44 protein-coding genes and 1 pseudogene (1 of these 45 only partly in view) are annotated in these 57,671 nt (G+C 57.5%); 22 read left to right on the top strand and 23 right to left on the bottom strand.

Annotated elements, in window-relative coordinates; translation table 11 throughout:
* Positions 1 to 537: 537 nt before the first annotated feature.
* A complete protein-coding gene (locus VSR72_RS32795; protein WP_342956418.1) occupies positions 538 to 1,110 on the top strand; it encodes a hypothetical protein in 573 nt (190 codons plus the stop codon).
* Between the two features lie 66 nt (positions 1,111 to 1,176).
* Here the strand turns inward: VSR72_RS32795 and VSR72_RS32790 are convergent, their stop codons facing one another.
* Positions 1,177 to 1,722: a hypothetical protein gene (locus VSR72_RS32790; RefSeq protein ID WP_342956417.1), complete on the bottom strand. Its 546-nt coding sequence runs from the start codon at positions 1,720 to 1,722 to the stop codon at positions 1,177 to 1,179.
* A gap of 169 nt (positions 1,723 to 1,891) precedes the next feature.
* Between VSR72_RS32790 and VSR72_RS32785 the strand changes: the two genes are divergently transcribed.
* Both VSR72_RS32785 and VSR72_RS32780 read left to right on the top strand, forming a co-directional pair.
* Complete coding sequence (locus VSR72_RS32785; RefSeq protein ID WP_342956416.1) at positions 1,892 to 2,413, top strand: hypothetical protein; 522 nt, start codon at positions 1,892 to 1,894, stop codon at positions 2,411 to 2,413.
* A 314-nt stretch (positions 2,414 to 2,727) separates the two neighbouring features.
* Positions 2,728 to 3,297: a hypothetical protein gene (locus tag VSR72_RS32780; protein WP_342956415.1), complete on the top strand. Its 570-nt coding sequence runs from the start codon at positions 2,728 to 2,730 to the stop codon at positions 3,295 to 3,297.
* Between the two features lie 340 nt (positions 3,298 to 3,637).
* On the opposite strand, the gene VSR72_RS32775 is transcribed toward VSR72_RS32780, so the two are convergent.
* Complete coding sequence (locus VSR72_RS32775; protein ID WP_342956414.1) at positions 3,638 to 4,216, bottom strand: hypothetical protein; 579 nt, start codon at positions 4,214 to 4,216, stop codon at positions 3,638 to 3,640.
* Between the two features lie 266 nt (positions 4,217 to 4,482).
* Between VSR72_RS32775 and VSR72_RS32770 the strand changes: the two genes are divergently transcribed.
* The 3 genes from VSR72_RS32770 to VSR72_RS32760 all read left to right on the top strand — a co-directional run bounded on the left by VSR72_RS32770 (position 4,483) and on the right by VSR72_RS32760 (position 11,578).
* The gene (locus VSR72_RS32770; RefSeq protein ID WP_342956413.1) at positions 4,483 to 8,058 is read left to right on the top strand and encodes a hypothetical protein; all 3,576 of its coding nucleotides are present in this window, start codon (positions 4,483 to 4,485) and stop codon (positions 8,056 to 8,058) included.
* A 280-nt stretch (positions 8,059 to 8,338) separates the two neighbouring features.
* Positions 8,339 to 8,674, top strand: coding sequence for a cyclic-phosphate processing receiver domain-containing protein (locus VSR72_RS32765; protein WP_342956412.1), 336 nt, complete (start codon positions 8,339 to 8,341; stop codon positions 8,672 to 8,674).
* 186 nt (positions 8,675 to 8,860) lie between these two features.
* Positions 8,861 to 11,578 (top strand): UvrD-helicase domain-containing protein, encoded by a 2,718-nt coding sequence (locus VSR72_RS32760; RefSeq protein ID WP_342956411.1) that lies wholly within the window; start codon positions 8,861 to 8,863, stop codon positions 11,576 to 11,578.
* A 105-nt stretch (positions 11,579 to 11,683) separates the two neighbouring features.
* Here VSR72_RS32760 and VSR72_RS32755 read toward each other — a convergent pair whose 3' ends face one another.
* Positions 11,684 to 11,968: an HU family DNA-binding protein gene (locus tag VSR72_RS32755; protein WP_342956410.1), complete on the bottom strand. Its 285-nt coding sequence runs from the start codon at positions 11,966 to 11,968 to the stop codon at positions 11,684 to 11,686.
* A gap of 182 nt (positions 11,969 to 12,150) precedes the next feature.
* Between VSR72_RS32755 and VSR72_RS32750 the strand changes: the two genes are divergently transcribed.
* The gene (locus VSR72_RS32750; RefSeq protein ID WP_342956409.1) at positions 12,151 to 12,486 is read left to right on the top strand and encodes a hypothetical protein; all 336 of its coding nucleotides are present in this window, start codon (positions 12,151 to 12,153) and stop codon (positions 12,484 to 12,486) included.
* 201 nt (positions 12,487 to 12,687) lie between these two features.
* Here the strand turns inward: VSR72_RS32750 and VSR72_RS32745 are convergent, their stop codons facing one another.
* The 7 genes from VSR72_RS32745 to VSR72_RS32715 all read right to left on the bottom strand — a co-directional run bounded on the left by VSR72_RS32745 (position 12,688) and on the right by VSR72_RS32715 (position 21,310).
* On the bottom strand, positions 12,688 to 13,977 hold the full coding sequence (locus VSR72_RS32745; protein ID WP_342956408.1) for a hypothetical protein: 1,290 nt from the start codon (positions 13,975 to 13,977) through the stop codon (positions 12,688 to 12,690).
* Between the two features lie 429 nt (positions 13,978 to 14,406).
* Positions 14,407 to 14,613 carry a hypothetical protein gene (locus VSR72_RS32740; RefSeq protein ID WP_342956407.1) on the bottom strand — a complete coding sequence of 69 codons (207 nt, stop codon included), beginning with the start codon at positions 14,611 to 14,613 and terminating at the stop codon, positions 14,407 to 14,409.
* Between the two features lie 17 nt (positions 14,614 to 14,630).
* Positions 14,631 to 15,107, bottom strand: coding sequence for a Mov34/MPN/PAD-1 family protein (locus tag VSR72_RS32735; protein WP_342956406.1), 477 nt, complete (start codon positions 15,105 to 15,107; stop codon positions 14,631 to 14,633).
* The gene (locus VSR72_RS32730) at positions 15,104 to 16,828 is read right to left on the bottom strand and encodes a ThiF family adenylyltransferase (protein ID WP_342956405.1); all 1,725 of its coding nucleotides are present in this window, start codon (positions 16,826 to 16,828) and stop codon (positions 15,104 to 15,106) included. Before VSR72_RS32730 ends, VSR72_RS32735 begins: the two co-directional genes overlap by 4 nt.
* The gene (locus VSR72_RS32725; RefSeq protein ID WP_342956404.1) at positions 16,825 to 18,039 is read right to left on the bottom strand and encodes a nucleotidyltransferase; all 1,215 of its coding nucleotides are present in this window, start codon (positions 18,037 to 18,039) and stop codon (positions 16,825 to 16,827) included. The genes VSR72_RS32730 and VSR72_RS32725 overlap by 4 nt, the downstream gene beginning before the upstream one ends.
* Positions 18,040 to 18,130: 91 nt before the next feature.
* Complete coding sequence (locus VSR72_RS32720; RefSeq protein WP_342956403.1) at positions 18,131 to 19,732, bottom strand: SAVED domain-containing protein; 1,602 nt, start codon at positions 19,730 to 19,732, stop codon at positions 18,131 to 18,133.
* Positions 19,733 to 19,756: 24 nt separating this feature from the next.
* Positions 19,757 to 21,310 (bottom strand): nucleotidyltransferase, encoded by a 1,554-nt coding sequence (locus VSR72_RS32715; protein ID WP_342956402.1) that lies wholly within the window; start codon positions 21,308 to 21,310, stop codon positions 19,757 to 19,759.
* Positions 21,311 to 21,491: 181 nt separating this feature from the next.
* Here VSR72_RS32715 and VSR72_RS32710 point away from each other — a divergent pair, with 181 nt between their 5' ends.
* A complete protein-coding gene (locus tag VSR72_RS32710) occupies positions 21,492 to 22,433 on the top strand; it encodes a WYL domain-containing protein (RefSeq protein ID WP_342956401.1) in 942 nt (313 codons plus the stop codon).
* Positions 22,434 to 22,549: 116 nt separating this feature from the next.
* On the opposite strand, the gene VSR72_RS32705 is transcribed toward VSR72_RS32710, so the two are convergent.
* Together VSR72_RS32705 and VSR72_RS32700 are read right to left on the bottom strand one after the other, a co-directional pair.
* The gene (locus tag VSR72_RS32705) at positions 22,550 to 26,026 is read right to left on the bottom strand and encodes a hypothetical protein (RefSeq protein ID WP_342956400.1); all 3,477 of its coding nucleotides are present in this window, start codon (positions 26,024 to 26,026) and stop codon (positions 22,550 to 22,552) included.
* A gap of 208 nt (positions 26,027 to 26,234) precedes the next feature.
* Positions 26,235 to 28,556, bottom strand: coding sequence for an AAA family ATPase (locus tag VSR72_RS32700; RefSeq protein WP_342956399.1), 2,322 nt, complete (start codon positions 28,554 to 28,556; stop codon positions 26,235 to 26,237).
* 592 nt (positions 28,557 to 29,148) lie between these two features.
* Between VSR72_RS32700 and VSR72_RS32695 the strand changes: the two genes are divergently transcribed.
* The 5 genes from VSR72_RS32695 to VSR72_RS32675 all read left to right on the top strand — a co-directional run bounded on the left by VSR72_RS32695 (position 29,149) and on the right by VSR72_RS32675 (position 33,712).
* Complete coding sequence (locus VSR72_RS32695) at positions 29,149 to 29,688, top strand: hypothetical protein (protein ID WP_342956398.1); 540 nt, start codon at positions 29,149 to 29,151, stop codon at positions 29,686 to 29,688.
* Between the two features lie 371 nt (positions 29,689 to 30,059).
* A complete protein-coding gene (locus VSR72_RS32690; RefSeq protein WP_342956397.1) occupies positions 30,060 to 30,635 on the top strand; it encodes a hypothetical protein in 576 nt (191 codons plus the stop codon).
* A 334-nt stretch (positions 30,636 to 30,969) separates the two neighbouring features.
* On the top strand, positions 30,970 to 31,311 hold the full coding sequence (locus VSR72_RS32685; protein ID WP_342956396.1) for an H-NS family nucleoid-associated regulatory protein: 342 nt from the start codon (positions 30,970 to 30,972) through the stop codon (positions 31,309 to 31,311).
* 169 nt (positions 31,312 to 31,480) lie between these two features.
* Positions 31,481 to 33,397: an EAL domain-containing protein gene (locus VSR72_RS32680; protein ID WP_342956395.1), complete on the top strand. Its 1,917-nt coding sequence runs from the start codon at positions 31,481 to 31,483 to the stop codon at positions 33,395 to 33,397.
* 123 nt (positions 33,398 to 33,520) lie between these two features.
* Positions 33,521 to 33,712, top strand: a complete 192-nt coding sequence (locus VSR72_RS32675; RefSeq protein ID WP_342956394.1) for a TetR/AcrR family transcriptional regulator — start codon at positions 33,521 to 33,523, stop codon at positions 33,710 to 33,712.
* Between the two features lie 41 nt (positions 33,713 to 33,753).
* Here the strand turns inward: VSR72_RS32675 and VSR72_RS32670 are convergent, their stop codons facing one another.
* Together VSR72_RS32670 and VSR72_RS32665 are read right to left on the bottom strand one after the other, a co-directional pair.
* Positions 33,754 to 37,182 carry an adenylate/guanylate cyclase domain-containing protein gene (locus tag VSR72_RS32670; protein ID WP_342956393.1) on the bottom strand — a complete coding sequence of 1,143 codons (3,429 nt, stop codon included), beginning with the start codon at positions 37,180 to 37,182 and terminating at the stop codon, positions 33,754 to 33,756.
* Positions 37,183 to 37,529: 347 nt separating this feature from the next.
* Positions 37,530 to 38,183 carry a TetR/AcrR family transcriptional regulator gene (locus VSR72_RS32665; RefSeq protein ID WP_342956392.1) on the bottom strand — a complete coding sequence of 218 codons (654 nt, stop codon included), beginning with the start codon at positions 38,181 to 38,183 and terminating at the stop codon, positions 37,530 to 37,532.
* A gap of 906 nt (positions 38,184 to 39,089) precedes the next feature.
* Here VSR72_RS32665 and VSR72_RS32660 point away from each other — a divergent pair.
* From VSR72_RS32660 to VSR72_RS32650, 3 genes are all read left to right on the top strand, one after another.
* Positions 39,090 to 39,539 carry a hypothetical protein gene (locus VSR72_RS32660; RefSeq protein ID WP_342956391.1) on the top strand — a complete coding sequence of 150 codons (450 nt, stop codon included), beginning with the start codon at positions 39,090 to 39,092 and terminating at the stop codon, positions 39,537 to 39,539.
* A 427-nt stretch (positions 39,540 to 39,966) separates the two neighbouring features.
* On the top strand, positions 39,967 to 40,170 hold the full coding sequence (locus VSR72_RS32655) for a hypothetical protein (protein WP_342956390.1): 204 nt from the start codon (positions 39,967 to 39,969) through the stop codon (positions 40,168 to 40,170).
* Positions 40,171 to 40,293: 123 nt separating this feature from the next.
* Positions 40,294 to 41,850 (top strand): methyl-accepting chemotaxis protein, encoded by a 1,557-nt coding sequence (locus VSR72_RS32650; RefSeq protein WP_342956389.1) that lies wholly within the window; start codon positions 40,294 to 40,296, stop codon positions 41,848 to 41,850.
* A 155-nt stretch (positions 41,851 to 42,005) separates the two neighbouring features.
* On the opposite strand, the gene VSR72_RS32645 is transcribed toward VSR72_RS32650, so the two are convergent.
* The 5 genes from VSR72_RS32645 to VSR72_RS32625 form a co-directional block, all read right to left on the bottom strand.
* The gene (locus VSR72_RS32645; RefSeq protein ID WP_342956388.1) at positions 42,006 to 42,302 is read right to left on the bottom strand and encodes an H-NS histone family protein; all 297 of its coding nucleotides are present in this window, start codon (positions 42,300 to 42,302) and stop codon (positions 42,006 to 42,008) included.
* A gap of 1,223 nt (positions 42,303 to 43,525) precedes the next feature.
* A complete protein-coding gene (locus VSR72_RS32640) occupies positions 43,526 to 44,533 on the bottom strand; it encodes an XdhC family protein (protein WP_342956387.1) in 1,008 nt (335 codons plus the stop codon).
* 135 nt (positions 44,534 to 44,668) lie between these two features.
* Positions 44,669 to 45,991 (bottom strand): cytochrome c, encoded by a 1,323-nt coding sequence (locus tag VSR72_RS32635; RefSeq protein ID WP_342956386.1) that lies wholly within the window; start codon positions 45,989 to 45,991, stop codon positions 44,669 to 44,671.
* Positions 45,992 to 46,021: 30 nt separating this feature from the next.
* Positions 46,022 to 48,268 carry a xanthine dehydrogenase family protein molybdopterin-binding subunit gene (locus tag VSR72_RS32630; RefSeq protein WP_342956385.1) on the bottom strand — a complete coding sequence of 749 codons (2,247 nt, stop codon included), beginning with the start codon at positions 48,266 to 48,268 and terminating at the stop codon, positions 46,022 to 46,024.
* Positions 48,261 to 48,725, bottom strand: a complete 465-nt coding sequence (locus VSR72_RS32625; protein WP_342956384.1) for a (2Fe-2S)-binding protein — start codon at positions 48,723 to 48,725, stop codon at positions 48,261 to 48,263. Before VSR72_RS32625 ends, VSR72_RS32630 begins: the two co-directional genes overlap by 8 nt.
* A 527-nt stretch (positions 48,726 to 49,252) precedes the next feature.
* On the opposite strand from VSR72_RS32625, the gene VSR72_RS32620 reads away from it, so the two are divergent.
* Complete coding sequence (locus VSR72_RS32620) at positions 49,253 to 49,636, top strand: hypothetical protein (RefSeq protein WP_342956383.1); 384 nt, start codon at positions 49,253 to 49,255, stop codon at positions 49,634 to 49,636.
* Here VSR72_RS32620 and VSR72_RS32615 read toward each other — a convergent pair.
* The 3 genes from VSR72_RS32615 to VSR72_RS32605 all read right to left on the bottom strand — a co-directional run bounded on the left by VSR72_RS32615 (position 49,605) and on the right by VSR72_RS32605 (position 51,266).
* Positions 49,605 to 49,952 carry a hypothetical protein gene (locus tag VSR72_RS32615; RefSeq protein WP_342956382.1) on the bottom strand — a complete coding sequence of 116 codons (348 nt, stop codon included), beginning with the start codon at positions 49,950 to 49,952 and terminating at the stop codon, positions 49,605 to 49,607. The two genes, VSR72_RS32620 and VSR72_RS32615, sit on opposite strands and share 32 nt — an antisense overlap.
* Positions 49,949 to 50,527, bottom strand: a complete 579-nt coding sequence (locus VSR72_RS32610) for an RNA polymerase sigma-70 factor (protein ID WP_342956381.1) — start codon at positions 50,525 to 50,527, stop codon at positions 49,949 to 49,951. The genes VSR72_RS32615 and VSR72_RS32610 overlap by 4 nt, the downstream gene beginning before the upstream one ends.
* Before the next feature lie 445 nt (positions 50,528 to 50,972).
* Positions 50,973 to 51,266: a hypothetical protein gene (locus VSR72_RS32605; protein ID WP_342956380.1), complete on the bottom strand. Its 294-nt coding sequence runs from the start codon at positions 51,264 to 51,266 to the stop codon at positions 50,973 to 50,975.
* 302 nt (positions 51,267 to 51,568) lie between these two features.
* Here VSR72_RS32605 and VSR72_RS32600 point away from each other — a divergent pair, with 302 nt between their 5' ends.
* From VSR72_RS32600 to VSR72_RS32590, 3 genes are read left to right on the top strand one after another with little or no spacing between them, the layout of a single operon-like run.
* On the top strand, positions 51,569 to 52,387 hold the full coding sequence (locus tag VSR72_RS32600; RefSeq protein WP_342956379.1) for a MipA/OmpV family protein: 819 nt from the start codon (positions 51,569 to 51,571) through the stop codon (positions 52,385 to 52,387).
* A gap of 11 nt (positions 52,388 to 52,398) precedes the next feature.
* Complete coding sequence (locus tag VSR72_RS32595) at positions 52,399 to 53,115, top strand: response regulator transcription factor (RefSeq protein ID WP_342956378.1); 717 nt, start codon at positions 52,399 to 52,401, stop codon at positions 53,113 to 53,115.
* A 6-nt stretch (positions 53,116 to 53,121) separates the two neighbouring features.
* The gene (locus VSR72_RS32590) at positions 53,122 to 54,477 is read left to right on the top strand and encodes an ATP-binding protein (protein WP_342956377.1); all 1,356 of its coding nucleotides are present in this window, start codon (positions 53,122 to 53,124) and stop codon (positions 54,475 to 54,477) included.
* Between the two features lie 430 nt (positions 54,478 to 54,907).
* On the opposite strand, the gene VSR72_RS32585 is transcribed toward VSR72_RS32590, so the two are convergent.
* Positions 54,908 to 55,795: a LysR family transcriptional regulator gene (locus tag VSR72_RS32585; RefSeq protein WP_342956376.1), complete on the bottom strand. Its 888-nt coding sequence runs from the start codon at positions 55,793 to 55,795 to the stop codon at positions 54,908 to 54,910.
* 125 nt (positions 55,796 to 55,920) lie between these two features.
* Here VSR72_RS32585 and VSR72_RS32580 point away from each other — a divergent pair.
* Positions 55,921 to 56,033 (top strand): annotated as a pseudogene (locus VSR72_RS32580) (cupin domain-containing protein); the annotation flags it as partial.
* Between the two features lie 538 nt (positions 56,034 to 56,571).
* A protein-coding gene (locus VSR72_RS32575) for an MFS transporter (RefSeq protein ID WP_342956375.1) crosses the window boundary here: on the top strand, positions 56,572 to 57,671 show its 5' portion. The gene runs 214 nt beyond the window's last position; only the first 1,100 of its 1,314 coding nucleotides appear in the window; it begins with the start codon at positions 56,572 to 56,574; the stop codon falls past the right edge of the window.

Here is a 57,671-nt window from a genome sequence, read left to right as displayed (position 1 = left end):
AGCCGTGGCGGGTGCACCGGCTCCTGGCGCTCCAGCGGGTGGAGCGGCACCAAATGCCCTTGCATTCCAGATGGAGACGCAGCAGCAAACCGAGTGGTGCTGGGCCGCCACCGCCGCGAGCGTTGCGACATTTTATGCAATGCAGCAAGCCCAAACGCAATGTCAGATTGCCTCGGCATGTCTCAACGACACGCCCTGCTGCAACAACCCTCTGCCGACGGGTTGCAACACATCGCACGCTCTCGAACCAGCCCTCGAGGTTGTCGGGCATTACGTCTCGGACGCACAACCAACGCCGTTGCAGCCGGCGGATTTGGAGGCCGAACTCAATGGACAGCGGCCCGTTTGCTGCCATATCAAATGGACAGACGGGTCCGGACATTTCAATGCAATATACGGATACGATCCGAGCGTTGGCGATGTCGACGTCGGGGATCCCTACTACGGCGACCAGACCATCCCATATACGACTTTCGCTAGCGACTACCACTCAAGCGGAACGTGGGACTACTATTATCTGACTCACTGAGGTGACATATGACGCTGACTGTACCCACTGAACCTGTTGGCGGTCGCGACATCGTTCAAAGCGAGCTTGCCCGGCGCTCGCACCGGGCGAATACTATCGCTGCACTGCGTGGAACACCATCGACAACGGCACCGCTTCCCTTTTACACATTGACAAGACATGACTTCACGCTACAAGACCCGCTATCTGCGGCGAAGCAAGTCGGCTGGCGTTATCTTATTGTAGACGGTGACGCGCCGGGCGTAGTGATGATCTCCACGCGAAAAGGGCATTTTGATTTCGCTGGCATCGCGTCGGGGCCTCTCCCTCAACGTCTCTTCGACGCTGTCACGTTGGCCAATCAAGGCTTGGGCGCAGATCCGATAGCTTATGAGATGCGACTGCTCGACATTCCATCAATGCGCGACTCCGCGGTATGGCTTAAAGGTTCGTCGAGTCAATTTATTTCTCTAATGGACGGCCAACCTCCAGGTTCCGCCGCACTCCGTATCGAAACAAGCGCGGACTTCATTGGACGGCTGAAGACGCGAAATTCCTTGCCTGCCACGCCCCCTGCTTCCAGTGGCCGCCCGACCAATTGAGAAACCTTTCGCGTAACGAAAGGAAGAGGAATTCGAAAAAGTGCCTCCCTGCGGTTGGGGGGGCTTTCACTTCTGCGGACCGAATGCTGAGATCGCCTTTTGGACTTGGTTAAAACCGTAAGGGACGAACAAAGCTACTCCAGCGAAAAGGATCTTCATCATGTCCATCGCGTTTTGAGCATCGCCGAAGTAGGCATAGCGCCACATCGCGACGGAGCCAAAGCCAAGGAACATGAAAAGAATGACGACCATCCCGAATATAGCAATTACGCGGCTTGTGCTCCCCGTAAGCTCGGAGTAATCAGACGGTTCGTAGGAAGTAGTTTCGGAAGCGGTAGTTCCGTCTGGGTTTTTCAATACTGTCGTAGTGGGTTCGGGTGGAGGTTTGCTTACGACAGCCTCATCCGACAACGCCTTTGCCCAAGACCAATCGGAATCGTTATTGAGCAAACTCCATAGCTTGAATAAGCAAAAGATAGTAACTATGTATGTGACGCCGATAATCAAGGGAACAAAATACATCGCATTTGTAGGCGCGACTTGTGACGGAGGTGTCTCGCTCCACGCGTTCGAGCTTACAACTAGCAAGAGAGCAACGACTAACCGGGCCATTTTCTTCCCCTCGTTCTTTGGTACGTCGCCAGCCGTGTATGCATTTTAGTAGATAATCTTGCCGTTTCAAGATCACTACGCAAGGCGCCCAACACACCTTACCGATGCGTTCCAGAAGGCGGGACGAACGATTCAATTCTTATCACTGTAGTGATCGTGACGGGGCCCTATGAAACTCGAAAAGGACAAGATTAAGTGGTGGGTTGAGTTTGCACTCACCTGTACTTCGCTGATCGCCATCCCAGTGGGCGGATGGTGGGCGTACCATAATTTCACGGTTGAAGACACGCATGAAGCCAATCCGAACGTGACGGTTACTGCAGAAGTGCAACCGTTTAACGAAAGTAGTCGCTTGCTGGTTGTTCACGTCAAACCGAAGAACGTTGGAAAGATCCCGATCGAACTAGACGGTGGCAAGAAAGGCGATATCAGCGTAGATGTGCGGGTGCTGCCCTCCAAGTTACCTGACGGCCTCGTAAAAGTGGACGCACTGCCCATAAAATATCGAGCGGCGAACATCGTGTCAAAGTTTAAGGGCGGCTACGTCATGGAACCGGGTATCGACTACGATGAAGTACAGATGTTCGTTGTGCCGAAGGACGCGACGTACATCGTGCGTACAGAGATGGACAACTATGACCAAGACCCCGATGACGAAGTCGATGCGTCTTGTGTTGTACCAGTGCAATGACGCCTCGTGGGTACAGGTGGTGCTCGCCATGGCAAGTGCACACCATTGCAGATCGAAAATCTCGAGCGTAGCGCTTGGGCGGGCCAAGCCTCCTTTGACATGACACCGCGCGAGAGACAATGGTCGAAATCTCCCAGCCTTCTAGCCACTATTCTGGCTTGCGGAATCTCACTGCAAATATGTGTTGTTTTTTCGACGAGCATCCGACCTCCATACGGCTATACCTCTCAGTCCATCAGTGCCGCGCCTGTCTGCAATCGACATTCGCAGACTCGCTTCATCGATGGCGTGCCAACTCAAGAGGCGTAACCGAAATGAACAAACCACGTAACACAACTGTTCTTAACGTCGATCTCAGCAACTCACTGCTGTCCTACATGGCCGACTGTCGCTTCGATGAATCGCACCTGACGCCAATGCACCTCGCACTGGTGCTCGAGTATGCCTACCAGCCCCATCCGAGGTTCTGGCGGGACTTCGACATCGCGATCCTTGTTGACGCGATTTCGCGGCACATGCCTCACTGGCAATCGACAGCTTCGATGACGGACGGCGGTGCCAACGAGGTTCTTCGAGAACTCGATGCGACCTTGGAAATCAATGCGTTCGACGAAGCGAACGCAGAGATGTTGCTGGCTGCGCCAATAGGAGAGCGTCCGGAAACACCTGCCTCAGCTCTCGCGTGGATTACCGCCGAGCTTGTCAGGAGGCAACTGACTACACAGCTGCGGTTCGCGCGGCGTGACGGTGAGCGCTGCGGCGAAATGGCGCTCGACGTTGCATACTGTCTGGAGCAAGCAAAGCTCGGAAATATCGTTGAGCGTACGGGCACAATTGTCGCGAAGGCATACCGTGATGCCGTGATGAAGCGGCGCGCTGAGTGAGCTGAGGTTTGAGCTGCCCTGACCTGTGCCTATCCCCAACTGCTGCCTACGTGCTTCCACAGCTGCACGACCTCAGGTCACGTCACCGCATGCAAAAAGGCGAGTTCCCGATCGACACGCCGTGGTGCGGTCGCACCGCGGTCACCTCGCCTGCTTTGCCATTGTCCGCAACGATCGGCAGCCTCCGCTTGCCAGGTCCAGATGTGCCGTTGAACCTGGCGCTTTCTGCACCTACGTCTCCAGCGAACACGGATCGCTTGCTCTCCGGAACTTCCCAAATCTCGGTGGGTTTGCGGATGCCGGTTTGCCCGCCGCCTATGTCGCCGCTCCCCAGTCGGGCTCACCCTATTCGATCGAAAAAGGTGCGGCTAACGAGCTCTGGAATCGTTTCGAATGCTCGCCTGAGCATTGGCGTCACGTCAGTGTTGTTCAGCTTGTTGTCGTCCGTCAGGTGCGCCAGACGCTGGCCTGCGAAGTCGCATACCGTAGTCCACGATCGCTCAACGACCGCCGGATCGGAGAAACCTTCGACAATAGATGGCGAAACCATCGTCAATGGGATGCCATCGCGCCCCTTGTAATGCTCCACTCCGATATCGCCGTCTTTCCGAGACCTAAGGTTGACCAGCGTTGACGGCTTACCGAAGCTCCGCAGCCCAAGGAACTCCAGTAGAAGTCTCGAATAGATTGCCGCCATAGACGTCACTGTTTGGACGTGGACAGTAAGCACGCCCGTGTGCGCCGCTGTCCTTTCACCCTCAACAATGATTTCAAACCTCGACAAGGGGTCGTATTTCTCGGCCAGATCCAGAGCAGTGAGTCCTGAGAGTACCGCTTGCACATGGTAGGAGACGATTGTGTGGTGCGCAAAAGCCACACGCAGCGGGTCCGGCTGCCTGGGGTTCTTAGCGTTTTCCATTGTTCCGCGAGTATCAGTCGACACTGCCAATGATAGCGTCCTCTTCGGAGTCAAGCCCACTCCCTCGCACCAGTCTTTGCCCCGATCTTCATATGTACCCTTAATGGACGCTGTATTAATCTCGAAAGGAAAAAATTAATGAACGCACCCCGCGTGGTCTAATCTGTATCTAACAGGTCGCCCATCCCATTCACGGGATCTTGTTATGTCGGTAACCCTCCGGATTAACTAGGATCTAGTGTTCAAAAACAGCAGGAGCGGCGCACGTGGACCTAAAGCGCTTGGCTGAGTGGCTAACGACCGCGGACGGGCTAGGAACCAAGCTTGTTGCCTTAGTTGGCGTTCCGGCAGGGGTATGGGCAGCCGTTCAAACAGCCTTGGTGCCATTTTTGCCGGCATCAGCCGCGAAGGCAATTGCCGGCGCGGCCATCCTATTCTTTTTCTGGATCTTGTGGCGTGGCTTCCAGCGTTTCGCGCGGGCGAGTCGGCTTGAGAATCCAGATGCGTTTACGTTGCGTCCAAGCGGACCAGAGACCTTGGTGGGCCGTAAAACTGACCTTGAAAGCCTGCTTCGAAGTGTTAAGCAATACCGCTTGGTTCTTATGGATGGGGAATCTGGCTGCGGGAAATCAGCGATCGTCACTGCCGGGTTAGTGCCTAGCCTGAAAGGCTCTGAGGGGCTCTTGCCATGTGAAATCCGCGACTGGGGAGAGGATTGGGTCCGAGGACCTTTGGCAGCCACATTGGAGGCTTTGTTTGAGGCGCTGACGCCGGCAAACCGCGATCAGATAGACTGGATCGCGGTGCCAGATCTAGCTGCAAGCGAAGCGTCATTAACGGACGAACTGAATTTGCGCTGGAAATCCATCGTTGACATCCTTAAACGGAGACCGCTGCTGATAGCAGATCAGTTCGACGACTATCAATTGAGGCATCGAAAACGCTTTGTAGACAAAGACGGAAATTGGCTATCGCCGGCTTCCGTTGCATACACAAATTCCTTCTGGAGACTGATCAGCGACGGACTACGCGAAGGACGATTGCACTTGATTGTAGTCACGCGAGCGGATACCGCAGTTGGCCTTTCATGTGTCCGCTTCCTTGGCGAAGACCGGACCGCTACTCGGACATTGGCCCGTATTGGGACCGAATATCTGCGTCCACTATTTCGTAACATCGCACCCGAGGATCTCAATCCTCCAGCCATTAGCAATCCCGGAAACGGATGGGAAGACCTTCGCGATCGTCTGGAACGTGACTTGCAAGGCGAGGGTGCAATCCTCATGCAACAAGTGCGAACGGTGATGCTTGGTCTCAGGCAACTACCGCTTTTGACTCCAAGATACTACCGGGTTGCAGGAGGCCTTCATGGTGTCGAGACGTTGTTCGTGTCGCGCGCTTTGTCGCGCGCCGCTGACGCCGCCGGTGGAGGAGCGGATGGTCGACACATCGCTCGCGCCGTGCTAAGTGCTCTAGTCCAGCCTGGCGGTCCCAATCAGCCACCCAAGGCGAAGCGTGCACCGCTAGCAGACTTGGAACAGCTTGCAGACGGAAAAGAGAACCATGCCACAGCCATCCTTTTATCGTTGCAAAAAGACGAAATTGTCCGGCCAGCTGAAGCGGTAGGTGGCCGGGAAGCGTGGCAGTTGGACCACGATTACCTCGCTGGCGCGGTCTTATCGGAAGCGCGGCAGGCAGACCGTTGGTCAGTGTTATTGCGTGAAGGAGCGGCGCGTCACGACGAAGCCAAGGGCGACTTGCGTCGTTGGTGGCTGACGTTACTTCCCTTTCATTCGCTTGTGCGTGTTTGCTGGGAACGTTTTCGTGGACGCCTCAAGTTCGACAACGAGGTTGGATATGCGACAGTCAGTATGATCAAACCCGTCGTCGTAGTTGTATTGCTCGCATTCGCTGGCCATTGGGCCTATGGATGGAATCGTGAGCGGATCCTTACAGCAGAGGCGAACGGTATCATTGATCAATTTGGCAGCTACGGAGGGAGGCATGCAGCGCTAGTAGTTTGGAGCGCACCCGAACCTCTACGAGCACGCATCTACGATCTTGTAAAGGATGACTCTGGACGCCTCGCTCGCGCGCTTGGTAACGGCTGGCATAAAGCCCACTCGGGCCTCGATCCCGCTCGTATGAAAGACGTGCTGACCATTTTGGGTGCACACCTCGTGGACGCGCGAACGTCGGAAGCCATGCTCGTCGAATTTGCTATTTCCTATCGCGAATTGGCGGACCGGATCGGCGACGGGGTAAATGCGAAGGTCGAGGCTACCGCACTGCGCGGGAAGCTGGAGCACGCAAATTCTGATGTGGCGAGCGAGTTCGCGAGGGCCTATGTGCCTGTAGCTGAACTGTTGAACGATGCCGACGCGAAGACAGAGGCGGCTGCACTTTTATCAGATTTGCAACGCGCTGACCCCGCCAAAGCCGACGCCATTGCGAGTGCGTATACGGCCGTGGCCGGGCGGCTAGGTGAGGCTGACGCGAAGGCAGACATCACCGTGCTGCATTCCCTGCTCGCGCGCGCCAACATAGCGCAAGGCTTATCCGATGCGTATGCGGTAACGGCTAATCGCCTGAATGAGGCTAACGCGAAAGTCGAAGCCGTCAGCCTGCGTACTAATTTGGAGCGCTCGGATTCCCCAACTGCAGGAACCGTTGCATTCGCTTATATGGCAGTAGCAGAACGCATGGGGGCGGCGGACGCGAAGGTTGAGGCAATTGGACTTCACGAGTTGCTTAATCAAGCGGACTATCAGACCGGCGTCGCCCTCGCAAGCGCATATGCAGCAGTGGGGAGTCGGCTCAGCAACGCCGACGCGAAGGCCGAGGCCCTCGTCCTCTTTGTGCAGTTGGAACATGCAGAAGGGGATATCGCAAACAATATCGAAACGGCCTATGGAGCAGTTGCGGATCGTCTTGACGACGCAGATGCGAAGACAGAAGCAGTCGCACTTTTTGCGCGGCTGGAGCGAGCAGATTCCGACACCGCTGCCGCCATTGCACGGGCGTATGCGATAGTGGCGTTACGCCTGGGCGACGCCGAGGCTAAGACGGAGGCCACCGCCCTACTCACAAGGCTGGTGCACGAGGATTCGCGAAATGCGTTCAATTTTTCGGTCGCTTATCGGGCGGTAGCGCGGAAGCTAGGCGAGGCGGATGCGAAAGTCCAAGCGAACTTGTTATTTGCTCGACTGAGTCGCCCCGGTAGCTATCTGGATGAAGCTCTTGCGACAGCATATATGACTGTGGCATGGGGGCTGAGCGAATCGGACGCAAAGGCCGAAGCAGCTGCCTTACGCGCGCATCTAAACCTTAGTTTCAATAGCAGGGCTTCGGACATCGCATATGCGGCGGCAGCGGCACGCCTGAGCGAGTCCGACGCGAAGACAGAGGCAATTTCCATTCATGCGCTCCTGCAGCAGAGCAATCGGGGTTACTTTGAAGAGGGTTTCGAGCAAGCCTATATAGCTGTAATAGAACGGATGTCGTACGCTGATGTAAAGGTTGAAGCCGCCTATCTCGCCGGTCAACTCGAACAAGCGGATAATTTCCAGATCGTCCATATCCTCCCTAAAGTCTACGGAAAAGCAGCAGCAATTGTCGTTGAGCAGAGTAGCGGCGAAGAGCGTTTATCCTGTATTCGGCAGATTTTGATCCTGTCGGGGCATCCGTTCGTGGCACCTGCTGATTTGCTTGGAGCATTGAAGCCTGCGGCAGGAGTGGATTTCGGAAAAAACATTGGTGCCGCCGTCCACTGGTTTTCCGAAAAATATCACATCGCCCCAACTCAACTCCGTCCGCCACCACTTTCTGCGCGAGCTTCATAAGGTAGGGCGATTTCACGTCGATGCGGCGCGGTCATTCGTCGACTCTGGAAGGCTTTGTCGCGGCCAATTGAGCTGCTACTGCGCCGGCGCTCCGAGCAGGACCGCCCGGCAGTTCTGCCATCAGCACTTCGCGCGTCTACAGGAGATTTTGAGGACTCGGTGCGGACAACTGAACCGCCCCAACCTGAGGCCCCCACTGCTTACGGCCAGCCCTTCCGCTGGCAGCAGCAAGGGGGAGGCGATTGTTGCTGTATGCTATGACAGTCTTGGATTCCGCCACATGGGTTCGTTCATGCCGTACCGCCTTTTCATTGACGATCTGAGAGAGCCAACTTCGCCCGACTGGATAGTGGCTCGTGATTCCGCCTCGGCTATCAAACTACTTGAGACCCAGGGATGCCCGGTCGAGATCTCGTTTGATCATGATCTCGGCGGCGACGATACGGCCATGCCGGTCGCAAAGAGGATGATTCAGCTTGACCTAGACGCACGCGGAACCTACATTCCGCCGGATTTCCACTTCATTGTTCACAGTGCAAATCCCATCGGACGCGAAAACATCCACGAACTCCTCGCTCGGTATCTCGCATTTCGCATAGACCAACCCACCACGTAGCCGTATCCGTTCCGGATAGGCGGCGCGGCAACGGCCTCTTGACCGTCACCTTCACTGACGAGCATTCCCAACCTCGATTATTCTCGACGTCTAGCGAGTATCGTACGGACGGTCTGGACAACAATGGCACAACAATGGACGCCCTCCGCGTTGGGACGGTTCGTCACAAGGTCGGGCAGTTGGACCTTGCAACTGTTCGGTGACAGCCCCGACCTCACCCTCTCCCTTGACGGCAAGAGCTTTTCGGCTGCAAGAGAGGGGGACGAGGTGCGGATTCTTGTCCGGCCTGGCATCTTTTGGACCGCACTGACTGTCAAGTTTGCCGGCGTACCGCCCATCAAGATCGATGGGCTGCCCAATCGAAGCCTTGACGCGCTTCAAAGTGCGGTCGCCGCCTACCGTACTGCACATAGCCGCCTAGCAGAGCAAAAAGCGTTCAATACCGCCTACGAGCAGATAACAAAGTGGCTGGCACAGGTTGCAAAGCTTATGCAGGGCGCAAAAGAGAAGCGCAGGTGGATTACCCACGAAGAGCAGCAATCGCTCTTGCTGGCGCGCCCGAAGGTCACACTCGCAAACGAGAAACTTTGGAGCCTGTTCCAGGCGCCCCATGTTTATGCCGCACTTCCGAACCAAGCCGAGCGCGTCGAGAAAGCACTGAAATACTGGGAAGCGGATTGGCCCGCATTCTGTGCTCGTGCGAATCGCGTGCACATCAAGCGGGAGCTGGTCGAGTGCAAAGATCTGTTTGACCAGGTTGAGAAAAGCCCTCTAACGGAGGAACAGGCGCTTGCCGTGATCTGCTTTGACAATCGGGTACAGGTCGTCGCGGCAGCTGGGTCTGGGAAGACATCCACGATGGCCGGGAAGGCTGCCTATGCAGTGCACCGAGGAATTGCGCGGCCCGACCAGATCTTGATGCTGGCCTTCAACTCAGATGCCGCTGGCGAGTTGGTCGAGCGCTCGACACGAGCATTCGCCAGGATCGGGATTCAAAACGCGAAGGTCGCCGGAAAGACTTTTCATGCCTTGGGGTTGGACATCATTGGTAAGGCGACCGGTAGAAAGCCCAAAGTCCCAGATTGGGCGGCGGACACGGTCGCGGGTAACCGCAAGCTGGCCGAACTGGTTGACGGTCTGAAGGATCGGTCACCGGAGTTTCGTACCCGATGGGACCTCTTCCGTCTTGTGTTCGGGCGCGACCTCCCTCAGTTTGGCGTTGCTGGTGAGCCCGACACATGGAACAAGGATGGTACTGGCAAGGTTCTAACACTTCGGGGCGATCCTGTAAGAAGCCAGGAGGAATGCACCATTAGCGACTGGCTTTTCTACAACGGCGTGAACTACGAATATGAGCGGGACTACGAGTTCGACACTGCGACCGCTGAGCACCGGCAGTACACACCAGACTTCTACTACCCGGACATCAGGCTATATCACGAGCACTTCGCGTTGAACGCCGAGGGCGAGCCGCCATCGCACTTTGAGGATTACCTGAAGGGCGTTCAGTGGAAGCGCGCGGAGCACGCACGTCGCGGTACACAGCTCATCGAGACGACCTCGCACATGTTGAGGCGTGGCAATTGGGAACAGTACCTCGAGCGTGAGCTAACGTCGCGCGGAATTGTCCTCGACCCGAACCCGGCGCGCCTCCTGCCCCAAGAGGGACGACTTCCACTAGAAAACGAAGAGCTGATCTCCCTAATTCGCACGTTCATCAGTCACGTCAAAAATAACTCCTTGTCCATCGATGCCTTGCTCCAGGAATTGAGGACCGAGCGTGGCGACTCTTTCATGACCCGCCACGCAAAGTTCCTGGAACTCGTCGGCCCCGTCATGTGCGCGTGGGATAGCGCGCTTGCCAGGGAAGGCGGCATCGACTTCGACGACATGATTAATATGGCAGCGGACTATATCGAGTCCGGGCGATACGATTCGCCCTACCGCGTCGTGATGGCGGATGAGTTTCAGGACACCTCTCGCGCTCGCGCGCGCCTGTGCCGGGCCCTCGTCACGCGGCCCGGATCGTTCTTTTTCGCCGTCGGAGATGACTGGCAGGCAATCAACCGGTTTGCCGGCGCCGACGTGTCCGTGATGGGTCGCTTCATAGACTGGTTTGGCCATGGACAAGTGCTTCGGCTCGAGCGGACTTTCCGGTGCCCGCAGGAACTCTGCAATATCTCAAGCCGGTTTGTGAGCAAAAATCCGGCACAGTTGCGCAAGCGGGTACGCTCGGAAACGCCTCCGATCGGCCCAGTTATATCGGCGATTCAAGTCGAGCGGCGCAACCAGCTGCAGTCTGCTATCAGTCGCTATCTGGAGAGACTACATCGCCAACTGCTTGATGGGACCGTTCCCTCTGGGCGAAACGGGAGAGTCTCGGTATTCGTACTGGGCCGCTTCAACTATGAGGAGCGCTACGTCCCTACCGACTGGAGTGCGCGATACGGCAGCAGCATCACTCTCACCTTCTCTACGATGCACAGCTCTAAAGGGGCTGAGGCAGATTACGTGATCTTGCCAGCGATGCTCAGAAAGAGCTTTCCCGACCAACGAACCGATGACCCTGTTCTCGCAATGGCGATGCCGAAAGCTGACACGTACCGACTAAGCGAGGAGCGACGCCTGTTTTACGTTGCACTCACTCGCGCGCGCCGGTCCGTTGCAATGTTCACCGTCATGGGCGAGGCGTCGCCATTTCTCGATGAGTTAGTCGCAGATGATGCAGTGAAAGTCGTATCTCCGGACGGCGCCCTCATTGAAGAGAAACGGTGCCCAGCCTGTAAGACCGGCGTGATCGTGCAGCGCCACAGCGAATACGGTTCGTTCCTCGGCTGCTCTGCTTTTCCCCTTTGTGAGTACAAGCCACGGACGCGTCGCACCCGTGTCCGGAAGGCCACCTAGTGCGTTGGGATTCAGCATTCTGAACGGCTGAAGGCCGCCGGACCATGCGTCGGTGGCAGGCCTGGAGAAGCTCCCTCCGCGGCATGCCACAGGTAATCAGCTCGATTACTTTCGTGCACCGTTCACGGCGTCCTTGAACGCCTTACCTGCAGTGAACTTCACGGTCTTTGCCGCTGCGATCTTGATTTCCTGGCCTGTCGCCGGATTCCGGCCGGTGCGCGCGGCACGGCTGCCCTGACTGAACGAGCCGAAGCCCACCAGTTGTACGGCGTCACCCTGGACCACAGCCTCGGTGATCGCGCCAATGACGGCATCGATGGCTTCCCCAGTGACGGTCTTGCTCGAGCCAGTTGCGGATGCTACTGCGTCAATCAAATCCTGCTTGTTCATGAATTCTTTCCTCTGTCGATGAAGCAAATGAAAAGGTATCGCGTTCCCAAAGACGGTTACCTAAGCCACCGCATCCGTCCAGGAACTCGCGTACCGTAACGCGTGGCACACCTCGCACAAGCCCTTTGCGTCGACCACACGGTCTCCCGAGGGGCCGCTTCTACGCGGATCAACCCGCGGTTTTGCTCGCGACCCTCGACTTTCCCGACGCAGGAGCAGCGTTCGTTCAGTTGCAGTTCATGATCGAAAATAATTTCACGAAAATCGACGAGACTTCCGGCAAGATAGCACTCTCCAGCTCCGACGTGCTAAACGGCATGACAATGCTGGCAGGACAGATGGTTCAGACGGTGCTCGCAAACGACATCGACGCCACGATGCAGTTTTCTAATCGGTACTGCCCTCACGGTTTGTCCTTGGACCGGTCCCCGCAACCGCGGCTCGCCATCCTGCTGTACCGGCAGTTGCTATGCAGCGTCCCTCATTTATCGCTCATGCGCTTTGGACAACGCCATTGATGCATATCGTTTTCCAGTGCTCTCAGTCGACGGCAACTAAGCCATAGCGCGTCGAACCTGACGGGCAACGACACGCATTTGTCCGACTTGAGGTAAGCAGTCTTCAGTAACAAAGGGTGCTTCTTGCGAAAAGTTGGCGACTTGCACGACATCTGGACGATGAAGTCAGGGCGGCTCGCCTCCTGCGCGAGGGGCATGGGACTACCGCGGTGCGCACTCTTTCGGAGACGTTTCACACGTGGCTGCTCGCTGTTGTTCGTAGACGAGGTTAGCTTGGGCCGCGAGGGCTGCTGCGCGGTCTGTAGACGGTTGAGTTTCAGAACCCCGGTTAGCCGGATTGCGCTTATCAGCGATGTACCCCTCGTCGGTATCACTTTGTGTATCCTGAATGAAGAGACTTTGTCCGTCCAAGTTGACGCTGGAATTTACTCCACCGCTGTAGAAGAGGTTACATTGCGGATTTTCGGCCAATTGACTGGGTTGCGGTAGCGCGAAAGTACCTTCGATTGGTGCTGCGCCGTGCGCGGCCACTATCAGCACTGCAGCGTTCGCGGTTGGATTTGGGACCATCGGGAGCACTGTCGGATTCAAAATCGAAGCGTTCTTCAATGACACCATTATCTTGAACGTATGCGTGTCTAGTGCGATTGCGTTCTCACTGTCGTTGACGAGCACAGCCGTAACGGTGGCGTCTCTCTGCTTGTTTCCCCGGCATGTCATCAACTGAACGTCAATATGTGTTTGCGGTTTAGTCGCAGTCGGTGCGGGTGCCGATTTCTCTTGTGTTTTTTCGGAGGCAATCATAGCTCGACCGAAGGTCTCTAGGTGCGATGGAACACCCTTCATGCTGGAAATAGCACACAGCGCAGTGACCACGATTAGCGACGGGACGAGACGAAGACCTCGAGTAAGCGGCGAAGTGCGCAAAGAGGGTGTGACCACAGACAATGTCCCAACCAGGCCCAGCAATGGCCACCAAGCAAAAAAAAATGGTAGGTACTCTGAAATGACTAAACTCGCGAGTGGGATATGAAGCAACGCCGCCAGATGTGAATCGACAAATCGATGAGCACATGCAGAGACTGTCCAGCCTAGCAAAACTCCGGAAACCGAGTATCGAAGGATGGCTTGCGCCCTCAAACGTCGATTTGTCTTCAGGCGCTCGAACCACAGCCAGCCAGCGATGAGTCCGTCGCAGAAAAGAAAAATCACTGCCGCGTAGAGGAGCCACCGTGCGACGTCTAGCTCGTTCTTGGTAGCACCTGGATACTCGTCCGGAGTCACGAGGGACGCCATCGCTAGAAGGCACGCGCTCACAAATAGGAGAGTAGGTGCCGAAGGGATTTTTTGTGCCGCGTGAACTCTCACCGCTCCGTAGCGTGGGTATTTCCATATCGTGACTGACGCACGGAGAAAAGCGTACAGAAATCCAATAATAGCCTCAACAAGAGCGTCGAGCTGTTTCGGCAATTCGCCAAGTTCCTCCAACATCGGATGGCCTCTCTTTGTTTAGCTAATTTGGTGGACACAGCGATTACTTTATTAGACGACTGTGGCGCCCTTTCAGATGTGGAATCGTCTGGTGAGAGAACTCGTACTAATCGTACCCTATTGGAAGCGACCCGCGAGGGAGTTCACCAACACATTGAGTCTATTTGACAATCTACAGATTGCGTTTAGCACAGCATCGCGGTAACGCATCCAGGTCGGGGCCACCCGCTATGCACGATTTCGACGGTTTGAGGCTAAGAAGCGCATTATGACGAACCTAATTAAATACACACATTGATAGAGGAAAATAATCGAAGATGTGACCGACTTTCCAAGAAACGACATGCCGTAGGCGCTCCTTTAAGTCGATCCACGATCGGTCCCTTTCATGGATTTTATTCACGTCGATCACATTCCTGAACTTGCCGATCAAGTTGAAAGCCTCGTGTACCTGAGGCCTGCGGCACCAAGCACTTCAAGAAACTCCTCCGGCACCAAGGAGAAGTTGACAGCCCCGTCGAAGCCCGCACTCTCCGGAGGCTCAAAAACGACATGGGCGCCCTGCCCGCGGCTCCAATCCACAAAAAGCTCGCGGAATTCGCGGGCATCTTGTGCAGCTACAGCGACGGTGACCATTCCGTCCTCCAGTTGGCCTAAGATTCGACAAATACGGCTTTGTGCATCGCGTCTCCGTCGTGAACGCCAACATATAGTCCGTTAGGGAACGGAGCGGTGCCGACGACAACGAAGACGACTCCAGCAACACCGGCATCCGAGGCTGCCCGCGCATAGTCTTCCGCCAGCGCAATATCGTCTATCGAAGGGCTGGGATACGGCTCGGGATGGGTGTGCCATACGCCCACGCAATGCATCCGATTTTCAAACATGGTTCTACGTTCTGCTTCCGCTAACGCCTTGTCGATAACTACACGCGTCCTATGCGCGCATTTCGGTTGCAAAACCGTCGCAGTTTGAATCGACACTTCGCTCGAGGCGAGTGACGAGGCATACAACTGCCCGACGCTTTCCATGCTCCCGCTAGCGGCTTGTACATGCGCGCGAAGAATCTCAACAACCTCGTTACACAGCACCAGCTTTAAAGCTGTGCAGGGAATGGCAAACCGCATCATCCCATCCTCTCTTGTAATGCCAGGACGTCGCTGAGGCTGCGTGCCAGCCGAACAGAATGGAATACGTCGTCGGAACTCGGCACCAGCTGACCCGGCACCACATCAACTCCAAGCGACTCGAAATAGGCGGTCGATCGAACGATGGACCAAACCTTCGAAGAAGGCGACGTTTCCGCATCCAGGACGCTTAGAGTGCATTCGCACGAGGCCGCCGCCGCCGAGCTCACGTCCGCAATGCCATACTCGTGGAAACCGGCGTTGCACGCAGGCAGGACAATTTCCATCTCTTCGCGCCAGTCAGCTGCGTTTATCTGGTGAACAGGGTCGTCTGCGGGCCATACTGTGTCCTTGTCGATAAGCACGACGTGCGCTGCGGCACAAAACGGTTCCATCCACGCGTGCATGATCGGTGTGCCCGGGAATATGGTATTGCGTACTTCGCTGAGAAAACTGCGCACGCCCTCCTCGCCCGTACAGTCGACGACGAGGTCGAAATCCCCCGGGTGGCATTGCGCAAGGATCCAGTCTGCTGCCATCGCGCGGTGGCCTTTGACGACCGCGCCGGGAATGTCCGCATTCAGTTGTGAAGCAAGTTCAACCGCTTTGGACTTGAACAGCGCGCGCAGTCCGAGCGGATGCCGCGAAACGTTCTCGGGCATCAGTTCGTCCATGTCGACGAGCGTTACTGCCTGCAGACCGGCCTTCACAAGCCCGATCGCCAGCGGCGCGCCTAGCGACCCACATCCGAGAACGAGGACACGCTTTGGTCGACGACGCTCCATGCGCTCCAGGTGCTGGTCACGCACGATCGCCCAATCCGGGTCCATGCGTGTGACGTTGACAGGTACGATACCCGGCCCATCAAGCCCTGGAATCAGTGGTGCCGTAAGCTGGTAGCCGAAGGCCGCGTTGGACGACGTGAGGACGACGAATCCGGCGGCCGGCCCGTTCGGCTCGGCCATGCACCATTCGACCAGACGGAATTCGCCATCTGTTACGGTATGCGCGAGGCGGGCCAGTTCGCCAAAGGTCTTCGGCCAGTTGCTCGGGGTCCAGCACACAGATGCTGGCAGTGGAAGGAAGGCTGCGCGCGCCAATTCCAGCGTGCCGCGCGCGAGACCGTGTCTGCGCGCTAAGAAGTTCGGGTCGTTGTTCAAGCCGGCAGCGACGGCGATGCGCCCAGACTCGTAGATTGCGACACGCCCTTCAACAACGGAGTGGACGCGGCCGACGGCATTGAGCAACTGTCGTACAGTCCAGCGCATTTTCAGCTTCGCGCTGAACCCGCAAAAACGGCTCCAATATGCAAGCGACTCGCGCTCAAATTCGGCGGTGACCCAGGCGATATCGTTGCACCTGTCGAGGAACTCGTCGAACGCCGCGAGCGCCGTGTGCACCGCTTGCTCGGGATGCGCGTAGGCGCTGGAATCGCTGAGGTTTCCGAGACAGAGAAGCCCCGTTTCCTCAACATGCGGGAGTGTGAGACACAGGGCGCTGTCGACCATAATGCGAGGAGCACGTGCAGGAAAGCCGCGCGGCAAAACGAGTTTAACGCGCGTGCGGCCTCTCAGCGCAGGGTGCGGCAGTTCGAACTCCCACGTGTGGGTCGTGCCGGGCCGCCCGCTGACGCGCCTCAGGAACGCGGCACCTTCACCATCCAGCCACTGCACCACCGCCGCCACCTGGCCAGCGAATGGCGCAACTCGCTCTTCTGCACTCATGCGAGAGTGGTCTTCTTGGCACCAACTGGCACCGGCGCAACGGGGTCACGCCGTTCGCCTCCGGGCACAGTTTTCATAAGCGAATTGAGCAAGCCAGTAGGAGCTGGCGCGATGCTGGCCTTCCATGCGTCCACGCCGTGTTGCCCGAAGATCTCGCGAATGCGCGCCTCGTTGCTGCTGGAATACGAGTCCGAGAACAGCGCTTCCAAATCGCTCTTCAACTTTTCGTGCCAGCGGAAGAACTCGCCGGCACGCAGGCCCTCGTCCTCGTTCCACCGCTCCGCAAAATTCTCATCGGTGTTCGCGGGGTTGCTTACCGTGTACGTCTGACCATCGTATTCGACGTAGTCCGGCATGCGCTCCACAACATCGAGCAGAACTTCGATCGCGTTCGAATACATCAGACCGCTTTGATAGGCCGCGTTGTACGCCCACGTCGCCAATGTTACAAGGATCACGGAGATGGGCTTGCCTTCCTTCACCTCATCCGAACTGCCGAGATACATAAGGTCACGATGCAGCTTGATCAGCTGGACGGTACGCCTCAGGATATCGTCGATAGGCACCGGTTCCGAAGGTACCTCGTCAATTTGTTGGTACGCTTCGAACGCCCTTTTGAGCAATTCCTGGAAGAAGAACTTCTGATCCGCGGCTTCGCAGAACCAGTTAGCAAAGTCTTCAGGATTCGACGGGCTCCAGCCAGATTCAGGATCACGTACGCGCAGATCCGTGCCGGTGATGTCGAAGCTACCAGGCAGTGCAGGCGTGACGTCGAAATAGAACGGCTCGTTAGGGTACTGAAGACGCCAACAGCGCGGCTTCGGTTTCGGTTCACCAGCGGCATCATTGAGCCCGCGTAGCGCGTCGCCAAAGTCAGCGAAGAACTCGTCAGGGTCAATACCAATGAAGCGCTCACCGTCGAGCTTTACAACGATGTCGAGGTCAAACTTCTCCCTGCCGCGCGGCGCGACTGTGGTTTGCGTTCGCATCGAGCCCTGAATGACGATATGGACATCGGTCTCACCGACACCGAGCTTGCGTGCAACTTGCTTCGACAGCGTCTCGTAGTGTCCGGTTGCACGCTCGAATTCCTCCTTGCTCAACTCGAGTTTCGAGAGTAGTTGCACCATCAACTCCTGCCATTGCCGAGCCTCCTGGTCAACCGCCGCCTTCTCCATGAAGGCTTTCGCAAGTGTCCGTTTGGTATTCATTCTCTGGTCATCCTATGCGTTACGCTATCAACAATTTTGTTAAGCCCCGACGTCCTTGAACACCTGCTAGCCAGAAGTTGCTGCGACTCGCCTAGAGCAAGGAAATACCGCTGCCCGACTGCAGCTCCTCGACCCTGGCGTTGGAAATCTTGATGGTCGGGAAAAACGGTGTTCCAGTTCCCAGCAGCGTTTCGTAGCAGACGTAGGTCGCATGATTTCTTGCCTGCAATTTCTGGCCTACCTTGAAGCATGCGCTCGCCGGCGCACCGACAAAGAGATGAACGGTCTTGACCTTCCACTCGTCCTGCAGCTTCTCAACTGCTTGCTGGATCACCGCGGCCAGCAAATCGAGGTCCATCTGATGCGCAATGATATTCGCCCGTATGGAGGCCGGCTGGGATGCCGTTACCTCCAACGCGCCGACTGAAAATTTCCCGTCATTGAACAGTTCGGCGGGTAACCTGCTCGGTTCAACCTCATACGTCAGGGAGACAATGAGGCATGCTTCCTCCCTGTCAGCGTGCGGCGCAAGTTCCTTGACGCAATATTTGTCTGCCGCAGGGGGCGCAGCATTTTCATCGAACGCCCACTTCCCGCCCGGAAGATGTTGCGGGCGATCCCGGTCGTATTGGAACACGACAATTCGGCTGCCTTCACCAACGATTCGTCCAGCCAAAACCAGCATCGAAGTGCTGTGGAGCGGATAGATAGCCAGCGGCATCGCATTGCCCTCATGGCTCAACGTGCCATTCAAGCGCTTACGCAGCATCGGGATATCGTCGCGCAATGATTCGAAAAGCAAGCCCCAGTAGTGCGATGCGTGAGGATTGTGTTGATTACCGCCGTTGTAGAAGTAGCGTTGCGGGCCCGAAGGCGTCATGCGCATCAAACGGGTCCACATTGCCTCTTCCGCGTCGCGTTGGATGAACCGGGGCGCCTGCGCCGTGATGTTCCCCATCACAACTACGGGCAGCGCCTCTTCGTATCGAAGCGTATCAAGCAGTCTTTTGACTTCGTTGATGTTGTCCTGGCGCATATTGCGCAAGACATCGACCGTGAAACGGTCGGGATCAACGCGGTCAATACGACGGTGACACTCGTCGCACATCAACATGATGTTGTCGATCTCGTTTGAGCGGACCCCGGAAAGCAACTCGTCGCCCCGTGGCCCCTTCTTCGACGAGGCGATGATATGGGCGAAGTATGAAAAATTTCCTCGTGACCCGCTCAGGCTTTCCCGCTGAAGGTCCTTACCGCAGCCCGCAAACTGGCATCGCCAGCCACAGAGGTAGCCCAGGTACAACATGTCGTCCTTCTTCGGCGAATCTCCTCGGCCCTCCGCACCCGTGAGCTCCTCCGCGTCATGGAGCCAGGTGTCGATGAATTCGGGTGTTCCGGGTACGCTAGCCTCGGCCGAGAGTTCGTACGTCGACGGCGATTTATCGACTTCCCACCACCTGAGTGCCCCGCCATTCACGACGGCTTTTGCTGCTGCGCCACATCTCAGTCCGAAATCGCCGCGGCCGAACTCGGTCCATGCACTGGTGGCGCCCATTCGTGCCGCCGCGAGCGCGGTGAACCCGTTGGCCACGATAAGGAGTTCGCAGCCACTAGCTGCCTGCTCGCCAATAGCGCGTGCCAAGGCTTCGTCGCTAAGCGGGACGACGCTTTGGGTGTCAGCTGCTTCTGTCATTTTTGTTTCAGTCCTCTGAACGGTTCAGGCGATATTCACGACGAACGCGCCGCTGCGGGCGACCAGATGGCCTTGTTTGACAATGAAACACTCGATAGTGTGCGAGCCGGAATATAAGGTCGATTCGTGGCGCACGACCGAACCTCGTTCCACCGCGCCGAGGTCGAACCCGCCACGGAGCTGGTTTGCGCGAGTTGCTTCGAGGCCCGAGTTCACGACCTGCCAGTACACTTCAAAAGGTGCCGGCACATCCGTACTCATCTCGAACGTCAAGGACGCGCCCTTTCGCAACGGGTCCGAATCGCTATAGAAGCGTATCGGACGTGAGAACCCATTCGAGCGCCAGGTCGCCCTTCTTATCTGGGCAGTTCCCAGACGGACCACCGGCCAGGGTGCGCGCTGCTTATGCGGCGCGCTGATGAGTGCGGCACGGGACGGCAACAGTGTTGCCAGCGTACGAGCTCTCGACGGACGGGGAGCGCTGGCTTGCAAAGCAATGCGCTCACCCGTAAATCGTTTCGCCGCCTCCACAAGCAGAGGGGTCTGCCACTGCGCCGAAAGCACCGCGAAATCCTCGCGCGCCCTGTCCAGCCACGCATAGAAATTCCTGCGGCGCTCCGGATACTGACGCCAACGGTCGGCGAAGTTTTCCGCGGGGTCAGTCGGATTCAAAATCACGGCGTTGCCCTGTACATCGTGCGCGATGAAGGAGTCCATTCTTCGCAGGATGCTGTCAAGGGCCTGAGCCAAGGTGGGTTCGTTCTGATAGGCTTGCCCCGCAAGCGTGGTCAGAATGATAGAAATGGGTTTGTTCTCCGAATCATCGGCGAACATCAGGTCCCGGTGTCGCTTGAGAAGCTGCACTGCCTGCTGGAGAGGCGTCTTAACGCGGTACGAAGGGATGTCTTCGACCGACGCCTTCGCCTCAAGCGCCAGTGCACCGCGTCGAGCATCGAAGGCTACCTTCATGCGGCTACGGAACCATTTCTTGTAGCCCCTAGGGTTGCTGTGCGGCCAGGCATCGCAAGTAACGCCGTACAAGGGATGCTCGTTATCGGTGATGGCAATAGCGGTCTCAGTCCATTCGCTGCTCAATCCACGAACCTCCAGGAGACGCCGCATGCCTTCGCCGTCGGGGATTGCCGGAAGTGCGTCCAGATGGAACTGTGCGCCGTCTGCGTACTCGAGCGTCCAGCAGCGCCGGCTCTCACCGATCTCCTTCATGCCATGCGCCTTGGCGTAGAGCCTCATCTCATAGCCGAGCATCTCTTTCAACTGGCGCTGCGACAGATACTTGCCTGCCGCCTTCAGCTCACAAACGAGGTCGACGTCATAGTGTTCGTCCTCGTTCACAGGCTTGTTCGGGACGCCAAGGCTGAAAGACCCCTGAACGTATACATCCGGGTCGAAGTCTTTGAGCGTCGACTCGTCGCGCCCGAGCCACTCGCCGACCGACTTGTAGCGACGCTTCGCCTCCTCGTAGCGGGACGGCGGCACATCCAGTTCCTCCGCCAGCCGCTCCAAGTACGTCGTTGCACCAGCGGTCACCAGGTGCTGCGTTTCATATTCGGTCGTCATTGCAGGCTTCCTCTGATCTCTCGACCTCAAAGCATGTTGTGTCCCCAAATCTGGCGCAGCTGTCGACTTGGCCGCCCGGCAGAGACCTCACTACTATACGGAGGATCATACATAATCATTTTGATGATGTCACCAGGCAATGATGATTGACCGCCTTGACCATTTCGCCTAGCATGTAACCATGGCCAAAGTACAGACTGAGCGGCGACTCCATCTCTTGGAGGAGCTCCCTCGGAGTCAGCGCGAGCGACTCTTTCATATAGATTTCAAACTTTATTTCCTGGGTGAACTGCGGCGCTCAGATGTCGTCGAGCGTTTCGAGACAGGCCCGGCGGGGGCGACGCGTGACATCGCGTTGTACAGGGAAATAGCCCCGGAGAACCTTCAACTAGATCCCACCACGAAGGCGTACTTGCCGACGCAGGAATTCACACCGCTTTTCGAGCATCAGGCGCAACGCGTCTTGACCGCGCTCTCTCAGGGCTTCGGCGAAGGCATAGGGGAAAATCTGCAGCCAATGGTTCGCTGTGAATTTCCAAACGCACTAAGCCTCCCCAAGATGTCGGTCCTTGCACCGATCACACGAGCAATTCACCGAGGCAAAGCTGTCCGGTTGGGCTATACATCCGTTGACAGCGGAAAGACCGAGCGCGAAATCGTCCCTTTGGCCCTGGTAGACACCGGCATTCGTTGGCACGTGCGCGCGTTCGATCGAAAAAGCCAGCAATTCAGGGACTTCGTGCTAACGCGCATGGAAGACCCCACTGTTCTCGCAGACGAACCAGTTTTAAGTGGCGAAAGTGCAGAACACGACGTTCAGTGGAGTCGCCTAATCGAACTTGAGCTTGTCCCCCATCCTTCTCACCCACGCCCCGAAGTTGTGAAGTCCGATTACGAGATGCCAGAGGGCGTCTTGAAGGTCAAAGTCCGAGCAGCAAATGCTGGATATATTTTGCGGCGATGGAGTGTTGACTGCTCGCCGGACCATAGCCTTCGCGGGCCCGAGTACGCACTGTGGCTCGCTGACCCACTTGCATTGTATGGCGCGACTAGTGCCTCGTTGGCCCCAGGATATAAAGACCCAAGGCCTGAGAGTGAGCGCCGCGTGGTCCGAGCTCTATAGGTTTGAGTGCCGAGAGCATAGACGCGACTCGCTATTTTCAAGTCTGCGACATCAGCCTCTTGACCGTGGCCTCCACGGCAATGGATCGGGGTCTATTCACAAAATCCGATTGCCCGCTAGGTTGTGCTGGGCGCCCCAGAGGTCCTGGCACCGCGTTTCGTGCTTTTCTTGGCAGGTTTGCCGCCTGCTCTTTTCTTGCTTTCCTTCGCGGCGATAGCTGCATCCCTTTGCGTACGCTGTCCGAGATTTAGAGCAAGGAAAACAACTGTTACAGTTTGCTTGTCGAGGACATAGTGGGCCGCGAAACCGTCCGGACTCGAGGTAAATGAAGGCATATCGTCTATTTTCATGAAGGACGCCCCCTCAAACACTTCGTTGACTGCGATGTCCTTGAGCACCTCTATCGTGTCCGCAACCGTCGAATCGAAGCAGTATGTTAAGTGGAAGAAGATCCGACATACTCCATAGCTGAATATCTTGTTCAGGTGACTGACAAGTTCGCGCTGGTTGCTCGCAAGTCTCGCCTCTCCCCTGCATATAACCGCTTCAATCAGTGAGAGCTCTACGTTTCCGTGCTTGATGACGAGATCTCGCTCTCCGGGATTTCCTCGGTCTGTCTGGCCGCCTAACGACTGATCTGGTACCGCCCAGCCAACTTTATGCAATCCGATGCTGAGAAATTCCCGAAGGAGAGTGCTTAGCGAGTTTTCATCCAGATTTGCCGCATTTAACTTCGCCGCCGGCATTACCGAGATCAGGCTTGCTGAGGCAGCGGAAACAGACGTGACCATCAGTGAGTGGAATTTATTCGGACTCGCATCCCAACTAAATGTGGCCTGGGTTATGTCTGCTGCCAACTGCGCCTCGGCGATGCTTCCATCAGTAACCGTCACTCCGATTGCCGTTCTCTGCCGGGGTCCAACGGCATCTTCAACTAGCTGCTGAACAGCAGTCAGCAGCGGTGTCGCGCCGAAGTCTGTCATCGCGCGCGCGAGACGTTCCAACGCATCGGCCTGCCTCCCAACCCTGCTGAGCGCCACAGCGTCGTAGGCGGCGATCTGCGCCGTAGCGCGACCGGACGAAGTGGAATCCAGGAGAACATGAGCATCGTCGGGTCGCCCAACGGCGAGTAAAAGCAGGGCTTTATTAGATCGAACCGAATCCGCATCCGCGCCACTGAGCGTCGCGTCCAGAAGCGCCTCGCATTGCGCCAGTAGAGAAACTCCTTCTTCCAGCTTTGCGCCTGAAAGAATGGTGAAGGCATCCCCGGCCATCACTCGACTCAGCCTGGCTGCGAAGAGATTAGTTGCATAGCTCTGTACCTTCGGATGACGATGATGCAAGGAATCTAGCAAAGTGACCGCCCGTTCCGCGTCGCCATCCTTGCGTCTGATATGAGACAGCGCCAGATAGAATGACACGCTATCTCGCACCCCATCCCGTTCCATTGGATCGAATTCATTCAGCGATACCGCAGAGTCGATCACGTCCCATTCTTCTCGCATGAAAGCAAGATGCAGTTCGAATTGCAGCCGCAACGCCTCGCGCCCCCTCGTCGGCCCCAAGGTACTGGCTGATTTTTCAATTGCCATATAGCGGCTGGCAGCGTCCGGAAAGCCCGCGTTAAGCAGGTGCTCTATCCGCGCTTGCAAGTCGACGATTGACCAGAGTGCGGCGGCTTCCTCAGGTACGAGCAGATTGATCCGGTGCTCAAACCTCGCCCGGAGGATTGGCGGCGAGAGAGTGGATAGCTGCGCGAGGAATCCAGGCTCATCTGACTCCAGAATGTGAACGAGAACGCTCTCCAGTGAAGCCCCTTCGAGCCTACTGAGCGCCGCACCAACGTCCGAAGCAATTGCGCCTTCCCTCGTTGTCCAGGAATTCCGGGCCTCAAAACGCGGGGCAAAGGCTGGCACCTTGCCTTTCTCCCGATGTTCAAGCGCACCAAGCCTAATCGCGTTCGCCAGTGCAGTCACAATTTCGGACGGAACGGGCTCCTTGAATCCGGCAATTGCCCGGCTCAAGATACGGATATGGGTTCTGACCGCTCGCGACAGTTCATCAGTCACCATCGCGTCATTGCTCTGCTCCGCTTCGGTCTCGCGTTGTCGCCGCCTCAAATCAAAGGGGTTAAGGAACAGGGCGTAACTATCAGTCTTGCTAGCCAGGCGGCAAAGGACTGCGGCCGCGCCGTAAGAAATACCGGAAACCGCAGGACGTGACGAGTTACCTTGAATCGATAGCAGGTACGCAAGGGTAAGGACCTCCGGCCTGTCGCACTCGACCTTGAAAGCATCCAGGAAATCGAGAGCGGCAACGAAGTGGGCACTTTCGACTGACTGACCGACTGCCGCCTCGACTAGTGCCACAGCAATCGACACCTTCACATGCTCGGGCAACTTCAAGAGACGATTTTGGAGAATTTCCCTGAATCGTGCATTCGCCACGAAGCCTGTAACGTTCCCACCGTCTTGTCTTTGGTACAGCCACCAATATATGGAAGCCGCCTCTTGTGGAGGCAGATCACCTCGTTCAAGCCAGTGAGCCATCAGCTCTATTGCGTCCTCGAATGCTTCACGAGTTGAGCGACTCAGCTCTTTATCAAAGAGATCCCTTTCCCAGGGATCATGCGGATGCCGCCAGTTCGTAATGATTTTGCACGCGAGCGGCGACGAAGGCGGGCACATCAGGAGATCGGCAAGCAGTCTCGGGTGGTCGTGACACTCAGTGGCTATCGTGCTGAGTATTTCAGGATGTGACAGCCCGAAGTCAACAAGCGTCGCAAATGCTGGATGAGGTGCCGGCCCTGAGTCCTCTTGCTCGACCGAGCGACAGAGGATGCGTACCAGCGCTTGCGAGAAGTGAGTTGCTTCCCCGATTGCATACTTTGCGCGCTCGATACGGTTGCTGGCCTGCCATTCGGCACGCGCGACCAAGGTCGGAGGAACCTCATCAATATAGGCTTTGAAGTCTGCCGGATCCCGGTTGAGAGCGCGCGCGGTCTGTTGCAAAAGCAGCGTCCGGTACTTGTCCCATTTGTGCGCGGGTGCTTCATCGCGCGTAACTGAAAGAATCGCGGCCTGAAATGCTTCCTTGTCGGACGAGCTCCATGCATCGTTCAGCACCTCGGGATACCCGAGAGTTATCCATCGCTGTAACCACCAATATATTCGCTTTGACGCATCGATGGGACCTGCATGTTTTCGGTCCCAAAGACGGGCGCTGACCCATTCAGGGCTACGGCACGCGATATTTGCAGGAACGGTCTCGCCGGACAGCACCTTCTGTGCAAGCGCTATGACTTCGCTATCATCGGCCGCGCAAGCGTTCCAGTGCCAGTCGACCAAGTAACGGCGCTTAATCCATTCGCGAAATACGCTCGACGGGGGGAATGCATCTTCCGCCGCGCGCGCCACATCCCTAGACACGGTCACTCGATGCCATCCTTCGCAAATCCACCCCTCCTCGACTAACTGCTCGAAACATCCGCCGACAGCCTGCACATCCTGGACACTCACCTCAGAAAATATTCCGCGTGCCTTTTCCGGGGACTGCGCATCGTCCCAAGACAACCCCTGTAGCAGGCGCAGCATAACCTCATCATCATGAACCTTCAGATCCGGCGCGAGGTGTCTCGACCGTGGTCCTTCCCGGAGAAGCAGTTGGGCGAATCGTCGACGAAGCGCACTGCGTGTGTGATTCGGTGTCGTAGCGAGGCTACTGAATCTGCTCATGCGAATAGTCGAAGTTAGGTAATGTCGTACTTCCCGCCTGCTGGCCGCGATTCAGCGGTAGCGCCAGCTAGACGATCTTCATCATTGCGTCGAAGTGGGCTTTGTCGTTCGCCTCCAGCAGGGCAAGCATATCTGATAGCACTGCCGGAGCCTCTGAAAGCACCGAGAGGTCGTGCTCAGGCTCGGAAATCTGATCCATATGCGAATGTGTGTGCAAGAAACGATAAATCCTGGCTTTCACCGCCGGGTCGCCGGCCATGTCCTCCATCTGACGACCCAGATTGCCAGCGTTGCCCGGTGCTCTGAATGAAAGAAAGGATTCCAACAGTCGTCGAGCAATGTTCGGCAAGCCGTAGACATCCCCTAAAGACCTAGGTTCGCCTATCGCAGCCCCCTCTTTCACGCATCTGAACAGATAGTGATACTCTGACTCGTACTCGTGAAGCAGTGAGTCCAATACTTGCAGGCGGGCGTTGCGCTGGCCGCCCTCGACCTTCATCGCGAGCATGTAGAAGTGAGCAATTTTTGATTTCGATGGTACGTATCGGCTATTTCGGATGTCGCTGGCGAAGTTGAACCAGTTCTTGACCTGCCTGAAAAATCCAAAGTTGTGCGTCAGCACAAAAAGCTGCTTCGCATCTTTTGTACGTTCCTTCATGTAGCCGAAGGCGCAGTACAGAGAATTCGCATCCAGGCTGGACACCGGATCGTCGATTACGACTATCCCATCTTTCAAATTGAAATCCGAGTCACCAAGCGTCTTGAGAAAGTACATGAAAGCAATAGCGGTGCGCTCGCCATCACTCAAATGCATCGCCGGAAGTTTTCCCCGCATGACCGTATACCCGTTGTCCTTCGCATCAAATCGGAGCTCATCGCGCCCCAAATAAGCCGAAAGCTCTCGAGTCAGCTCCTGAGCCGCCTGGTGATGTTGTCGGATCGCCCGCTGAAGCTGGACTATCTTCCCTCCTATTGGTCGCAACCTTTCCTGAAGTTCCGAATGTTCGGCTGTAAGGTCTTTCACACGATTCTGCCGTTGGGACCACTCGTCGAACGCTTTGACACCTTCGTCGAACTCCAGGCTTTTACGGGCTGCTGCCGCAGACTTCTCGAAATTCTCCGTGTATTCATTGTGGCTCTTAACCAGTCCAACGATCGATTGCATGGCGATGACGCCAGAGTTTGCGCTGGCCGCGGTTATCCCCTTGAGGAACATATTAACGAGCGACCAGAACACCGAATTCCTGTCGACGTCCAGCTTGTCCATGAAGTCGGCGAGTTGCAACTCCGTGAATGGCTCATCCTTTTTCGCTTCGATGGCGCTTATGAGACCATCCAGGTACAGATCCACGATGATTTCGTGTTGGCCAAGCTTCTTGAGTTGAGTATCGTATTCCGCCTGGAGGTGTGAATACAACGCGGAACGCTCAGGCATCTCTCGTTTGCGCGCGATCCCGCGTAGCGAATCGACCTCGGACAGCAACTTGCTGAGACGCTGCTGTTGCGCCTTGAACTGGTTGTTGAAGTGCGCCTCAAGTGCAAGAACGCGCGCGCCGGGCAGCTGCTGCTTACAGAAGTGACAGTGCGTTTGCCCCCCGCCATGAAGGTGTAATCCGCGTTCGACCCAACCTGCAATCTCAGGTTTATCGACAAGTTCTTGAATCGTACTCGCTACGACGGTCGCCTTCAGCTCGCGCGCAATATTTCCTGTCAGCGTCGCGAGGTCAATGTCAGCAAACGATGGGACAGGCAGCTTCGGCAGTGGCTTCCCAGCGAGTGCGTTTTCCAGCTGGGTCCGATCGATGTCGCTGAGCTGCACTCGTTGAGGATCCTGTGACAGACGTCCCATGAGATCCTTAAATTTCGGGGCCTCATAGTTGTTGTACCGCGCATCTCCCAGCAGCAGGTTTCGAATACTTCGGGCTTGGGCAGTGCAGAAGACATTCAGATCGGTCGTCGCAGCTTCCTTTTGAGTCGCAAGTACCGCCAGCTGCTTCGAGAGTTGATCGCTCTCAGCCTGCAAAACGAGCACCTGTTGTTGCCTTTCAGTGCTGTCTTCGCCCAGGTAGAACACTGGTGGCAATTCATGCCCCGGCGCCTCGAAGATGTTTCGATCCACAAAGTCGCGATTAAACACGCGCACGGCAGGCAATGCTGCAGTCGAGAAGTCGGTGCCAGTAACTAAGTTACCGTTAATCACAAGCTCGACTGCCCCAGTCTCGGGGGCTGTCCGTCGCTGCACGCACCTAAAAAGGGAGGAAAGCGTTGTTTTACCTGCGCCGTTCCAACCGTAGATGAGGTTGTAGCGACCGAAATCCGGGAGACCGTCCCAAGTGAAATCGCGAAATATCCGATAGCCCAATACTCTTTTAATTTTCGTAATCGTCATCTTCTTTCCTGTACACCGCAGACCTTAATCAGAGAATCCCCGTCCAAGGCACATGCATCCGAAGGTAGAAAATCATATAACGGCGCAGCCAGTTCTGCTATTCAATCCGGCACGAACTGAACGAGCTTTTTTTCCTGCTGGCAAAGCGGCGGTATCCTTTCAACATCTCGGGTCGATGCTGGATAGTTCCCGCGAGATCTAGTCCGCGTTGCATCACAGATGCCGTCTTGCGCGAGAGGTTTATCGAAAATCGTCCGCGCAAACGTTTTCGCATCTGGCATCCATGCGCAAATCCGCATATTCACTGACGAGGAGTTCGCCTCGCCTTTGGTTCAGCTGCCGCACAGCAGCGCAACCATTGCTCATCTCGTCTGAGACTACGGCGCTTCGTAACTTCGATCGGCGTTTGAGAGTGCGACGATGGTTTGGCATTTCATGCGGTACGCATAAGTCATTGCGACGCTGAGGGTGGGGTTTCAGCCAATTCTGCGACAAGCGTTGCTCCGAAGTCTCCTTGCAAAAAGACTCCTGCCCACCACTCGCTAGATATATGCTGCCCCAAAGCTCATCCAATACGGGCGATTCTCGTGCCATGATCGCCGATGGTGCTCACAGTGGGGGCAGCATGAAGTTCAATAGGGAAAGCTTCAAATGGTGGGCTGAGTTGACACTCACCTGCACTTCGCTAGTCGCGCTGCCTGTCGGCGGTTGGTGGGCCTTTCACAACTTCTCGGTTGAAGACACGCACGAGGCCAATCCCAACATAACGGTTACTGTGGAAGTGCAGCCATTTAGCGAAAGTAGTCGCCTGCAGGTTGTTCACGTTAAGCCGAAAAACGTTGGCAAGATCCCCATCGAACTAGATGGTGGCAAAAAAGGCGATATCAACATAGATGTGCGGGTGTCGCCCGCCAAGTTACCGGACGGACTTGTAAGCACAGACGCACTGCCCGTGAAGTTTCGAGCAGCGAACATCGTGTCAAGGTTCAACGGCGGCTACGTCATGGAACCGGGCATCGACTACGATGAAGTAGAGACGTTCATTGTGCCGAAGGACGCAACGTACATCGTGCGCGCAGAAATGGACAACTACGACCAAGACCCGACGATGAAGTCGAAGCGTCCTGTGTAGTTCCGGTGAAATAGTGGCAGCGGTCCGTCTAAGTTAAGGCGGTCACGGTCATGCTACAGCAGCGAGAACCCGAACACCGTCAGCAGGCCACTATCGAGTCCGGACGCTCCCATACGCAACATGTTTCAATCGCTTGTACAACACGCAAAAATAAGCGAGGGCACGTTGCATCGTGAGGTCGTGAACCTGCTTCACGTGATCGACGCGTGGTTGCAGCGACAACCCACAAAGAGCGGGTAGACAAAGCGGTATTTGTTATTTTCTCAATCGGCGTTGAAGTGTCGCGTCATGCTACCCAACCATACCTATACTGGGTCCCAACCTCCCAGTGAGTGGCGCCCATGCGCATACAGCGCTCCGCCAGACAAGTTATGCAACTCAACACGACTTCCGACCTCCACGCCGCGACGGCAAATGATCTCTACCAGTATATGGTCGACTGCAGGTTCGACGTCTCCTACATGAATTCGATGTGCCTTTCAATGGCAATCGAATACGTCTACCGGCCGCTTCCCCGCTTCTGGCGCGACTTTGATGTCCAAGACCTCGCCGCCGCAATGACGAAGCTCATCCCCACCTGGGAGACCGACCTCGAAGCCGACTTGAAGAAACGGTTGTTCCATGAAATCGCTCAGGTGCTCCTCACGAACGCATTCGACGAGGCGAACGCGGAGCTGCTGCTGACTCTGCCGCTGGAAGACCGGCCGACTGACGCAGTTTCCGCTTTCGTATGGATCTGCGCAGAACTGCAACGGAATGGTCGCGAGAACGAACTCGCACACGCGCGTCGAGACGGAGACAAGAGTGGAACGCATGCCCTTGAGACCATGCGCGGCCTTCTGGAGGCGACCGATGGACGAACCGCCACCAGGATGGGAACGCTTGTGGCCCGCACCTACCGCGATGCCGTCATGGCACGGAATCAGGAGAACGCGCGTCCAGCTTAGAACCTCGGAGGGCGGAGCTGCACGCATCGTCGGCTGTCGCATTCGGCGTCATGGCCGCGAGACCTCAGGCCGGGCACGCACATCAGGTCGATTTATCCCTCAGAACCGCCTCGTCATAATTGTCGCAATTCTGCCGCTTAAGGCCAGTTTCCCCCTTTAAGCGGCAGAATTACGACAATTATGCGGGCGCTCTTTCGGGCGCTTCGAGCCATACTGGTCTAGCCGAAACCGACACAACAACGTCATCCACCGAACCGCATTACGGCTGTGCTATCCTGGTGGCGTACGACTTGCATGCCGCAGACGGTAGAGCGCGAAGCTGAGAATATCCAAAATGGACGAAAGAAAGCGCGAAAGCATAGTCGCCTACCTGCGACGCAGGATGGCAGACTTCGGAATCAAACCGGAAGACGTCGCCACCTCAATTGCGGCAGACCAGGAGCGGTTAAGAGCGGTGCGTTACCGTGACGCCGCCGGCCACACGTGGGACGGCAGCGGCGACACTCCGCAGTGGGTTGTGCAAGCGACCAGCGCCGGCCAATCGCTCGAGCACTTCGCGATTAGCGGTGCCGCTCAACCAGAGAAGGGGAAACGCGCCACCGTCGACTGGCGCAACGACCCGTTTGCGGGAACCCGGCTCGCAACGAGCAAAGCAGATCGGCTCAGCGCCGCCTGAGAATTTCCACTCGGAACGTCGGCGTTGCTCCAGCGCAGAAACCGGCCCAAGCGGCCGACCGAGTGCACGACCGGTATAACGGAGCACGCTACGCCCTCCCAATTTAATAGTTTCCGTAAAATTAGGTCATAATCACAATTCCTCCGACCAACCCGTCAAGAAGTTGGACATGGCCTTCAGCGAACCAGGATCTTCGCTCTTCAGGTGGGTAGCCTCGTCGGCGCCGGGTCTGAGCGTTGACAATCGACAAGCACTGCTCGCCAATCTCTTCACCCGCACGCCTGAAATCGTTTTTGCGTCGGTCTGCGAGGTCAGTGTCGCAGCGACTGCCTTTTACCGACATCGAACAGCGCTATATGCCTATTGGGGTGTCGCGGTCCTCACGTTACTAGCTGCACGTCTGGCATTGATTTATGCGTGCCGCCAACGCGCGGCATCCAGGCAACCTACGCTCACGTCGGCATACCTGTTCGCGAGTATTCTGTGGAGCGCGCTCTTCGGCTTTGGCGCTTTTCTTTGCAACATTAGCGGTGACCAGACTCTCTTCCTGCTCGGGAACGTGTGCGCTGTCGGCGTCATCGGTGGTCTGGCTGGTCGCAACTCCGGTACGCCTCGCCTTGCAATGGTCCAGATTTCGCTGATCCTCGGCTTGTTAGGTCTAGGCGCGGCGTTATCACCGGGTTCTGGCAAGCTCGTATTGCTGTTTCAGGCGCCGTTTTGTGCGGCGGGCTTTTTTTCGGTCGCACTACGCAGCAATCGCGACACCGTAGCATTGCTAAAGGCGCGGGAATACAGTCATCACCTCGCGGTTCACGACAGCCTTACCGGGCTACCCAACCGCACCCGTATCAATGAACTCCTGCTCGAGCGAACCGAAGCCAGCTCTCCGCGCCGGGCGTCGCCCTTCGCTTTGCTTTTGATTGACCTCGACGGTTTCAAAGCGATTAATGACAGCTTGGGCCATACCGCAGGGGACCAGATACTGCAGGAAGCAGCGAGCCGCCTTCGCGAGATGTTCGCCGAACAGGAGTTGGTCGGCCGTTTGGCTGGCGATGAGTTCGTCGCCATCTGCGATGGTGTCTCCTCGAAAAGCGTCGCTGGCACAATGGCGGAGAGAATCGTCAACCTGCTGTCGCGCCCTTTCGTATTGCCTGAAGCCACTGTGCACGTTGGTGCGAGCGTCGGAATATCGCTCTACCCCGAGCACGCAAATACAGGCCCTCAGCTTCTGATATGCGCCGACCGTGCACTCTACGCGGTGAAACGCAGTGGCAAACGAGCGTTCGCAGTTTTTGACGCAAGCGAGCACGCTTTCGACGAGGGCCTGAGTTTGCTGCGAAGCGACCTCGAGGGAGCATTGCAGTCGTTCTCAGGCCTGCGCGTCGAGTATCAACCAATCGTCGCGCTTCACGATGGCTCTGTCTCCGGCCGCGAAGCGCTTCTCCGCTGGAGGCATCCGGTCCGTGGTGAATTATCGCCCGCTGCCTTTATCCCCATCGCAGAGCGTACCGGCCTGATCATCGCATTAGGCGAGTGGGTACTGCGACAGTCATGCATGGATGCGATGACCTGGCGTGATGCCGCAACAGTGTCCGTCAACGTCTCGCCCGTACAACTCCGTGAGGATTCGTTCGCGTCAACCGTGTATGGAGTTCTCGAGGCGACGAATCTTCCCGCGCAGCGGCTAAACATTGAGGTGACCGAGACGGTATTTCTCGCTGACGATGCCACTACTCACCAGAACCTCGCAAAACTTCGGGATATGGGAGTCGGGTTGGTGCTCGACGACTTCGGAACCGGCTTTTCGACGATGTCGACGATCGTCCGCTTTTCTTTCGACAAGCTCAAGATAGACGGGTCGTTCGTCAAGGAGGCCTTGCAGAGAACAAAATCTGCAGCGGTCACTCGCGGAATCGTAGCGCTCGCGCGCGAGATCGGCATGCCGACTACTGCTGAAGGTGTTGAAACAGAGCAGCAACTCGAGTTTGTGCGCGCTTGCGGATGCACGTACGCGCAGGGATTCCTTCTCGGACGACCGGCCCGCACCGAATCGATTGCCCGGGGTGGTATCGAGTCGACGAGATGACGAAAAAGTGAGCCGGCATCATCGGCCAGCCGGACAGCTGAATCGACGCAACTCTCGCCCTGTCGTGAATCCGACAGCGGAGCGTGGCATCGGTGGCAGGCGACCGGTAGGGATCCATGAACTTTGAATAGCGTCGTCGAAGATCCGCTGTTGGTCGCGAAGCGGCGGAACCAGTTAACGTTGGCGGCAATCACCTTGTTCTCGCGAGAAGGCTTTCATAAGGCAACTGTGAAGGAAATCGCTGAAGAAGCTGGCGTTAGCCCAGGCACTCGAGCAACGCCTACGCCTCAACCGCGTGGTGGCTCCAATTCTTGAGAGACTGGCGCCGTGAGGACTTCTACGCCACGAGTTTTTTGCTACTTCAGCGTATCGAGTAGCGCCTTGGCCTCTTGCCAGTCAGCCGTGTCAAATCCCTCCTGAAAAGAGCGTAGGCTCGCAGAAAGCATCTGCCGACCAGTTTCCGGCTTACCGCAGTTTCGCCATAGGCGCGCGAGACTCAACGCCGCGCGCAATTCGAGCGACCTTGCACCCTGGTTGCGTGCGATCGAAATGGCTTCGAGGAAACAATCTTCGGCTTCTCCGTTGCTCGAAAGCTCACCGGACTGCCCACTTGCGCTCGGCAAGAGCAGTTCGCCTCTCAGCCGATGAAATTCCGCGAGACCATACCGTTCCCCTGTCCGATTAGCGGTCTTCAGCGCCTCAGTCAGCGCCTCCATTGCTGCCGACGCTTGCCCTGCTTTGGTGAAAGCCTGTGCGAGCAACGACAACTGGTATGGCCGCGCCAGTTCAGCGCCCGTCGCCAGGCAAGCGCTAAGGCCTTTTTGGATCTGGTCGATGCCTTCTGCGGCATTGCCTTGTTCCGCGAGCGCCCACCCCCGCAAGATCTCTCCCCATGCCAACCAGAATGGAAACCCTTGCTCGTTCGAAAGCGTGGTGGCCGCTTCAGCGTACTCCCCAGCGATTTGCGCCTGACGTCGACACTGATACACTTCGGCGGCGACGGCGAGGGCGAGCGCTAGGCTGTAGGGATGCGACAGCTTGCGGGCCAGCGTCAGCGCATCCTGGATTCGGTTGGCGGCCTGGTCCGGATATCCGAGGTACCAAAGGGTCCGGGCTCCAGCGATGAGCCCGTGTACCACCGGATCTTGACCAAGTAGAAAGGGCGTGGCCGTATGGTGTTCACGGTCGATGGCGGCCAGCCCCCGCTCCAAATAGGCTCGTGCTTTTACAAGGTCGCCTAAATAGAAGGAACTGGTGCCCAACGCGAAATTAGCCTGACCAATGAACTCTGGATTTTGTGTACGTTCAGCCAGACTTAGTAGTCCCTCGCTTAATTTGTATGCGGTGTGATGCCCTGCACGAAGGGAATAAAAAGTCCGCAAACCCAACTTCGCCTGAAAGGCTTGCCGAGTTTCTCCACCTTGCTCACACAGGGCAAGCGCTCGACTGAAGGTTGCTTCCACTTCAGAAGACCCGTAACCCTTCGCCGCAATCAAGGCCGTACCGACAGCAATACGCAACCCGAGTTCCTGACTCGCGCGCTCGGGCGTATCGGGTAGCCGCTTGAGCAACTCGAGCGCAGTATTCAGATGCGGGATGGCTTCCAGATGTGCCGATCGCTCGAGCGCCTGGCTCCCGGCGCTGAGAAGATACTCCACCGCCTTGGGAATGTTGCCGCTCAGACTGTAGTGGTGAGCAAGATCGCTGCAATGGCTGCCCAGTTGTTGGCGGTACAGCACCTCGATCGCCTGCGCGGTTCGTTCGTGCAGTGCGCTACGCTGCTCGGTCAGCAACGCCTGGCCTGCCACTTCCTGTGTGAGAGAATGCTTGAAGGCGTACTCGACCTCCGGAAACGCTGGCCGCTCGTAAATGAACTCGCTGGCTTGAAGCTTGGCCAGCAGATAGCGCAAGCGATCTTCAGGCCGCCCAGCGACCTGCCGCACGAGGCTCCACGTAAACTCCGTGCCGATCACGGCAAGCGTTTGCAATAGCGCCTTCTCCGCCGGATCGAGGCGATCCACGCGGGCGGCGAGCACGCCTTTCACGGTGGTCGGGATCTGGAATGTATCGGGTGCCACTTCGATGCGGTACTTGCCGGCTTCGCCGAGCAGGACTTTTTCCTCAACGAGCGTCTGGACCACCTCCTCCATAAAGAACGGGTTGCCGTCGGTTTTGTCCAGAATCAGCCTCTTGAGACGCGCAAGCGAAGCGTCTTCCCCCAACAATGTGACAAGTAGTGCTTCGGATTCAACCTGACCCAGAGGATCAAGTTTCAACTGCGTGCAATCACTGTTCTGGTGCCAACCAGGCCGATACTCCGGCCGGAAATTCAGCAACAGCAGTATCCCGGCGTCGGGCACGCGCTCAATGAGCGCATTGAGAAATGCCTCCGTTTCGCGGTCCAGCCACTGCAGGTCGTCAAACAGCACCTGCACAGGCTGATTGACGCTTTCGCGCACCAGCAGGCGTGTGATCGCGTCGAAAGTACGCTCCCGCCGGATTTGCGGGTCCATGGCGAGCAAGGCCGAGCCCTGCTCCTCGATGCCGAGCAGATACAGCACATAGGGCAGGAGTTCCTCGAGCGTTCGGTCGAGGGTCAGCACCTTGCCCACGACCTTCTCGCGGCAGGTGCGCTCCACGTCCCGGGGGGTGATCTGGAAGTAGTTCTTCAGCAGCTCGATCAGCGGCAAATAGGCAAAGGCTTTGCCGTGTGAAACGGAGAACGTTTCGAGCACCAGTGCACTGCCGGATTGCGCGCGGGCCTTGAACTCAAGGAAAAGCCGGGACTTGCCGACCCCAGCCTCCCCTACCACCGCGACGATGTGGCCGTGCCCGGCGCGCGCACGGCCCCACGCCGAGCCCAATTCGTCCAATTCGGAGGAGCGACCCACGAAGCGAGCCAAGCCCCGGTGCGCGGCCACTTGCAAACGCGTGCGCAATGGCCCCGGACCGACCACTTCATATACCGGGACTGGCTCCTCCATGCCCTTGACGCGGGTGGTCCCCAGCGCCTTGAACACAAAATAGCCCTCGGTCAGCTTATGGGTGGACTCGCTCACAAGAGTCGTCGCCGGCGTAGCGGTACTTTCCATCCGTGATGCAATATGGACCGTATGCCCCACCGGGTCGTAGTCGGTGTGCAGGTCATCCTTGCGGATCGAGCGCATAACGACATCACCTGTATGAATGCCAACCCGAATCTGCAGCGCGATACCGAATTCCAGTCGCACCCGATCGCTGTGGTGGTGCATGGCTTCCTGCATGCGCAGCGCTGCATAGACTGCTCGTTGCGCGTGATCCTCATGGGCCAGCGGGGCCCCGAACAAGGCTAGGATGCCGTCGCCGAGGGACTTGGCCACGTAGCCCTCATAATGGTGCACGGCCTCCATCATTAGCGCGATAACCGGGTCTATCAGACGCTGGGCATCCTCCGGATCAAGATCCCGAATCAACGCAGTCGACCCCGCCATGTCGGCGAAAAGGATAGTAATCGTCTTGCGTTCGCCGACCGCCGAGCCCCGGGCATCCAGAGTTGCCTGTTCGGCCAGAATCCGCTCAACCAGGTGCTGTGGTGTGTACTGTATAGGGACTGATGCACTGACTGCTTGCGCGGTGCCACGAATCGATGCCGCGGCCATCGGAGCGCCGCAGCCAGCACAGAACTTCGCCGTAGAGGTCGATACGCGTCCGCACGCCAGGCAAACCGGGGGCAGCAAAGCGGCGCCACATTCCTCACAGTAATTTGCGTCCGCCGGATTCTCGAAGCCGCAGCTCGTACAGCGCATTACCGCCTCCCGGTCGTTCGGGCATGTTTCATTACACGCCGATTCAAAACCCAAGGCAAGGCGCAAGCCAGGAGAGCCGTGATCTCCTTGAGTGGCTGAAGTTTTCTTCAGAAGCCGCCACGGAACACGGCTATAAAGTCACTATGACTTCCGTGAGGCATAAGGAGCTGGTGCGGCGCCAACATCGGCGTAGCATGGCTGCGACGTCGCGTCGGCGCTCATCTACAAGGTTGAATCCGCACGCCTGCACCAAGCGCGACTGGGTGCAATCGCTCGTCAAGACGCCCACGTGACAGAGCCGACACAACAACTACGTTGGCAACCGCTGACTAGCAGGTCGCGCACGCTCATTCGCCAGCCTTGCCGATGCCACTCCATACGACCTTGACGGCTTTGCGGAACGCATGCAAACGCGAAGCATCGTCTTCGCTCCAGCGAAGGAAAATAACAAGGCCCTCGCAACTGGACACGATCAATGCGCCACGCAATTCCCGTTCTTCCATCGACAGTTCCGGATTGATTTCGCCGACAAGCTGCGCAAAGAGCCTCGTGAACCGCTTCTGTACCTCCATGGCGACATCGCGCGCGAATGGCTCATGCTGCGCTAATCCCCAGCTTTCGATGACGCCTGCCAACAATCCGGTTTTGGCAAAGCCGGTGAAAGCTTCGTCGATGATCGATTCGAGCCGCGCCTGCGGGGAGCGGCTTCTGTTTTCGGCAAACCCCCGAAAGCGTTCGAAGTACCGGTTTGCAATCTCCTCGATTGTGGCGCGCAACAGTGCTTCCCGGGTTGAAAAATAGTGCTGTAGCGTGCTCAGACGAATGCCCGCATCGTTGGCCACGCGGTTAATCGTGTACCCTGCGTACCCCGCGGCAATCAGCACGTTGATCGATACATCGATGATCTCGGGCACCCGGCTCTCTCGATTACCGCGCCGTCGCACAGGTGCGGCGGTTTGCGGATCAAATAGTGCTTCGGAAGTAAGGGTCAGTTTTTTCACGTGCACTCCGTTCTCCGGCATTGATTGTTTTGCTGTTCAGCGCGAAGTTAGGGACCGGCAGCGGATCATGAGGTCGCGCTTGTCCGGTGGGACAAATCAACATTGCAGCTCTGAGTGTCCTCAACATCGCGTTTTGCCGCTGCGCGGGTGCTCCGGATGCTTCCGGAAGCGCGTAACGTAATAGGTTGCGCAGCCGTACTTAAGCATAGGTTGGAATACCGGTTCTTCCCAGTCACCCGGACCTCAAACATCCTATGGATAAAGGCTCGCTGCGATCTATATCGTTTACCCTGACTACCGCAATTTCCGGGTTTACAAATAGGTTGTTCAACCTATATTTGACGGTAGGGTAACCGACACGATGTTCAAGCCACGAAGTGGCCGGGCATGACGGTCGCGCGGTAGACGAAGGTTTGACCATCGTCTTTTTCCGGCACGAAGACGGCTCGTGGAACGTGTTCCCGGCGAAGGCGAGCACGCCGGCGATGCACCCTTACCCGCTTGTGGCGTGAGCGATGTGTCGATAGTCAGGCGACCTGAGGAGGACGCAATGAACATCCTGAAATTGGCGGCGGACTCCGGGATGCTGGTCGTCCTTGATGGCAGAATCGGTCGAACCGAGTACCGAAGCGTCCATGGAACCCTGGATGCATTTCAGCGCTTTGCGCAAGCATTGGAATCGGCATTGGAGAATGCCGACGGGTCCGATTGCCCTCGAAGTCGGAGCGATCCATGCGCGTAGTCTTCGTGATCCTGAATAAATGGCCGGATCACTAAACAAGTCCCCACTCGGACCCGGAATGCTCATCGTAAGCTGGCCATGAAACTGGAACGGGTACATGACATGGTGTTGCCAGATCGCGTTCGCTCACACTGGGTAACAAGCGCGATTTAGCGGAGAGGTAGATGAAGGTTTCTGGAAACTATACCTGGTTAGCGGTGCTTGCTGCGCTCGCCCCCGGTCTGCTGCCGGTCTCGTCCTACGCCTATGAACTCGATCCGCAACTCAACTGTAGATCGAACGCACATGCGTTCATCTCCCCGCTGTTAAAGGATCGGTATATCGATCCGAAGCCGATGCGCGTCGAAGCGAACTCAGTTAACGCATTTCGACCGGAGCACGACAGCAACTTGACGGCATTTGGATTTCGGGTATATGCCGTCCTCGGGTATGAGCACGGTGATGCGCTATTCAAGCGCGGAGATGGTCAGCCTGTTGCGGACTCGGCCTATGGAGTGGTAGTACTCGGCGCCGCCGAGACGGTCGAAGCGCAAGCGCGCCGAGCCGGCAGCAGCGCTGTCGTTCACCAGGTAGTCCCTCTCCTGCTAACGGCCATTTTCTGCAGCGGACCGTGACGCGCGACCGTCACCGACTGTCGGCACGTGTTGCAGTTCTTCCGCTAGCGGTGTCCACAGAAGCGCTAGCTTGTCCATTAATTCAGCTAGTGTGCCCTTGCTGGGGTGACGAAAACTGCAGTCTTCGCGATAACGATTTATCGCCCGAAGAGCGCCAGCAAAATGGGCGGCATTGCGTAAAGCGGATGCAGGTAACGTTTCAAGCGACACATGCGCATGCGAACGCCGGGCCGGCATTTCGAGCAACTTCACGTGCAGCGTGACGGACGGCGCGCGCGACGAGTTCTTTCCGTGCTACCGCAGCTATATCGCCAACAACCTGCCTCGGGGGCATGCGACGATGTCGAGGCAAGAATATGAAGCGCGCGCCTCGCCACGCGCCGCGCTATTCGTGGCCAGCGTCTAAGAATTCGTCGATAGGGTACTAATGGAGCACGAGTTGTTCGGTCATCAACGCCATATGGCGCAGATGTACCTCAGCAGGATTCCCTTCGAGAAGTTCCGCGCATCAATCGAGTTACTTGCGACCGAAGTCACGCGAGCAGTGAAAAAAAAACTTCGCCAATCGACAGAAACCCCCGCATCCGCCCAGTTTCTCCGGCGCGCATTCCTCATGGTTATTTCCATGTAAACCCCCATCTAAGGCGCACTGTCCGCCTGCCGTAATTCAACCTAGTCACACGCGTATTCAAACACTTGCGCGCTTGCTCCGCGCCTCATCCAATTTCTCCAGCATTCGCTCCGGAGTTCCGTCATGCAATGGTTCTATCAGTTAACCGTAGCAAAGCGCCTGACCATATTGGTCACAAGCGCCGCAATTGGGTTGTCGCTCGTTGCGACCCTAGCATTTCAGCAGGTACAGCGGGTCTATGACGCTGCGAGCTATGCAAGTGTCAACACGGTTCCAAGTCTGCTTGTCCTCGACGATGCCCAAAGCGGACTCGATACAATGCGCGTGATTGTGTACCAGTTTCTGCTGAGCACGACCAGTACGGTCAAAAGCGCCCTAAAGGACCGAATCGGCAAGCAGCACGACCGTCTCGTCGACGCGCTCAAGCGCTATGAACCGTTGATTTCCGATGATCACGATCGTTCGTTACTCACTGCAGACCGTGACGTGCTCGCGGCATACGACGTGCTCCTTGACAAGGCGCTCGAACTGTCGAGTACAGACGCAGCGGCGGCACTCTCCCTCGCGGAAACGCAGATGGCCCCCACCGCTGAGAAGCTAAATTCGGCGCTCATAAGCCACCGCGCCTACAACGTGGAACTGGGGAAAAATGGCAGCGCAGAAGCCGCACGGATCATAAACCGGGTCCTGTGGATGATTTCAATAGTTTCAGCGACGACGGTTTTGGTGATTTCCGGGCTCGGCATGGCCATCGTGCGCCACTTGCTGCGCGAGCTTGGTGGCGAACCATCGTACGCTGTCCAGGTCGCAAAGCGAATCGCCGCAGGCGACCTTGCCACTGAAGTGCAAAGCAAGGCTGGCGACAGAACAAGTCTGATTGCCGCAATTGGTACGATGCGCGACAACCTTGCGCAGATTGTCGGTCGTGTGCGAGACGGCACTGAAGCAATCGCCAGCGCATCCCGGCAAATCGCGGCCGGCAATCTCGATCTGTCGGCACGCACAGAAGAGCAAGCTGCATCGCTACAACAAACGGCCGCGTCGATGGAGGAGCTCACCGCAACGGTCAAGCAAAACGCCGACAGTGCGTCGCAGGCGAACCAACTCGCATCGGCCGCTTCCGACATTGCTGAGAAAGGTGGCCAGGTGATGACTCAGGTAATCGGAACGATGAATACGATCAGCGAGGCGTCAAACAAGGTCGTCGAAATCATTGGCGTAATTGAGAGCATCGCATTCCAGACCAATATTCTCGCGCTGAACGCGGCGGTCGAAGCTGCGCGCGCCGGCGATGAGGGTCGTGGCTTCGCGGTGGTCGCGTCGGAGGTCCGCGGCCTTGCCCAACGCAGTGCAACTGCCGCGAAGGACATCAGGAGCCTGATCATGGAGTCTGCGTCGCGGGTCGAATCGGGGGGACAGCAGGTCGGACAAGCTGGTGCGACGATCGAAGAGGTCGTTGTAAACGTTCGGCAAGTAGCGAGTATCGTCGCGGAGATTGCCTCGGCAGGCGTGGCGCAAGGGACGGGCATCGAACAGGTCAACCAGGCTGTCACGCAGATGGATCAGGTGACCCAGCAAAATGCAGCGCTCGTCGAGGAAGCAGCTGCAGCGGCCGAAAGTCTACGTCACCAATCCCGGGAGCTTGAGAGCCTTGTGAGCGTTTTCGAGGTCTCTGCCTAGCTGCGGATTCGGACGCACACTCGAAAATCCTACGCGCATTAGACGTTCCGGGTCGACGGCTGCCATAGGAGAGCGGACGGCCGTCGCCGGTAGCTCACTGAGGCCGGCACCTACCAGGGACGCTGACCTCAAAATCGAATGTAGGCCGAGTTAGACTAGTCAGTAATCAGGAAGCGGGCTCGACTCTTCGCATCCTTGATCCAGTTTGGTGCGCGTCCTCTGCCTGTCCAGGTGGCGCCTGTCGCTGGATCGCGATATTTCGCGGGTGAGGCGCCCTGCAAACGCTTCGTCCTACCACGGCGACTACCAAAGATGTCGCGCGGCGTATAACCGAACTCAGCCACCTTTGTTCGGATATCTGCGAGTACGGCCTCGAACTCTTGCTGACGAACGGCGGATGCCTGAATCTCAAGCTCTGCGATTTGCGCTTTCAGTTCCCTGTACGTTGCCACGGACCATCTCCCCCACGTCGATAGCACCCAGTCATGATAGTGTCTTTCGCAGGACGATGATCGCATCTGGGACGGCGGTTGCCGAGCTCGGAGCCGGCGCCTGTGTTCGCCGATATGCCAACTGTCAGCGGCACAGCGCACCCTGCATTGCCGCGCGGGCTATCGCCCATAACCGCATTCGCTCCACGCCGGCAAGCTCTCCAAGTGGCGTTCGTTGCAAAGCCCGTCCGCATGACGCTTCCTTTCGAAATCACCTCACAGTGTCTGATCGTTCTCTCCGCTAACACACCATGCAATCTGGCAGCGCATCAGCGAACGAGCCGACGGCTCTACGCCGTGCACATTTTGCCGACGCCCTACCCGGAAATCGCTCCGCCCAATACTCCTGTCCTGGTCAGCAAAAAAAATGAAAGCGCGCACGTACGTCTCTCCCAAAGATCAAGCAGATGCTTTAGGGAGAATATCTTCGTTTGAGATTAGCGAGGATATCCTCGATCGAGGATATCAAAGGCAATGCCGAAGGCCCCAAGGCAGCTAGAGCCGAGGTTCCTTCCACCGATCCATGCTGAATCGATTTCCGCCAGACTATTTCGAGTCCCGCGCCTCTAGCTTCGCCAGCGCGTCCGTTGTCTCAGGACTCATCCCCGTGGTATGGATTTCCCTAGCGCGCCACCGGTCACACCCGTCCACGCTAGCGGTCACCACCGAAGCTCTCCAGCGGGAGAGGCGGCCCTAACGTCGGTGGCATCGTGCGCAGTCGACGTGTGACATAGAATGTATATCGTCAAATCCCGCAATCGTCAACGCAGCGCCGGGACAATCTTTCGATTCAGTTCTACTTCGACTAAAAACTCCACTTACTAAGTGTGCGTTTTTCAGTAACGCTCGAACCGCCTCTTTACGGCATTTTCAACGAAGCCCACACCTACTCCGGCTGAGTCCGAATACATGCACGATTGACACTGTCGGCACCACAACGCCGCCACACTTCTCCGAAACGTACACTTTTCGGTGATGCATCGAAATCTAATCGTGAAGGCTGCCGACATCGCGCCACACACTCGATAAACTCCTCTCTTTACGCGGCCGCATCTAGCACAGTTCGTATCGGCGCCGCGGCGCGTCCAGCCCGAGATTTGCAACCTCTTGCTTCGATATCCTCGTGGCTTGTGCAAATCTTTCCAGCATTCACGTTCTGCGATGAAAGTCCCGCCGGCCGACAGTCACCTCGCATCGCGTCTCTTGGCTACTGCAACAGACATCTCGCGAGGTATATTCACGCCGTTCTTTACGGCAAGAATCTCGGCCATCACGCTGACGGCGATCTCGGCTGGCGTCTTGCTCCCGATATAGATTCCTATCGGTCCAGACAGGCGCGCGAGCGACGCTTCTGTCTCACTGAAATGCGTGATAAGTCGCTCGCGACGCGCGTCATTGTTTGCCCTTGACCCTATCGCGCCGACGTAAAACGCTGTGCTATGAAGAGCCTCCAGTAACGCGAGGTCATCCAGCTTGGGATCGTGGCTTAACGCGACAATACAACTACGCGAGTCCGGCCTGAAGGCTATTACCGCGTCGTCGGGCATATCCGTGACGATTTGAACACCCGCCTGCGCAGGTGCGTGCAGGCGATCCCGACGTGGGTCGCAAACAGTAACCGAAAAACCGTTAAAGAGCGCCATCGTTGCCACGTACTCAGTCAATGTACCCGCACCGATCAACAACATCCGATAGCCCGGCCCCAACGTACATGAAAGACGAGCACCGTCGAAGTGAAGCTCTTCGGGCTTGTCGGCACTGTCGAGTCGCACGAGATTGCGAACGAGACATAGTGATCGCCTGACTAGCTCTCCGCGCTTCAGACGTTCGACAAGCTCGCTCAAGACCTCTATTGCCGGCAGGAATTCAAGCACAAGTTCAATTGTGCCTCCGCAAGGAAGCCCGAAGCGGTGTGCCTCATCGGCGTCGACACCATAGAGGACGATGTCGATCGAAGAGTCGGGATAGCTCACAGGGCCGTTCACCGTCGTATAACGGCACACGAGATCGTCTTCGATGCATCCGCCGGACACGCTGCCGACTGTCTTACCGTCCTCACGCAACACCATCATCGAGCCAACAGGACGCGGCGACGAACCCCATGTCCTGACAACCGTGGCTAGTACCACGCGGTGTCCGGAAGCGAGCCACTCGTGCGCGGCTCGTATTACCATGAGATCGATGTTCTCCATGCTCACCGAGCCCCTTTACCAATATAGGTTCTCATTCCCTGTTAAGCGAAACTCCATCCCTGCATACAGGGAGTTCCCCGCGGATACACAGGTTGCCATCAATTCATTCGCCGGAATGCGTACATACAGTGCGCCTTAGTTTGCCGAGCGCTGTGCGCTGACCTGCTCAGCCGTAACGGTCCCCTGCTTCGAGCCAAAATGGCTCAGCACAAAATTGGCGACCGCAGCGATGTCCGAATCCGAATAGGCCTCGCCAAATCCAGGCATCTGCTGGGTCCGTCCGCCGACCGTGAGGCTCGTGCCGTGCAGCAGAACCTGCACGAGCGCCGCGCCGGACGGATCGTTCACCGCATGGCTGCCGACGAGCGTGGCATATTCGGTCTGGCGGCCCACGCCGTTCCATTGGTGGCAACCGGCGCAGTCGCCCGCGAAGAGGCGCTCGCCGCGTGACATGCCCGATGCCGCCAGCGTCGAGCCGGGTAGCACCGCATTCGACGCTCGCGCCGCCGACGGATCAAGATCGATCGTCGCGCCCGCCCGTGACGCGCCCGCAACTGGCGCGACGCTGCGCAGATATACGACCAGTGCGTTGATGTCGCCGGGCGTCAGGTACTGCAGGCTGTGCTCGACCACGTCGGCCATCGGTCCCGACGCCGAACTGCGCCCCGGTGCGTGGCCCAGCGACAGATAGCGCGCGACCTGCTCGTCGGTCCACGAGCCGATGCCGTAGCTCTGGTCCGCGGTCGTGTTGTACGCCTTCCAGCCCTCGATCTCCGCGCCGGAAAGATAATCGCGCGACTTCATCGCAAAGCCCGTGTTGCGCGGAGTATGGCACTCGCCGCAGTGGCCCAGTGCCGTCGCGAGGTACGCACCACGATTCCATTCGACGCTCTTCGACCCATCGGGCATGAAGCGCTGCTCGCGAAAGAACGCGAGGTTCCAGACCGCCATACCCCAGCGCTGATCAAATGGAAACGACAGCGCATTGGCGGGCGGCTCCCCGGCTATTGGCCGCAGCGTCAGCAGATAGCGCTTGATGGCGAGCACGTCATCGCGGCTCATCTGTGCGTACGACGTATAGGGCATCGCGGGATACAGACGGCCATGCGAGCCCACGCCCGCACGCACCGCATTCACGAATGCGTCGTCACTCCAGGCGCCGATGCCGGAGTCGCGGTCCGGCGTCAGGTTGGTGGAATAGATTGTGCCAAACGGCAGGCGGAACGCCCTGCCGCCCGCATAGGGCGTGCCGCCCTGCGCCGTGTGGCAGGCGACGCAATCGGCGGCCTTGGCAAGATACTCACCGTGCGCAATGGCAGCGGGCAGATCAGCCGGCGTGCCCGCCACGGGAGGTCGCGGTTCCGGACCGGCAGGCGCAAGCCACGCGCGGCCTGCCCATACGGCGGCCGCGGCCACGACGGCCAACGCCGCGTAGCCGATGAGTTGACGGACTTTCACGATAGGATGTTCTCGAAGCGGCTGGAGGAATCAGGCGGGACGCAGCGTATCGCCGAGTGGCAACGACCGGAATGCGGCACCGGTCGCCGCCGCGAGTGCGTTCACGACCGCGGGCGCGATCGGCGGCACGCCAGGCTCACCCATACCGGACGGCGCCTCCTTCGACGGCACGATATGGACTTCGACAGGCGGCATGGCGCTCATTCGCAACACGGGATAGTCGTTGAAATTGCCCTGCTTGACGCGTCCCTGGTCCAGCGTGATCGCGGCGCGCAGGAAGGTGAGGCCGAAGCCGATGCCTCCTTCTGCCTGCGCGGCCACGATATCCGGATTGATAACCGTGCCGCAGTCCACTGCGCACACGACGCGGTCCACCGTGTACGAGCCGTCCTGCGCCACCGTCACTTCGGCGACCTGTGCAACATAGGTGCCGAACGCGAACTGCAGCGCCATGCCCCTGCCGCGCCGCGTACCGGCCGCACCCGCCGTGAGCGGGCTGGACCAGTTGGCCTTTTGTGCGACGAGATCAAGCACACCGCGAAGCCTAGGCTTGTCGGCGAGCAGCGCGCGGCGAAAAATGTATGGATCCTTCCCCGCCGCACGCGCCGCTTCGTCCATCAGCGTTTCGCCGACGAACGCGGCATGCGTGTGCCCCACCGAACGCATCCACTGCGTCTGCACGGGCAGCGTCGCGATATGCTGCGTGACCTTGAAATTCTGGATTCCGTAGGGAATGTCTGCGCTGCCTTCGACGAGCACGCGATCGACGCCATTCGCACCCGGCTTAGAGAAGCTCTGGCCCACGACGTCCTGATTCCAGGACACCAGATTACCAGCCTTGTCGACGGCCAGCCTTACGCGATGGACAGTAGCGGGCCGGTAATAGCCGGCGCGCATGTCGTCTTCGCGCATCCAGACGAGCTTGACTGGAGCGTTGACGCCCTGCGCACGTGCCGAGCGCGCGATGCGCACTGCCTCGCGCACGTAGTCGCTGTGCGGATTGGCGCGGCGGCCGAAGCTGCCGCCGGCGTAGAGCTGATTGATGGTGACCTGTTCGGGCTTGAATCCGAGTTCCTTTGCCGCGAGCATCTGGTCCATTGTGTGCCATTGCTCGCCGTTCCATATTTCACAGCGGTCCGCGTGCAGATGCACGAGACAGTTCATGGGTTCCATCGTCGCATGCGACAGGTACGGCTGCTCGATCACGGCATCGATGAATTTACCGCCGGAAGGTGCCTCACCCAGCACCTTGCCGCGATTCGCGGCCACGACGCCTGGCTGATCGGTGAGCGCGCGGTATTGCCGGTAAATCGCTTCGGAATCCAGGCCAGACGCGTGAGTGTTGTCCCACGTGATCTTAAGCGCGTCGCGGCCTTGCCGCGCCACCCAGGTATTGCGCGCGAGCACTGCAACGCCGCCCAGCACATCGGCGTCACCGGGAATCGTCAGCACCGCGACCACACCCGGAATCGCCTTGGCCACGCTCGCATCCACATGCGCGACCTTGCTGCCGATGCGCGGCGGATGCGCGATGACCGCAACCAGCATGTCGGGCAGCTTGATGTCCTGCGTATAGACTGCGGAACCGTCCACCTTGGCCGGAATGTCCACGCGGCGCGTTTTCGGACGGCCGATTAACCGGAATACATCCGGCTGCTTGACGACGATGTGCGTGGGCACCGGCTCGCGCGCGGCCGCGGCCACGAACTCCCCGTAGCCGCCCCGTCGTCCGGACGCAGTATGCACGATCACGCCATCTTCGACGTGCAGCGTCGAAGGGTCCACCTTCCATTGCTTCGCTGCCGCGGTGACCAGCATCATGCGCGCGGCGGCAGCCGCTTCGCGCATCTGCGTCCATGCGCCCGCCATGGCAGTGCTGCCGCCGGTGCCCTGCAACGTCCAGCCCATCGACGCGAACCTCGGATTCGCGTAACGCTTCGCGTCGGCCGGTGCGGCAACGATGTTTACCTGGCCAATCGGCACGTCGAGTTCCTCGGCAGCCAGCGTCGCGAGCCCCGTGAACGTGCCTTGGCCCATCTCCAGATAGGAGGAAACGACCGTGATCGTGCCGTCCGCGCCTACACGGATGAAGGCATTGGGCTCGAACGACAGCTTCGCCGGATCGAGCGACGCAGCTAGCGCGATGCCGCCGGGAAAGCCAACGGCGAGCGTCAACGCGGTCATGCCGCCCAGGAACTGACGCCGCGTGAGGGTCACGTCGCCACCACTCGGACCGGAAGCGCGCGAAGCGAAGGAGGTGTTGTGCGGATTACGCATGCTTGAGCGCCTCCGACGCCACGTGAATCGCTTCGCGAATCCGGCGATAGGTAGCGCAGCGGCAGATGTTGCCACTCATCGCCGCGTCAATGTCGGCATCGGTCGGGTCCGGCTTCGTGCTGAGCAGCGCGACCGCTGACATCACCTGGCCGGACTGGCAATAGCCGCACTGCGGCACCTGTCCATCGATCCAGGCGGTCTGCACCGCCGCGCCAATTTTCTGCGCGTGCACGGCTTCGATCGTCACCACGCTACGGCCCTCCACGGCGCCAACAGGTGTTACGCACGCGCGCACGGGCTGATCGTCCAGATGCACGGTACAAGCGCCGCATAGCGCCATGCCGCAGCCGAACTTGGTGCCAGTGAGCCCAAGCTCGTCCCTCAGGTACCACAGCAGCGGCATTTCGGCGTCACCGTTGAATGCGTGTGCTTGACCGTTTACAGTAATTTTGATCATTTTTCAGACCTTACAAGGGAACAAACTCGACTGACATTGCAGCTCGCTTCCATGAGTTCAATGGCACTTTATTGCCTGCGCGAATAGTTCGGAAGATAGTAAAATCAGCATACTCATGTGAATGTGGCTCACCAATGCCGAAAGAGAATCTGAGCGGCCCCCACGCGTTTGTCGCTGTGGCGGGTGAACGCAGCTTCACAAAGCGCGCTAAGATCAGGCGTAGTTACCTGCGCCCTGAGCTATCTGGAGAGTCGCGCCGCAACGCTTGCGAGGTCTGAGGTCAACAGCGAAATACTGTGGGATCCCCTAGAGGGTGAACCAAAGGTAAGGGTCGCGGCAGTTTCCCGCGCCAACGGCCTGCGCATTGAGCTATACGGACCACATCGCGTTCTTCACTGCTCTTTCGAGCGACTCGATGACTCGCTCGTGCCGAGGGGTGGAACGCGAGCACGGCTGAGCGCAGCCGCCGGATCGCGTTAGATGATTGCTCGAGGGGCCTGGAGCTGGCCAGACTGCGGTTACTCACCGTGCGCGGCAATCTACTGATTTCACTGGTCAGCGGAAAGAATACCGATGAGATCCGCATCGCCCTGAATGCGATCGGAAAAAAAACAGCAGCCACCGTTTCAGATTTCTGCCCAACGTGGGGTGTGAGTTCCGTGAGCGGCGGCAGCGGCGACACTCGCGCCTCGCATCGTGAAGCGGCAATAGCGCTTCTTGCCACAACGAAGCTCAGCAAACACGTGAGTGAAGAAACGCGCAGGCGGTCGCTTAAGATCGCCTATCTCGAAGGATATCGCCCCATCCTCGCGGCGCGCGCATCGATGCTCGAGTGCATCGCCCGTCGTGCACTTCCCTCGTTGTATTCATGGACGCACCTCACGACGACGGGCTTTCCAACAAATAAATAACGAACAGACTGACGGCGACGCTTGCCAGGGCAATGAACAAAAGCGTAACGTCGATCCAGCGGCCGCGTCGTTTGAGATCTGGCTGCAATGGATGGGGAATCGTAGCCATCACTTTCTCCTCCATCATCTCGCCCACGCTCGGCTGGTAGACCGAATCCAGTAATGCGTCGAGCAGCTTCGTGCGGTGGTAATTGCTTTTCTCGCGCGCTGTGAGCGAACCGAGACGGAGCAGCGCGTCGTGGCGCGTCTCCTCAGGCCAGCGCTCAATGTTCGTGCCGTAAACTGCCAACATGCGGTGAAATTCTTCCGAAGTCATTCGCATCTCCGTCCAAAGATCGGATCGAGCAACTGTTGCTCCATCAAACGACGCGCGCTTAGCAGTAGTTCTTCGATGACCTCAACGCCTGTGGACATAACCTGCGCGGCTTCAACTAAGCTCAATTTTTGATAGTGAACAAGAATGAGCGCCTCTCGCTGCCTCACCGGTAAGCCCATCAGGGCGTCGCGAACGCGATTCAAGATCGGGCGGTAAGGAATCAGATCAGCCAGTAGTTGCTCAGACTCGTCCAGTGCGACCGTCGCCACGCTTGCGCCGTCAACGGAACGGCAACTGACGACGATCCTGCTGCGGCAAATGGCCAGGGCGATCGAATGCATCCAGATATCAACGTTGACATCACGGGCGGGGAAAACGTCAGCGCAATGCCAAACCCGGACAAATACTTGTTTCGCGATTTCCCCTGCTTCATCGAGTTCACCCATCATCTGGTAGGTGAACGACACGATGCGCTGGAGCTTGCGCGCGACCAATGCCCGGGCGGCGAACTCATCTCGCGCAGCAATGCGGCGGATAAGCGAGGAATCAGAATTCCGGTTGAAAATCCTGGACATGGCTTTCGATTCAAGGGATACGTCTATCCGAAATCCTGATCTCCGCAACGCCTTGCCCGTGCCACGGGCATGCCTCACAAGTGACCGGATTCTTTGCCGAATGACGCGCACTCGACTCAGCCGGTACTCATTTCGATTCATTGCGGGGTCATTTCGGGAAGGTCCGCACGCTTTCTCAACGGACGAACAGCACGATATTGCCGCAAAAAGAGTTACCAGAAACTTACTAGCGAAACGGCGATCCTGTAGGCGTGCAGCGCAACTGATAGCGACGACCGCAGCCGCGCTGAATGGTCAAGGCGATGAATGGCTCAAACACACAACGCCCCTTCGTTAAATGCATACGCTCGAACCCGGCCGGCCGACCAGCTTTCCCGGACCAAATTGAGCCGGACGAACCACCACCCGTGCCCGGACGGACTCGCGTTAAGCACGTCCGCAGCACTCAACGGAGACGCGCATTCCACTCTCGGCGCCCCCACCATCTGCGACCGTCCCAATACCGTGTGCCGTGCCAGCCAATCACGACCGCATCAATGACGGCCGGGGCAGCAGGATAAAAGGCGACAACGGGAGGCGCCGCAACGACAACTGGCGCTCGAGTCACCACAACCGGGGCGGCATAAACGGGCGCAGGACCGCCCACGTCAATCCCGACCGATACACCTGCCATCACCGTCTGCGACCAGTTCGATGTCAGTGCCACAGCACCAAATACAATCAGGCGCCTTACTCTCATCGAAAACCTCCTTCCAAAATCAGATGGGTTGATACCGCCAGGTGCCGCCTATGCCAGCAACCTTCGTTCGCCGCTGCTATCCCTCAACGCAACCCTCTCGAAATGCCTGAAACTCACGAAAATTGCGTCACTGCGAGATCTTGGCCAAGTTCGACTTACCAAATAGTTACCCACCTGAATAGCGTCACCACCATGTTCAGGCACCGTTAATTGCCCTACCAGAGGTTGCGGCTGGAAAGTGAATGGAAAGTCTCGCGGGCCTAGAGTCGATGCCGCCTTAGCCATCCTCTCCAGGAGCACGCGTGAAAAAAAACTTTGCCCAGACCGGCGCGGGGGCGATTGCTCTTGCAGCCGCACTGCTGTATACCGGATCTGCCAACGCTGACGGCCTCTCGTCGAACTCACCTGTATCAGACGATTCAGGGCTAACAATTCTCAGTAACGCCACCAACGTGACGCGGTGGGGACTTGGCGCCGGCGTGGTTCTCAGGGCACAACCCTACAGTGGAGACGGCACCAAGGTGACGCCAGTTCCACTGGTTACTTTTGATGACAAGTGGGTTAGCCTTTACGGCACGACACTGGACCTGAAGATTGGCCATTGGGATGGCGTCAGTGTTGCCCTGCGCGGTCAATACGCCGTCACGGAGGGGTATAAGGCCTCAGATGCCCCTATCCTGAACGGCATGCAGGACAGGAAAGCCGCATTCTGGTACGGGCCCTCGGTAAAGTGGCAGACGGCCTTCGGTACCCTTTCGGGTGCTTTCCTGCTAGGTGGCAACAAGGGCGAACGAGCGAAGATCGGGTATGGCAAGGCATTCAGGTTCGGCGACTTTACGCTGGAGCCAAACCTGGGTGTTGAATGGTTGAGCGCGAAGTATGTCGGCTATTACTATGGCGTCATGCCGTCGGAGGCGACCATCGGTCGCGCGGCATATTCGGGGAATGCCACGTGGAACGCATCGATTGGTGCGCACACCAGCTACCAGCTTACGCGCCGGCAGTCCGTCACTCTTGATGCGGCCGTTACGCGCCTCGGTTCGGGGATCTCGGACAGTCCGATCACGGGGAAGCGCTATTCGCCGGCGGTCCTGGTCGGGTACCACTACCAGTTCAATTAAATGGCACTTTCATGTTGCGAGTAGCACTGGTTGAAGATCACGAACGCTTGGGCGAGATGATTCGCCACGCGCTTAGCCTGTCGGGCATTGAGACAGACGTTTTCTCCCGTATTTCGGAGGCATCCTACGGTCTGGCACGGGCAGAATACGCGGTTCTCGTCATCGACCGCGGCCTGCCCGACGGCGACGGCCTTTCACTGCTCCGTACCTTGCGGGCCAAGGGCCACACAACCCCGTGCCTGATGCTGACAGCGCGGGATGCGGTGCACGATCGGGTCGATGGACTCGAGAGTGGCGCTGATGACTATGTCACCAAGCCTTTCGCAATGAGTGAGCTAGTAGCGCGCGTTCGGTCTCTGATGCGCCGGCCGACGTCAATCAGCGATCTACAGATGTCATTCGCCGATATCACGGTCGACCCAGCGCAACAAACGCTGGCGTGTGGGCCAAATTCCGTACAACTCCCACCCGCCGAGTTGCAGATCGCTCTGTGCCTGTTCAAGGCTAGGGGTTCAACGGTCCGGCATGCCACGCTGGAACACGCGGCGTGGGGAATCAGTGATGCCGTAACGCCCAATGCCCTTGCAGTGGCACTGCATCGCCTTCGCAGGAGGTTGGCGGTCGTCGGTTCCCAGGTGCAGATCACCAATATCCGCGGCGCAGGCTTTGCACTTCAGTCATCGGTCGGTGCTGAAGGTCCAGCCAGCACCAATCCGTCGATACGCTGAGGCGCCATGATCGGTCGCTGGATTCGCAGCCTTTCTGTTCGTCTCTGGATCGCCAGTGTCGCCGTGCTTGCTGTTAGCGTCAGCTCAATTGGCATTCTCACCATCCACTTATTTGAACATTACCCGGATCGGTTCGGCAGAATGTCTGAGGCGGCAAAGGCTAGGAGCGTTGCGCGCGCCCTCAAGTTTGACGCGAACGGGCGCCCAGTCGCTGTCGATTTGCCACCCGACACCAGACGCCTCTTCGATATTGCACCAGCCGATTATAAGTACCGGATTCTCGACAAACACGGAACTGTCCTGTTCGCGTCAAAAAGCGCAATGACGGGCTCTTCGTGGGGCGATGTATCGCTGTCAGAGTCCGCAGGAAAGATCAGCCGACTTCAAATCGACGGACAGACAGCTGACCTCTCGACGCTACCGGTCCGGAACGGCTCCTCAATATACTACGTGCAAGTGGCCATGTCTGAACGCCTTGTTGAGACACTTGTTGAGGCGGGAATCAAAACCGGCCTGACCGCGGCAAGGATTAACTTTGTCCTGGTTATCGTGTTATTTGGGCTGACGATGACACTAGCCATGCATCGACTGCTGCAACCACTCCGTTCCGCATCCCGTGACGCGACTCTGATCACACCACGAAACCTGAGTGTGCGGCTCGCGCCGGCCGGCATTCCAAGTGAAATCAGGCCTCTCGTTGATGCATTTAACGAAGCATTGGGTCGGCTGGAAGACGGCTTCGCGGCACAACAACAATTTCTCGCATCGGCAGCCCACGAATTGCAGACTCCACTCACGTTGCTTCGTGGTCAGATTGAACTTCAGCCCACACTGCAAGGCAAGGAAATGCTTTACCGCGAAATTGACCTGATGGCAAGACAGGTGCGACAACTGCTGCATCTGGCCGAGGTCAGTGAAACGCAAAATTTCAACTTTCGCGATATCGAAATCGTTGATGTCGCCGAGGACGTCATTGCTTACCTCGCCCGAAGCGCTGATTCCGGGAGCGTTCGCCTGCAGCTCGAAACGTCAGAATCACCGGGAAAGATGCGTGCTGACAAGGGAGCGATATTCATTCTTCTCAAGAACATCGTCGAAAATGCAATCAATGCTGCCCCACCTGGCGGGACGGTAACGATCACCATCGACGCTGCTTCGCTACGCGTCGTAGATGATGGTCCAGGCATAAAGCCCGAATACTTGCCACATCTTTTCAAACGCTTCTGGCGCGCACCGGATGCTACACATGATGGCGCCGGACTCGGCCTAGCGATCTGCAAGGAGATCGCTTCAGCACACGCGTGGCATCTTGCCGTATGTAGTGGTCCCTCCGGAACGCAGTTTACCGTCTCGTTTTCTTGAGGAAACCGTGCTCTCCTCTGTGTCCGTAGCGACGGCTACCTCGACATTTTCAATCGATGTGCTTCATCCGGAAATAGTTCGATGAGGTCCGCGCGCCGAACCGCACTCGCCGTATCGCTAATCGTTGCCTATACATCCACACCAGCGTCTGCGAGCTCCCAAACGGTACATGCTGCTACGCCGCGGATGAAGGCGTGCACCGGCACGTCCGAATATCCTGCGCCGGGCATTGCCCAACCTACCATTACGGTGATGGGCGTAACGCCTCAACAAACAACATTGCTCTACGTTGGCTGATGGGTCGTAAGTCGGCACCTCACTCCGTCTCGTAAAGGCGACCTGCTTACTGGCCAGTAAACGAATCAGCTAGACCGTACCTCCATACGCGTGCGCGTGATGCATTACGGCAACTTGGAGCTCCTCGCATGCGCTAGCCCGACTTAAGCGCATTCACAACGAGTTCAACAGCGCGCGACGACTTGCGACGACTCGGGTAATAGACGTGATAGCCGACGAAGGTGGGGAACCATTCTTCGAGCACCCATTCAAGGCGGTCGGATTTGACGTAGGGTTCGACCAGATCCTTGGGCACATATACCAGCCCGAATCCGCCGAGCGCAGCGTCGACCATCTGATAGACACTATTGAACGTAAGCTGGCCGTCCACCCGAACCTGGAGTTGGCGTTTGCCATTACTCAACTCCCATGCAAGCAGCGAATTTCTGGTGGGCAATCGAAGGTTGATGCAGTTATGGAGTGTCAGATCACGCGGAGCTCTCGTCGCGGGCCGCGATTTCAGATATGCCGGCGATCCAACGATCGCCATCGTCATATCAGGAGCAATCCGCGCCGCAATCATGCCCTGAGCGACTTGGTCACCGAGCCGCACGCCGATGTCGTAACGGTCCGCGACAATGTCCGAAAGTCCGTAGTCGTTCACAAGTTCGATTTTCAGATCCGGATACACGCGCAGCAGTTCCTGCACGCGCGGCCAGACGTAGGTGTTCGCGGCGTATTCAGTGGTTGTAATCCGTACGGTACCGGCCGGTCGATCCTTCATTGCACGCAGCGAGTCAAGTTCGGCCTCAATTTCTTCCAATCGTGGTTCGATCACGGAAACCAGCCTCTCTCCCGCATCCGTCAATGAAACCTTCCTCGTCGTTCGCGTCAGCAACGGCAGCCCCATCCGCTCTTCAAGACCGCGCACCGTCCGGCTCAGCGCCGACTGCGACACCCCAATTTGTGCTGCAGCGCGGGTGAAGTTGTGCTCACGCGCGACCACAAGGAACGCTACGAGATCGTTCAGATCTTCTTTCATTAATGCTCCACAGGATAGGTCTATGCCGATATTGCCACCTAGTCGAGGCGGCGAACAGTCGATACATTGAACAGACTGGGCAGCACGTTACCTCACCGAAGCGGCATCACATTGGAGCAAACAATATCGAATCGAAACGCGCAGGCTCGCAACCCTCAATGAAATGTCCTGATGAATGGCTCAGCGGCACGGTGAGGATAGGACCGCTGAATGCCCATCCCCGCCCGCATGGATTTCGTCCCCAAGCTTCAAGGCTTCGATGAAGGCCCTCACGAGTGGAGCGCGGCACGAAGGGTCCATTCGTCGCCCCAAAGTCGTTTGTAAAATTGGTAGTTTGGGTAGGTCGTATTGCCCGTTCGGCTTCGAGGATCTCGCCAATCCAATCAACTATTTTGAGCGCTCCTGTCTGTCAAATCAAGCTCGACGGCGGGGGCAAGGAGGAAACGTACGCGGCTCGTGCTGCAATGTTTGCGCCGAACGCAAAGGTGCTTTGCTGTAGAGGCTATGCCAGCCAAGCACACTGCATCCCGAATGCAAAGATATGCGTGTAGAGTCTCCGGGCATATATGCCATGACGGACGCGACGGCAACGGAGGATCGCAACGCAGATCTAATTAGGTTATCTGTTAAAAATCACTATGTCGCGACGCGTCGAACCCATATAACGACGCGCGAGGCTAAAAAATATATACCTCTAGGAGGAGACAATGCATGCGCCAGAATCTGGCAGCGCAGGAAGCGCTGCGGACGCACATATCACAGTAGGAGACGAGAAGATGCTATCGCTTGAACAACGCGCCGTGGGTAAGGCCGCCCGGCATCTCGTCCCTCTAATTGTCATCTGCTTCTTCGTTGCGTATCTCGACAGGACAAACATCGGGATTGCTGCGTTGCAGATGAACAAAGACTTGGGCATGACAGCGTCAATGTTCGGTTTCGGCGCGGGTCTGTTCTTCCTGATGTACTTCATAATGGAAGTGCCGTCGAACCTCTTGATGATGCGATACGGACCGCGACGCTGGATCGCCCGCGTTCTGTTGAGCTGGGGAATCGTTGCGGGAGGAATGGCATTCGTCAAAGGTCCGATCAGCTTTTACATCATGCGCGCGTTGCTAGGGATGGCCGAAGCGGGATTCTATCCGGCCGTACTCTTCTACCTGACCCAGTGGTTTCCACCTGCTTATCGTGCGCGCGTCATTGGGTACCTCAACGTCGCTGGACCACTGGCATTCTTGATTGGCGCACCGATCTCGAGCTCGCTGCTTGGGTTTGATGGGCTGCTGAATCTGCGGGGTTGGCAGTGGCTGTTCATTATTGAGGCCCTGCCGGCGATATTCTTGGCAGGCGTCGTTTTGAAACGACTGCCAGATCGCCCGTCAGAAGCGAAGTGGCTCGCGCCTGAAGAACGCAATTGGTTAGACCAGCAATTGGTTAACGAAGAACGAGAGCGAAAGGCGATTCGTGATTACACGGTTATGCAAGCCATGCTTTCTCCAACTGTGTATATCCTTGGTTTCGTGATGTTCAGCGTGGTTCTGAACGTCTACAGCGTTGGGTTCTTTCTGCCACAGATCGTGAAGGCGTTTGGCTTGACCTATTCTCAAACCGGCCTTCTCTCAGCGGTCCCTTTCATCGCGGGAAGTGTCGGTATCTTGTGGATGGCTCGCCGCTCGGACGTGAAGGGGGAGCGTAGATGGCATACAGCTGCCCCGCTCTTTCTTGCAGCAATCGGTCTGGTGGCAGCTGCACTTGCGCAAAACCTCGAAATCAAAATATTGGCATTCAGTGTCGTTGCGTTCGGGGCATATGGCTGTGTTTCAGCATTCTGGACCTTGCCATCAACATTCCTGACCGGCGCTGCCATGGCGAGTGGCAT

Source organism: Paraburkholderia sp. JHI869 (assembly GCF_038900775.1).
GTDB lineage: Bacteria > Pseudomonadota > Gammaproteobacteria > Burkholderiales > Burkholderiaceae > Paraburkholderia.
This window is presented reverse-complemented; position numbering and strand designations above follow the sequence as displayed.

Coding starts and splice junctions, on each gene's coding strand:
- VSR72_RS32725 (WP_342956404.1), bottom strand. CDS start 18,039: ATGAATACCAAACGGACACTTGCGAAAGCCTTCATGGAGAAGGCGGCG.
- VSR72_RS32615 (WP_342956382.1), bottom strand. CDS start 49,952: ATGACTTCGGAAGAATTTCACCGCATGTTGGCAGTTTACGGCACGAAC.
- VSR72_RS32630 (WP_342956385.1), bottom strand. CDS start 48,268: ATGCGTAATCCGCACAACACCTCCTTCGCTTCGCGCGCTTCCGGTCCG.
- VSR72_RS32700 (WP_342956399.1), bottom strand. CDS start 28,556: ATGACGATTACGAAAATTAAAAGAGTATTGGGCTATCGGATATTTCGC.
- VSR72_RS32610 (WP_342956381.1), bottom strand. CDS start 50,527: ATGTCCAGGATTTTCAACCGGAATTCTGATTCCTCGCTTATCCGCCGC.
- VSR72_RS32745 (WP_342956408.1), bottom strand. CDS start 13,977: ATGTTGGAGGAACTTGGCGAATTGCCGAAACAGCTCGACGCTCTTGTT.
- VSR72_RS32710 (WP_342956401.1), top strand. CDS start 21,492: ATGGCCAAAGTACAGACTGAGCGGCGACTCCATCTCTTGGAGGAGCTC.
- VSR72_RS32625 (WP_342956384.1), bottom strand. CDS start 48,725: ATGATCAAAATTACTGTAAACGGTCAAGCACACGCATTCAACGGTGAC.
- VSR72_RS32720 (WP_342956403.1), bottom strand. CDS start 19,732: ATGACAGAAGCAGCTGACACCCAAAGCGTCGTCCCGCTTAGCGACGAA.
- VSR72_RS32730 (WP_342956405.1), bottom strand. CDS start 16,828: ATGAGTGCAGAAGAGCGAGTTGCGCCATTCGCTGGCCAGGTGGCGGCG.
- VSR72_RS32595 (WP_342956378.1), top strand. CDS start 52,399: ATGTTGCGAGTAGCACTGGTTGAAGATCACGAACGCTTGGGCGAGATG.
- VSR72_RS32685 (WP_342956396.1), top strand. CDS start 30,970: ATGGACGAAAGAAAGCGCGAAAGCATAGTCGCCTACCTGCGACGCAGG.
- VSR72_RS32795 (WP_342956418.1), top strand. CDS start 538: ATGACGCTGACTGTACCCACTGAACCTGTTGGCGGTCGCGACATCGTT.
- VSR72_RS32680 (WP_342956395.1), top strand. CDS start 31,481: ATGGCCTTCAGCGAACCAGGATCTTCGCTCTTCAGGTGGGTAGCCTCG.
- VSR72_RS32705 (WP_342956400.1), bottom strand. CDS start 26,026: ATGCTGCGCCTGCTACAGGGGTTGTCTTGGGACGATGCGCAGTCCCCG.
- VSR72_RS32715 (WP_342956402.1), bottom strand. CDS start 21,310: ATGACGACCGAATATGAAACGCAGCACCTGGTGACCGCTGGTGCAACG.
- VSR72_RS32775 (WP_342956414.1), bottom strand. CDS start 4,216: ATGGAAAACGCTAAGAACCCCAGGCAGCCGGACCCGCTGCGTGTGGCT.
- VSR72_RS32605 (WP_342956380.1), bottom strand. CDS start 51,266: ATGAGAGTAAGGCGCCTGATTGTATTTGGTGCTGTGGCACTGACATCG.
- VSR72_RS32755 (WP_342956410.1), bottom strand. CDS start 11,968: ATGAACAAGCAGGATTTGATTGACGCAGTAGCATCCGCAACTGGCTCG.
- VSR72_RS32765 (WP_342956412.1), top strand. CDS start 8,339: ATGGGTTCGTTCATGCCGTACCGCCTTTTCATTGACGATCTGAGAGAG.
- VSR72_RS32655 (WP_342956390.1), top strand. CDS start 39,967: ATGGAGCACGAGTTGTTCGGTCATCAACGCCATATGGCGCAGATGTAC.
- VSR72_RS32670 (WP_342956393.1), bottom strand. CDS start 37,182: ATGCGCTGTACGAGCTGCGGCTTCGAGAATCCGGCGGACGCAAATTAC.
- VSR72_RS32780 (WP_342956415.1), top strand. CDS start 2,728: ATGAACAAACCACGTAACACAACTGTTCTTAACGTCGATCTCAGCAAC.
- VSR72_RS32695 (WP_342956398.1), top strand. CDS start 29,149: ATGATCGCCGATGGTGCTCACAGTGGGGGCAGCATGAAGTTCAATAGG.
- VSR72_RS32740 (WP_342956407.1), bottom strand. CDS start 14,613: ATGGTCACCGTCGCTGTAGCTGCACAAGATGCCCGCGAATTCCGCGAG.
- VSR72_RS32690 (WP_342956397.1), top strand. CDS start 30,060: ATGCAACTCAACACGACTTCCGACCTCCACGCCGCGACGGCAAATGAT.
- VSR72_RS32785 (WP_342956416.1), top strand. CDS start 1,892: ATGAAACTCGAAAAGGACAAGATTAAGTGGTGGGTTGAGTTTGCACTC.
- VSR72_RS32585 (WP_342956376.1), bottom strand. CDS start 55,795: ATGAAAGAAGATCTGAACGATCTCGTAGCGTTCCTTGTGGTCGCGCGT.
- VSR72_RS32660 (WP_342956391.1), top strand. CDS start 39,090: ATGAAGGTTTCTGGAAACTATACCTGGTTAGCGGTGCTTGCTGCGCTC.
- VSR72_RS32640 (WP_342956387.1), bottom strand. CDS start 44,533: ATGGAGAACATCGATCTCATGGTAATACGAGCCGCGCACGAGTGGCTC.
- VSR72_RS32735 (WP_342956406.1), bottom strand. CDS start 15,107: ATGATGCGGTTTGCCATTCCCTGCACAGCTTTAAAGCTGGTGCTGTGT.
- VSR72_RS32590 (WP_342956377.1), top strand. CDS start 53,122: ATGATCGGTCGCTGGATTCGCAGCCTTTCTGTTCGTCTCTGGATCGCC.
- VSR72_RS32790 (WP_342956417.1), bottom strand. CDS start 1,722: ATGGCCCGGTTAGTCGTTGCTCTCTTGCTAGTTGTAAGCTCGAACGCG.
- VSR72_RS32650 (WP_342956389.1), top strand. CDS start 40,294: ATGCAATGGTTCTATCAGTTAACCGTAGCAAAGCGCCTGACCATATTG.